A 57,107-nucleotide genomic window follows, 5' to 3' on the forward strand; every position below is an offset into this window, starting at 1 on the left:
CGCCGGCGGCCGCGGCCCCGCCCCCGGCCGGTCAGATCGGCCGGGGCGGCTGGGTACGCCAGAACGCGCACTGGTGGTCCGACCCGAACGAGGTGCCCGTCCGCGTCGCGGTGGGGTTCAGGGTGAGGACCGTGGCCGCGGACCCCGGCCCGGTCCCGGCGCCCGACCCGGTGGGCGGCCACGCAGTCTGCCCCGGCACCACGGGCGCCCCGTGGCGCGCGAACGCACCCCAGTAGCGCTTCATCCGCGTCGCGAGGTCCACCTGATCGACCGTCAGCGGACGGTCGCCCATGGTGAAGTCGTGCAGGTACGCCAGCTCCGCGCTGTGCGCGTTCGACTCGTCCAGGCCGGGCACCTGCGCCCCGCGCAGCGTCGGCGAGTCCGGGTCGTCGAACTCGTAGACGTACGTGGGAACCTGGGCGGCGAGCAACTGCGCCGTCCACGCCGTCTGGCACGCGAACGTCGAGTCCGTCATCACCGCCGACAGCGCCAGGTAGGCGGACCCGCCGTAGGCCGACACCGGATAGCGCGCCAGCACCTCGGGCCCGGCGGCCCCGTACCCCGCCAGGACCTGTGCCGTGTACTGCTCCTGCGTCAGGTACGGCTGCGTGATCGCGACGAACAGGCGCGCCTCGGAGCGGGTGCTCCCGATCATCACCGGCACCTTGTTCCAGTGCCCGCTCCCGATCGCCGTCGCCGGATCGACCGGAAGCAGCCCGTCACCGGACGCCGGGCCCGAAGTGGGCGCCGTACGGGCCGCCTCGACCAGCGCCGTCCCGGAAGCGGACCGCAGGCATGCGGCCAGCGCCGCCGCGTCGGTACAGCCCGCGCCCGCGGCGAAGGTCCGCGCCTCGGACTCGGCCCGCGCGCCGTCCGGCGTACGGAGCAGGGTGCAGGGCCCGCTCTGCAGTACGGCCCGGTGGAACAGCCCGGCCGCCGAAGGCGCGGCCAGCAGCGCGCAGACCGAACCGCTGCCCGCCGACTGCCCCGAGACCGTGACGTTCCCCGGGTTCCCGCCGAACGCGGCGATGTTCTGCCGGGTCCAGTGCAGCGCCGCCATCTGGTCCATCAGCCCGAAGGAGCCGGAGCGCTGCGCGTTCTGCCCGGCTATCTCGGGCAGTGCGAGGTAACCGAGCTGGCCCAGGCGGTAGTTGATGCTGACGACGATGCTGCCGGTGAGATCCGCCATGGTGCGGCCGCCGAACTGCGTCCCCGTGCCCTGGCTGTACGCACCCCCGTGCAGCCATACGATCACCGGCAGCCGGGCTCCGGCCCGGGCCGTGGCCGGCCGGTACACGTCGAGGTACAGGCAGTCCTCGCTGACGGCCGCCGGATCGCTCAGCCCGAAGGGCGAGAACTGCAGGCAGGCGGGGGCCTGCCGGACGGCCTCGCGGACCCCGCTCCAGCGGCGCGGCTCCTGCGGCGGGCGCAGCCGGGCGCCTGCGACCGGGGGAGCGGCGTAGGGGACGCCGAGGAACTCCTGGGCCCCGTCGTGATCCTGCCCGCGCAACACGCCCTGCGCGACGGCGACCTGGGGGCGCGGGGACCCGCCGGACCGTGCCTTCGCGGCCGCCGCGGCGGGCAGCGCCGAGGAGAGCAGGGCCGAGGTGAGCAGGGCCGCCACCGCGCACGCCGCGGTGAGCCGCGACCGTACCCCGCCCGGACGCGCCCGGTTCACGGGCGGAGTCCGGCGATCAGGGCTGCCGTGACGGCGAAGTCGGCCGGTCCGGTGTTCCAGTCGGCGTTCATCGGGCTGATGGCGATCTTGTTCGCGTTCACCGCCTCCACGTCCCCGCCCTTGGCGGCGGGCTGCGGGCGGAACTCCACGTCCACCTTCCAGGTGCCGTCCCCGGAGTCGGTGAAGTCCGGCTGGAGGGGGGCCTGCGGGTCCTGGAAGGTCGCGGCCACGCCCGCGGCGGCGCCCTTGCCGTCGGTGCCGACGACGGGGTGGTTCACGTTCAGGCCGACGCCCTTGGGCAACAGCGGTCCGGACCGCGCCCGGGCGCGGAGCCGGTCGATCAGCTTGACCGCGAAGTCCATGGTGGGGCCCATCGCGTTGACCGTGGCGGTGGGGTCGGGGACGGCCAGGCCGCCGGTGCTCAGCGCGATGGCCGGGACGCCGCTCTCCAGGGCGGCGACGGCGCCGCCGACCGTACCGGAGTGGGTGGCGAGACCGGCGACGTTCGGGCCGAAGTTGGTGCCCGAGACCACCAGGTCGGGGGCGCGGCCGTGGAACACCTCGGAGAGGCCGAACAGCACGGAGTCGCCGGGGGTGCCGTCCACGGCCCACACCTTCGGCTCGGGGTGCTTCACCGCGATGGTGGGGGCGCTCATCATCTTCGTGCCGGTGCCGCTCTGGTTGGTGAGCGGGGCGACGATGGTGACGTCGTGGCCGGCGGCGGTCAGGCGCTCGAACGCCTTGCGGATGCCGGGCGCGTCGTAACCGTCGTCGTTCGTGAGCAGGATGCGCAGCGGGGCCGCGGGAGTTGCCGTCGTCCGTGTGGGGGCGGGTGCGGGTGCGGGTGCGGGTGCGGGCACCGGCGCGGCCAGCGGCGAGGCGACCGCGGGGGCCGTACCCGCGAGGGCCGCCGTGCACAGGATGAGCACGGCCGGCGGCAGGACTCGCTTGCGTCTCACAGAGGGCTCCTTGGAAGGGGAGGGAAGGAGGCGGACGTGTGCTGAGGTGCGGTGAGGTGCGGTGAGCTGCGGTGAGGGTGTGGGGTGGGGACCGGCGGGCGCACGACCCTCGGCATGCGCCCGCCGGAGCTCGGGAGCCGGACCGCCGCTCGACGCGGGAAGCGGGGCGGTCCGGGCGGCGGATCGCCAGGTGGTCAGCGCACGCTGCGGATCGGGAGGATGGCGAGTGCGCCGATCAGGGAGAGGGCGCCGCCGACGAGGAAGAGCGGGGTGTACCCGCCGAGGGCGGTCACGACGGCCGAGGCCACGAAGGGCGCGATGATCTGCGGTCCGGCGTTGGCGATGTTGAGGACGCCCATGTCGCGGGCGGCGTCCTCGGCCCGGGGCAGGACGAGCGTGACGAGCGCGGTGTCGACGGCCATGAAGCAGCCGAACGCGAGCCCGTTGAGTGCGCTGAACACGAGCATGCCGGTCCAGGTGGGGCTGATCACCGGGACCACCATGACGAGCCCGGCGAGGGCGGCGGAGACGCCGACGAACACCTTGCGCCGGTCCCACCGGTCGGACAGCATCCCGCCGACCACGGTCGAGAGGGCCATCGCGATCATCGACACCGGGGTCAGCACCGCCATCGCGGCGGGCGGGGTCAGCCCGTCGGGCAGGCTGATGTGGTCGTCCAGGATGTACAGCTGGTAGCCGACGACGGAGAAGTAGCCCAGCACCATCAGGGCCCGGCCGATGAACGCCCACCGGAAGTCGTGGTTCGCCAACGCCGACAGGAAAGCAGCGAGTTGGGCCCGCTTCGAGACGGCGGCCGGGGCGGGACCGGTGCGCGGGACGTCCCGGCACAAAGTGGTGAGCAGCAGTGCGGAGACGGCGACGATCCCGCCGAAGACCAGGTACCCGGTGGTCAGGTGCTCGGCGGTCGCGGAGGCGATCAGCACCCCGACCGTGCCGCCGATCGGCAGGCCCAGTCCGACCAGCGCGGACGCGGTGCCGCGCCGGGCGACGGGCACCCGGTCGGGGACGATCGCGGTGACCGCGGCCTGGTAGACGTTCATGGTCGCCTGGACGAGGCACCAGCCGATGCCGACGAGCAGCGCGGTGGTCGCGTACCCGACGAAGGCGAGTGCGGCGAGCGAGGCGAAGGCGCCGCCCAGGATCCAGGGGTTGCGGCGGCCGCTGCGGTCGGAGAGGGCGCCGGCGATCGGGTTGAAGGCGGTCGCGAAGACCGCGCTGATCCCGCCGATCACCCCGAGTACGGCGACCTTGTTCGAGGGGTCGATCTCCGCGACCTGGGTCGGCAGCAGGATCGATCCGACGCCCATGTAGACCGCCAGCAGGGCGGAGTTGGCGACCAGCAGCAGGGGCAGGAGCGCGCGCTGGCGGGGAGGTTCCGGATCCGCCTGGGCGGGCGGGTCGATGAGTTCGTTCTGGGCCATGACGACTCCTCGGGGGACGGAGCGAGAAGGGGTGCGGAGGTGCGGCGCGGGGGGAGGGGGCGCGACCTGCGGCTTCGACGGGTGTGGCGGCGCACGGGGGTGGCCCGGCAGGCGATGACGATTCACGTGATGTTGTTACACGTGTCACCTTCGGCGCTTGGACACTGTGTAGCACCCAATTCCGAGCCCCGCCAGAGGTTGGGGGCGGACGGTAAGTGGATCGTGATCGAGCGGTGGCCCGCTCTGCAATGACGTGTAACCACCAATTCAAGGCCACTGAGCTGGGTGAACGTGTCCGGAAGCTGTCTTGTGCTTGTGGCGGCGGTCAGTCATCCGCAATACTCCGTGCCGCGCCGCGACGACTGCCTCCGTCGCTCACCGAAGGGCCCGCGGCCGGCCTCCTGTCCGGCCCCGGCCCGCGGCGCCCGGCCCGCGGCGCCCGGCCCGCGGTGCCCTCGCCCGTGAGGCCGTCCCGCGGCCGCGTCTGCCCCACGCCGGTCTGTGCCTGCCAGCTCCCGCCCGCACCCGCCTGCGTCTGCCCGCCTGCTCCCACCCCGCACCCGCACCCGCACCCGCCTGCGTCTGCCTGCTCCCATCCGCCCCCACCTGCACCTGCCTGCTCCCCGCGTGTCCCCACCGCTCCGGGAGGTCACCGTGAAAGGCCCGTCATGTCACGTCCCCCGTACGGCCCCCCGTCCGCGCACCACGCGTCCCGCTCCCTGATCCCCGCTCCCCGGCACCACCTTCCGGCGGCTCCGCCCCGCCACGCCGTCGCAGTCGGAGCCGTCCTCCTCCTCGGGTCGCTGCTGGTCGGCCTTCTGGTCACCGTCGCCGAACGCCCGTTCTTCCAGGGGCTCGACGACCGCTGGGCCGCGTCCCTGCACGGCTCGCGCGCCGCCGCCTTCACCGGCTTCGCCGCCGTGCTGGACCGGCTCGGCGGCCCGCTCGGCATGATCCTGCCGCTCGTTCTGATCGGCTGCCTCTGCGTCTACGGGCGCTGGCGGTCGGCGCTGTTCGCCCTCGCCTCCGGCGTCGTGACGAACGTCCTCGTGGTGCTCCCGCTCAAGGGGCTCGTCGACCGGCCTCGTCCGCCGCACCCGTGGGTCCTGGTCACCGACGGCTCGTTCCCCTCGGGCCAGGTGTTCAGCGCCGTGACCCTGGTGTTCGCGGCCGGCGTCCTGGTGTTCCCGCCGCGCGCGCGTCGCTGGTGGTGGCTCTTCGCGGCGCTGTACGTCGCCGTCATGATGTTCAGCCGGACCTGGCTGCACGCCCAGTGGCTCAGCGACACCGTCGCCGGGGCGCTGGCCGGCGCCGGCAGCTGCATGCTGCTGTGGAGGGCGTTCGAACCGCTGCTGAGGATCGAGGCCGAGCGGATGGCCGCCGACAGCCTGTGGCGGTGAAGCCGCGGAAGCCCATTCATATCGAGAATCATTGACGGTCGTCCAAGATTCGACATATTCTCGTGACCGGGGCCGGTGTGCGCCACCGCACCCGCCGGCCCCCGGAACGACGAAGGAAGGGCCCCATGGCACACCCCGAGCACCGCACCCCGCCCCTCGTGGTCGACCTCCCCGCAGGGCGACTGCGCGGGGCGGCCGAAGACGGGCTCTCCGTCTTCCGGGCCGTCCCGTACGCCGCACCCCCGGTCGGCGACCTGCGCTGGCGGCCCGCCCGGCCGCACCCGGGCTGGAGCGGTACGCGCGACGCCGGATCCGACGGCCCCAGCGCCCCGCAGATGTACCGGGAGGGCGGCGACCCGGTCCTCGGGGGCCACGGATCACCCCCCTTCGACGAGGACTGCCTCACCCTCAACGTCTGGACCCCCGCGGTCGACGACGCCCGCCGCCCGGTGCTCGTGTGGATCCACGGCGGCGGCTTCGTCTCCGGATCGGGATCGCTGCCCGGCTACGGCGGCGCGAGCTTCGCGCGCGACGGAGACCTGGTCTTCGTCGGCATCAACTACCGCATCGGGCCCCTCGGTTACTTCTCCCCGGACGAGGACGACGAGGCTGCCAACCCCTGGCTCTCCGACCAGCTCGCCGCCCTGTGCTGGGTGCGGGAGAACATCGCCTCCTTCGGCGGCGACCCCGGCAACATCACCGTCGCCGGCCAGTCCGGCGGCGCCGTCTCCACCGCCGCCCTCGCCGGGCACCCCCGGGCCGAGGGGATGATCCGCCGGGTGATCCTGCAGAGCCCGCCCTTCGGGCTGGACCTCCCCGACCCCGACACCTACCGGGAGCGCACCGCGGTCTTCCGGGAGCTGGCCGGCGCCAAGACCGCGCAGGAGCTGCGAGCCCTGCCCTGGCCGGCGCTGATCGGCGCGACGGGCGGCCTGTTCGCCCGCACGGGGCGCTGGGGCCACTGGCCGACGCCGTTCCTGCCCGTCGTCGACGGGGCCACCCTCGCGCGCCATCCGGTCGAGGCGCTGCTGCACGGGGCCGCGGCCGGCATCGACGTCATGATCGGCTGGACCCGCGAGGAGGCCAACTTCGGCTTCGCCCTCGACGAGGGGTACGCCGCCGCCACCCGGGAGCGGGTGACCGAGCGGATCGCGGAGAGCTTCGGGGCCGAAGCCGCGCCCGGGGTCTACGCCGCGTACGAGGCGGCCCGCCCCGGCTCCCGCCCGGCCGACGTCCTCATGGACCTGATCACGGACGAGCTCTTCCGTGTCCCGTCCGTCGGGCTGGCCGAGGCCCGCGCCGGCTCGGAGCACCCCGTCTGGGCCTTCCAGTTCGACCTTCAGGCGGCCGCGCACGAGGGTCGGCTCGGCGCCGCGCACTGCCTCGAACTCCCCTTCGTCTTCGACAACTTCGAGCAGTGGTCGCAGGCGCCGTTCCTCGCCGGGCTCAACCCGGCCGTACGCGACGGCCTCGCCCGCACCATGCACCGGGCGTGGATCGCCTTCGCCCGCACCGGCGACCCGAACCACCCCGGCATGCCGCAGTGGCCCCCGTACGACGCGCGGACGCGGACCACGATGCGCTTCGACGCGGCCGTCACCGCCCTCGACGACCTCGCCGGAGCCTCGCGCCGCCTGCACGGAGCCCGCGGGGCCGAATGATCTAACTCGTGTAACCTGGGGAGAAAGCGGTGACGGTCTACCCGAGGAGCACCGAGGACCATGCCCAGGGAGCCCAAGACCAAGGTGGCGAGCAGTCCCGCGCCACCCGTGTCGATCACCAGCGCGGACGTCGCCCGGCTGGCGGGGGTGTCACGCGCCACCGTGTCGTTCGTACTGAACGACACCCCCGGCCACCGGGTCAGCGAGAGCACGCGCACGCGGGTGCTCGACGCGGCCCGGCAGCTCGGCTACGTACCGCACGCCGCGGCCCGGTCCCTGCGCGCGGGGCGCAGCAACCTCGTCCTGATGCCCGCTTCGATCTCCGCGATCGGCCGGCTCGTCAGCGACTGGGTCGACGACCTGCACAGCGAACTCGACCGGCGCGGCTACACGACCGTCCTGCACGCGGGCCGCTTCGCCGATCCCCTCGACGCCGCCCGTGCCTGGGCGGAGCTGCGCCCGGCGGCCGTCGTCGCCCTCGACGGCGACCGTTTCACCGCCCAGGCCGCCGAACTGCTCAGCCGCGCCGGAGTGCGCGGCCTCCTCGCGTTCGCCGCCCGCCCGGTGCCGGGCGTCCACACCATCGGATTCGACCACGCGGACATCGGCGCCGCCGCCGCCGAGCACCTCATCTCCCGGGGCCGGAAGCGGATCGGCGTGGTCCTGCCCCAGGAGCGCGGCCTCGGCACCCTCGCCCTTCCGCGCCTGGCCGGGGCGGAGTCGGTCGCGGCCCGGCACATGGCGACGGTGGCGCCGGTGGAGCTCGCGTACACCAGACAGTCCGCGACGGCCCTCGCCCGGCGCTGGCCGGGCCTGGGCCTGGACGCCGTCTTCGCGTACAACGACGAGTACGCGGCGCTGCTGCTGCACGCACTCCGGGCCGAGGGCATCGCGGTACCGGACGAGGTCGCGATCGTCGGCTCCGACGACCTGGTCCTCTCCGCCCTCCAGGAGCCGCCCCTCACCACGGTCCGCCTGGACCTGCCCTCCCCGGAGCGGGTCGCCGACGCCCTGCACGAGCTGATCGAGACGGGGGCGACGCCGCCGGTCCCCGCCATGGAGGCCCGCCTCGTCCACCGCGCCACCTCCTGACGGACGGGTGCGCCGGCGCGGGCGGCGTAGCGGCGGCCGCGTAGCGTAAGCCGTTCCGGGTGGCCGGGGCCGGAGCGGGGCGTGTGGCGCCGGCCGGGCCCGGACCCGCTGCCACCCTCGTGGTCCATGGATGTCAGCGCCTTCTACGCCCTCTTCTCGGCCACCTGCTTCACCCTGGTCGGCCTGTGGTGGAACGTCGTCCAGAGCCATGCGGCCTGGACGGGCGACCCCTCCCTGCGGCGCGTCGTCGGCGGGATCTACCTCTCCTTCCTGCTGCCCGCCCTGATGGGCCTCTTCGCGCAGATCGGCGGTGCCGAGCAGCCGCAGATCTGGCGGGCGGCCTTCGTCGCCCTCTCCGCGGTCGGTTGTGCGTGCACCCTGCGGCTGCCGGCCCGCTCCCGCGGCGACCGCTTCGTCACCCGGCAGCAGGCCGGCGCCGCACTGCTCTACGTCCTGATCGCCGTCGTCGGCGCCCGTCCCGAACTCGCCGGTCACGTCGGCCTGCGACCCATCCAGGCCGAAGCCCTGCTGCTGATCGGACTGATCGTCCTGGGGCACGCCCTGGTCTGGCGGTTCATGGCCGGAGAGGGCCGCGCCGAGAACGTCACCTAGGCGGGGTGCGCCCGGCCGTCGTGCTCCCGGGCGAGCGCGGGGGAGAAGGCCCACCACGCCAGCAGTGCGGTCCCGGCGCCGGCCGCCGCGCCCGCCAGGGTGTCGCTGAGCCAGTGGGCGTGCAGCCAGGTGCGGCTCCACATCATGGCCAGCGTGAACACCGCGCCCCCGGCCCACCAGCCCCGCCGCCGCGCGGCCGGGACCAGCAGGACGCCGACCAGGACGACGAGCAGGGCCGCCCCCGCCGCGTGGCCCGAGGGGAACGAGCCGTGGTCGACGCGGACCATCGGGTCGGCCGGGCGCGGGCGGTCCACCAGGTGCTTGAGCCCCTGCACCACCGCCATGCTGCCCACCAGGTAGACCCCGAGCAGGAAGCCCGCCGAGACCCACCGTCTTCGGACGAGCAGGAAGGCCAGCACCGCGAGCGGTACGACGACGCCCAGCGGGCCGCCGAACCAGTCGAGGACGGCGGCGACGGCCGCGGGGACCCCTTCGTGCGGGCCGCCCATCCAGTCCAGCCACCGCTCGTCCGCGGCCTGGAACGGCGGGTTCACGACGTCCGCGCGGACGGTGAGGGCCAGCGCTGCGGCCGCACCGAGCAGCAGCACGGCAAGGAGCAGGATGCCGGGGCGACGGCTTCGGTCCGCCGCCCCCGGCAGGGCCGCGGCGGAGGCGGCCGGGGCGAGTGTGTGCCGGGACATGAATGCCTTTCGACGTACACGTGGGGGCGCGGCCGCGCCGCGCCCCCACGGTGGGACATCAGTGGAATCGGGGTGGAGCTCAGGCCCCCGCGCCCAGGTGGCGGGTCAGGAAGGCCACGCTCTCCGCGACGATGGCGGGGATGTCGGGGGAGCCGAGGAAGATGTGGTCGGCGTCCGCCACCGGCTTCAGCGTCACCTCGCCGCCGGCGCCCGTCAGCGCCTCGGCCAGGGTCTCGCTCTGGCTGTACGGGACGAGACCGTCCGCCGTTCCGTGGATCAGCAGGAAGGGCGGCGGGTTCGAGCCGGGGACGGCGTACGTGACCGGGCTCGCGACCCGGGCCGGCTCGGCCTGCTCGGCCGCGGGAACGCCCAGCAGGGCGTCGTACGGGTTGGGGAACTCGGCGCCGGTCGGCATCGGGAGCGGGTGCGCGGCCAGGGCGGGCAGGTCGTGGACCCCGTACCAGTCGACGACGGCCAGGACATCGGTGTCACCGGAGCCGACCCCGTGGGAGCCCTCCAGCGCCGCCAGGGTCTCGGAGTCCGTGCCACCGGGGCGGACGAGGCCGGCCAGCGCGGCCAGGTGGCCGCCCGCCGACTCTCCCCAGACACCGATCCGGTCCGGGTCGATGCCGAGCGCGGGGGCGAACCGCCGGACGTAGCGGATCGCGGCCTTGACGTCGTGCAGCTGGGCCGGGAAGGGGGCTTCGAGGCTGTGCCGGTAGTCGATGGAGACGAGCGCGAGCCCGGCCCCGAGCACAGCGCCGTGCAGCAGGGCGGCGGGCACGGTCGGCGGCGGGTAGCGGCGGTCGCCGTCCAGCCAGCCGCCGCCGTGGATCCAGACGACCGCCGGGAACGGGCCCTCGCCCGCCGGGAGCTGTACGTCGAGCAGGCGCGGGCGGTAGCCGGGGGTGGTCGCGTACGTGATCCCGTCGAAGCGGCGTACGCCGTCCGCGCCGGTCACGGGCGGCACGGGCTGCTGGTACGGCGGGGGCGGCCAGGTCATGTCGGCGATGTCGAACTCGGCCGGGGGGGATTGCGTCATCGAGCTCTTCCCAATTCGGTGTGCGGCCTCGGCGGCCGGCGGGTCCGGTGCGGGTGGCTCAGGCTTCGTAACGGTTTGTCCGAAATGCTTGCGCAGGCACCGGGGGAGGCTTAGCGTGTTACACGTGTAATCACAACTGTAGCGACGCGTTTCCGCTGACCACAAGCCCAAGGGGCATCTGAGTTCCCAGGCAGTTACACGAGACACTCGCAGCGGGCGTCGCCTTCCCCTCCGGGAGCACGTCATGCTCACCACCGCCGCCCTCCCCGCCGGAACGGATGCCGCCACCACCGCCCCCGCGGGCTCCCCGGCCGTCGGCGCCCGTGTCGGCTCCCCGGCCGCCGGAGCCCCGGCTTCGCCCCGCGCCCGCGGCTTCGCCCACTGGGTGGCGGAGCCCGCCCCGGCCGCCGTCCCGATCCTGCGGGCCCGTGTCCGGGCCGTGCTGGAGGGCTGGCCGGTCTCCGCCGAGGTGGCGGACGTCCTGCTGCTGGCCGTGAGCGAGCTCGCGGGCAACGCGGCCCAGCACGCCGCCGCCGGCGGCCGGATGCGGGTCGGGCTGGCCTTCGACGGGGGGTGGCTGCGGCTGGAGGTCGCCGATCAGGGGATCCGCCCGCCCCGGCTGCCGGATCCCGCCGAGGAGGTGGACCCGGACGCCGAGAGCGGCCGCGGGCTGCTGATCGTCCAGCTCCTGGCGGCCGAGGCGGGTGGCGAACTCTCCGTCGTGGCAAGCGAATCCGGCACCACCGTGCGGGTGTTCCTGCCGGCTCGGTGACGGCCCGGCGTTCATCAAAAATATCGAGCAATGTTGACGGACGCAAAATTATCGAGATAACTTCCATGCGTCTCCCCCGCTGCTCCCTGATTGAGGTGCCGCCCCATGGAGCTCTCCCCTTCCGCGCACGCCGACTCCTTCTGCAGAGACCGGCTGCCGGCCTTCCCCCTCTGGCCCGAACTCCACTTCGACCTCCCCGAACTGGACTACCCGGACCGCCTCAACTGCGCCGCACGCCTGCTCGACGATGCCGTCGAGCGCTGGGGCCCCGACCGCCCGTGCCTGCTCACCCCGACCGAGCGCTGGACGTACGGCGAGCTCCAGCGGCGCGCCAACCAGGTCGCCCAGGTGCTCACCGAGGACTTCGCCCTCGTACCGGGCAACCGCGTCCTGCTGCGCGCGCCCAACAACCCCTGGCTCGTGGCCGCCTGGTTCGGCGTCCTCAAAGCGGGCGGGGTCGCCGTCACGACGATGCCGCTGCTGCGCGCCGCCGAACTCGTCGAGCTCTGCGAGATCAGCCGCCCCGCCGTCGCCCTCTGCGACCACCGCTACGTGGACGAGCTCGCCACGGCCGCGGCGCAGGGCGACGCCGAGCTGCCCGTCCTCGCGTACGGCGGCCCCGGCGACATGGATCTGACCGCGCGCTGTGCGGCCAAGAGCGGGGTGTTCGCCACCGTCCCCACCGCCGCGGACGACGTGGCGCTCATCGCCTTCACCTCCGGTACGACCGGACGGCCCAAGGCGACCCTGCACTTCCACCGCGACGTCCTCGCCAACGCCGATACGTTCTCCCGGCACGTGCTGAGGCCCCGCGCCGACGACGTCTTCACGGGAACGCCGCCGCTCGCCTTCACCTTCGGCCTCGGCGGGCTCGTGGTCTTCCCCCTGCACGTCGGGGCCGCGACCCTGCTCATCGAGCAGGCGACCCCGGAGCAGCTGGCCGACCTGGTCGCCGCGCACCGGGTGACCGTCCTGTTCACGGCCCCGACCGCCTATCGCGCGATCATGGCCGCCGGTGCGGTGGGCCGACTGGGCGGGCTGCGCCGGTGCGTGTCCGCCGGAGAGGCGCTGCCCGCCTCCGTGTGGGAGGAGTTCCACGCCGCCACCGGGCTGCGCATCATCGACGGCATCGGCGCCACCGAGATGCTGCACGTCTTCATCTCCGCGGCCGACGAGGAGATCCGGCCCGGTGCCACGGGCCGGCCCGTGCCCGGATTCCGCGCCGCCGTGGTCGACGAGCACGGCCGCCCCGTCCCCGACGGGCAGCCCGGCCTGCTGGCGGTCACCGGTCCCACCGGCTGCCGCTACCTCGCCGATCCGCGCCAGAGCGCGTACGTCAGGAACGGCTGGAACATCACCGGCGACACCTACGTCCGTGACGCGGACGGCTACTTCTGGTACGTCGCCCGCAGCGACGACATGATCGTCTCCTCCGGATACAACATCGCGGGCCCGGAGGTCGAGAAGGCCCTCGCCGCCCATCCGTACGTCGAGGAGTGCGGGGTCGTCGGCGCGCCGGACGAGCGGCGCGGCATGCTGGTCAAGGCGTACGTCGTGCTCGGCGCCGGGGTCCCGGCGGACGAGGCGACGGCCCGGGAGCTCCAGGCCCACGTCAAGGGGGCCATCGCCCCCTACAAGTACCCGCGTGCCGTGGAGTTCGTCGCCCGACTCCCGCGCACCGGCAACGGGAAGCTCCAGCGCGGCGAGCTGCGCGAGTGGGCGCGTGCCTCCGCCGCGGTGCCGGCCCAGCCGCCGCGGCGGCCCTCCGGCGCGCCCGCGCAAGCGCCCACGGAAGCGCCCGCGGAAGCGCCGGCCGGGACCGACCACGGCTGCGCCGCCGGCTGCCCCGAGTCCCTCGTCCCGCGCCTCCCCTGCGTGGTCATCGAGCGCCGCGTCGAATGGCCCGACACCGACGCCGCCGGGCACTACCACCACTCCACCGTCGTGCGCTGGGTGGAAGCGGCCGAAGCCGTACTGCTGCGCCGCCTCGGTCTCGCGCACCTCTTCGGCAGCACCCCGCGCGTGCACTTCGAAGCCGACTACCGGGCCCGGCTCTGGTTCGGCGAGGCCGTGCGGATCGAGCTGAGCGTCGCCAAGGTCGGCTCCAGCTCCCTGACGTACGTGTTCACCGTCACCGGCGAGGAGAACGTGGAGGCCGCCACCGGGCGGATGGTCATCGCCCACTCCGCGGCCCGTGCGGCCGGGACCACGCCCTGGCCCGCCGACGTACGCGAGGTGCTGACGAAATCGGGTCCGCAGGCGCCCGAGCTCCGCACCCTTGCCGCCAAGGATGTCGAGCATTGTTGACGGTCGTCAAATCTACGCCATATATTGTTCCGGAACCACGAGGAGGTACGCCGTGCGCGTAGCAGTCATCGGAGGAGGGCCCGGCGGGCTGTACTTCGCAGCCCTGGCCAAGCAGCTCTCCCCCCACTGGGACGTCACCGTCTGGGAGCGGGGCGCTCCCGACGACACGTTCGGCTTCGGGGTCGTCTTCTCCGACGAGACCCTCGACGGCATCGCGCAGGCCGATCCCGAGATCTACGCGGCCATGTCGGCGGAGTTCGCCCGCTGGAGCGACATCGACGTCATCCACCGGAGCCGGACCCTGACCTCCGGGGGCCACGGCTTCGCCGCCCTCGGCCGCCGGCAGCTGCTGCGGATCCTCCAGGAGCGGTGCGCCGCACTCGCGGTGGACGTCCGCTACCGCACGCAGTCCCCGCCCCCCGCCGAACTGGCCGCCTCGTACGACCTCGTCGTCGCCTGCGACGGCGTACGGTCCGCCACTCGCGCCGCCTACGCGGACGTCTTCGGGACCGACCTGGACGAGCGCTCCGGCCGCTACATGTGGCTGGGCACGGACAAGGTGTTCGAGGCCTTCACCTTCCTCGTCGAGGAGCGGGACTTCGGCACCCTCCAGGTGCACGCCTACCCCTACGACTCCACCCGCTCCACCTTCATCGTGGAGATGGACGAAGCCGCCTGGCGGGGCGCCGGCTTCGCGGAGTTCGCCGACCGCGACCACCCGCCGGGCACCAGCGACCTCGACAGCATCGGCCGCTGCGAGGAACTGCTCGCCGCCCACCTGGACGGGCACCGGCTCCTCCCCAACAACTCCAAGTGGCTGCGCTTCACCACCGTGCGCAACCGCACCTGGCGGCACGAGAACGTGGTCCTGCTCGGCGACGCCGCCCACACCGCCCACTTCTCCATCGGCTCCGGCACCAAGCTGGCCATGGAGGACGCCCTGGCCCTGGCCGCCTGCCTGCACGAGCACCCGGACGTGCCGGGCGCGCTCGCGGCCTACGAGGCCGAGCGCCGGCCGGTGGTGGAATCCACCCAGCGAGCCGCCCAGGCCAGCCTCGAATGGTTCGAGAACATCGGCCGCTACGTGGACCAGGAGCCGCCGCAGTTCGCCTTCAACCTGCTGACCCGCAGCCGCCGCGTCACGTACGACAACCTGCGCGTGCGCGACGAGGAGTTCACGGCCGCCGTCAACTCCTCCGCCCCCGTGCCGCCGATGTTCCGTCCCTTCCCCCTCGGCGGGCTGCTCCTGCGCAACCGGGTGGTGGTGCCGCCCACCGCCCTCGGCACGGCCCGCGAAGGCGTTCCGGGCGATTTCGACCTCGTGCACCTCAGCACCCAGGCCCTCGGAGGCTCCGGCCTGGTCCTCGCCGGGATGACCGCCGTCAGCGCCGAAGGCCGGGCCACCCCCGGCTGCCCCGGCCTGTACACCGACGGGCAGGAAGCCGCCTGGCGGCGGATCACCGACTTCGTCCACGGCCAGTCCGACACCTGCCTCGGCATCCAGCTCACCCACGCCGGCCGCCGCGCGGCCGTCGGCGACGCCCCGCCGATCGCCGCGTCCGCCGTGGCCTGGGACGAGCGCAGCCCCCTGCCGCGCGAGGCCACCACAGCCGATATGGACCTCGTCGTACGGGACTTCGTGCGCGCGGCCCGGCGCGCCGACCGGGCCGGCTTCGAAGTACTGGAACTCCAATACGGGCACGGGCAGTTGCTCTCCGGGTTCCTCTCGCCGCTGACCAACCTGCGCACCGACGAGTACGGCGGCGACCTCGCCGGGCGGCTGCGCCTCCCGCTCGAAGTGCTGCGCGCCGTACGGGAGGTGTGGCCCGCCGGGAAGGCGCTGCTCGTCCGGATCTCCGCGGCCGACTGGGCCGAGGGAGGACTGAGCGAGGCCGACGCCGTGGCGATCGCCCGGGCCCTCGCCGACGCGGGGGCCGACGGGATCGACGTCTCCACCGGCGAGGTCGTCGCCCACGAGCGGCCCCGCTACGGGCGCAGCTACCAGACCCCGTACGCCGACCTGATCCGCAACGCCACCGGGCTGCCCACCATCGCCGTCGGCGCGATCTCCACGTACGACGACGTGAACTCGATCATCCTGGCCGGCCGGGCCGACCTGTGCGGGGTGGGCCGCGCCCAGCTCCACGACCCCCTGTGGACCCTGCACGCCGCGGCCGCCCAGGGCTACCGCGGGCCCGCCGCGCCCTGGGCGCCCGGCTGGCAGGCGGGGAGCGGCAAACCCCCCGCCGCCCGCACCGACCGGGTGCCGCCGCGCCTGGAGCTGCTGCGGCAGCCCGTCGCGCCGGTGCACCAGCGCTGGCTTCCGCGCCTGGCCGCCGCCGCAGCGGCCAACTGAGGAGACCCCGATGGAGACCCCGATGGAGACCCCGCCGAAGGGCGCGCCCCCCGAGGGCCCGACCCCGGGCCGCCCGCCCCTGCCCCGGAGCCCCGTGCCCCCGAGGCCCGTGCCCCCGGGCCACCTGCCCCAGAGCCGTCTGCCCCGCTTCACGGCGGCGGCCGTCCAGGCCTCGCCCGTCTACCTCGACCCCGCCGCCACCGTCGACAAGGCCGTTGCGCTCATCGCCGAGGCGGCCGGGAACGGCGCCGAACTCGTCGTCTTCCCCGAGGTGTTCGTACCCGGCTACCCCTACTGGAACTGGACGATGAACCCCGTCCAGGGCTCGCCCTGGTTCGAGCGCCTCCAGCGCGCCTCGGTCGACGTGCCCGGCCCGTACGTGGACGCCCTGCGCGCGGCGGCCCGCCAGTACGGGGTCGTCCTCGTCATTGGCGTCAACGAGCGCGCCGCGCACAGCCTCGGCGTCCTCTACAACACGCTGCTCACCATCGGCTCCGACGGCGCGCTCCTCGGCGTGCACCGCAAACTGGTGCCCACCTGGGCCGAGAAGCTCACCTGGACCGGCGGCGACGGCAGCTCCCTGCGCGTCCACCCCACCTCCGTGGGGCCGCTCGGCGCCCTGGCCTGCGGCGAGAACACCAACACGCTGGCCCGGTTCACCCTCCTCGCGCAGGGCGAACTCGTGCACGCCTCCTGCTACATCGCCCTGCCCGTGGCCCCGGCCGACTACGACATGGCCGAGGCCATCGCCGTCCGTACCGCCGCCCACAGCTTCGAGGGCAAGGTCTTCTCCGTCGTCTCCTGCTCCACCGTCTCCCCGGAGATCGTGGACCTGCTCGCCGGGGACGACGAGGAGCTGCGCGCCCTGTTCCGGCGGCCCCGCAGCGCCCTGTCCGGGATCTTCGGCCCCGACGGCCGCCCGGTCACCGAACCGCTCGTCGACGACGAGGGCATCGTCTACGGCGAGATAGACCTCGGCCGGTGCATCCAGCCCAAGCAGATGCACGACATCACCGGCCACTACAACCGCTTCGACGTCTTCCGCCTCGAAGTCGACAACCGCCCCCGGCTGCCGGTGACGTTCACCGCACCGCCCGAGGGCCCCCGGATCACCACACCTGAGGAGGACGTATGACCATCGAGCAGGACGACACCATGCTCGGCCGCGCCCGGGTCAGTGACACCCCCGAGCTCACCGCGTACTACGGCGAACTCGAAGCCCTGGACGCCGGCGCCCTGTGGACCGTGGCCAACGACATCGAGCCCTGGTACCCGCAGCCCAAGTCCGTTCCCGTGCTGTGGCGTTACGAGGAGCTGCGGCCCCTCGTCCACAAGGCACTCGGCATGGTCAAGGCCGACGACGCGGGCCGCCGCGTCGTGATGCTCGTCAACCCCGGCCGCAAGGACGTCAGCGCCGCCGCCGGCCTCCTCTACACCGGGCTCCAGATCATGGGCCCCGGCGAGGCCATGACCGCCCACCGCCACCAGGCCGCCGCCCTGCGCTTCGTCCACGAGGGCACCGGCGCCTGGACCGTCGTCGACGGCCAGAAGCTGCGGGTCGGCTCGCGCGACTTCGCCATCACCCCCAACGGCACCTGGCACGAGCACGGCAACGACGGCGAGGAGGGGCCCGTCATCTGGCAGGACGGCCTCGACATCCCGCTCGTCAACGCGCTGGACGCCGGGTTCTACGAGGTCCACCCCGAGCTCCACCAGACGCCCGGCAAGGTGGTCAACTCCTCCGTGCTCGAATACGCCGCGAACCTGCTCCCGTACGGCTCGGAGCGCTGGAGCCGGCCCTACTCGCCCCTGCTCGCCTACCCCTGGGAGCCGACGTACGAGGCCCTTCTCGGCCTCGCCGGGGCGAGCGAGGGCTCCCCGTACGACGGGATCATCGCCGAGTACACCAACCCGGTCACCGGCGGCTCCGTGATGCCGACCATGGGGGCCCACATGCAGCTGCTGCGCCCCGGACAGGCCACCCGCGCCCATCGGCACACCGGCTCGGTGATCTACACGGCGGCCAAGGGGCACGGGGTCTCGGTCATCGCCGGGCAGCGCTTCGAATGGCGCCAGGGCGACATCTTCTGCGTCCCGTCCTGGGCCTGGCACGAGCACCACAACCTCGACCGGTCCGAGGACGCCTGCCTGTTCTCCTTCAACGACTTCCCCGTGATGCGCTCGCTCGGCTTCCACCGCGAAGAGGCGTACCCGGACAACGACGGCCACCAGCCGATGCCGGCCGCCGCCGCGCCGAGTGCCGCCGCCCCGACCGCCACCGCCTGACCCCGAGGAACCCCACCATGCGACTGCTCACCTTCACCACCGCCGCCGCCGGCGATTCAACGCCCCGGCTCGGCGCCGACGTCGACGGTCTCGTCCTCGACCTCGGAGTCCTCGCCGACCACGCCGGCGTCGACCTGCCCGGCGATCTGCTCTCCTTCATCCAGGCGGGCCCCGCCGCTCAGGAGGCCGCCCGCCGCCTGATCGAGGCCGATCCGGCCGCCCGGCCGGCCGGGGGAGCCCACCGGCTCGAAGGCGTCACCCCGGCCGCCCCGCTGCGCCCCGGCAAGATCATCGGGGTCGGCCTCAACTACGTCGAGCACGTCGAGGAGTCCAGCCGCAGCCTGGACACCGACAAGGAACTCCCCACCCGTCCCGTCCTGTTCAGCAAGCCCGCCACCGCCGTCACCGGCCCCGGCGCGCCGATCCTGCACAACGGAAACCTCACGCGCCAACTCGACTGGGAGTGCGAACTGGCCGTCGTCATCGGCCGTACCGCGTACCGCGTGAGAGAGGAGGACGCGTACGAGCACGTCTTCGGCTTCAGCATCGTCAACGACATCAGCGCCCGCGACCAGCGCCGCTCCGGCCAGTGGTTCTTCTCCAAGGGACAGGACTCGTACGCCCCCTTCGGCCCGGTGGTGGTCACCGCGGACGAGATCCCCGACCCGATGGCCCTGGACCTCTCCCTGCGCGTCAACGGCGTCACGAAGCAGAAGTCGAACACGCGGCACATGCTGTTCCCGATCGCCCGCCTCATCGCCGACATCAGCTCCGGCGTGACCCTGGAGCCCGGCGACGTCATCGCGACCGGATCTCCGTCCGGAGTCGGCGCCGGCATGGTGCCGCCGGAGTTCCTGGTTCCGGGCGACACGGTCGAGGCGACCGTGGAGCGCATCGGCACCCTGGTCAACCCGGTCGTCGACGCCCGCTGACCCCCCTACGCCAGCAAGCACCGAGGAGCACCCGTGCCGCCCCGTACCTACCGCATCGGCCAGATCGTGCCGAGCTCGAACGTGACCATGGAGACCGAGGTCCCCGCCATCCTGCGCGCCCGCCAGGCGGTGCTGCCCGACGAGAGGTTCACCTTCCACTCCAGCCGGATGCGCATGACCCATGTGACCCCGGAACAGCTCAAGGCCATGGACGCCGACTCCGACCGCTGCGCGGTGGAGCTGTCCGACGCCCGCGTCGACGTGCTGGGCTACGCCTGCCTGGTCGCGATCATGAGCATGGGCCTCGGCTACCACCGCACCGCGGAGCAGCGGCTGCACACCCGTACGGTCGGGAACGGCGCCCCCGCGCCCGTGGTCACCAGTGCCGGCGCCCTCGTCCACGGACTGCACACCATGGGCGCCCGCAAGATCGCGCTGCTCGCCCCGTACATGCGCCCGCTCACGCGGACCGTCGTGGACTACCTCACCCACGAGGGCATCGAGGTCCTCGACTACGAGGCCCTGGAAATCCCGGACAACCTCGACGTGGCCGCCCACGACCCGGCCAAGCTGCCCGGGCTCGCCCGCGCACTGGAGTACGCGGACGCCGACGCGGTCGTGCTCTCGGCCTGCGTGCAGATGCCCTCGCTCGGAGCCATCGAGGAGGCCGAACAGCTGCTGGGCAAGCCGGTGGTGTCGGCGGCCGTCTGCACCGCCCACCAGATGATGCGCGCCCTCGACCTGCCGGCGGTGGCCCCGGGCGCGGGCCACCTGCTCTCGGGGGCCTTCGCGCGGACGCCGCTTGCGCGGTAGGGGCCGGGGCCGCGGGGGGCGGCTGGATATGATCGCGACCGCGCACTACGGAAGGCGATCATGTCGGACAGCCCCCTCAGGCCCAGCTCGTTGATCAACACGGTCTACGGAGCGTTCCTGCGCCGCCTCGGCGGCTGGATCTCCATCGCGGACCTGATCACGCTGATGGGCGAGCTGGACGTGGACGGCCCGGCGGTGCGGTCGGCGATCTCGCGCCTGAAGAAGCGCGGAGTCCTCGAACCGGAGCGCCGGGGCGCCACCGGGTACCGGCTCAGCCCGGCCGCGCACCCCGTCTTCGACGAGGGCGACCGCCGCATCTTCGCGAGCCTCGAACCCGCCGACCTGGCCGACGGCTGGGCCATGGCGGTGTTCTCCGTACCGGAGTCCGAGCGCTCCCACCGCTACCAGTTGCGCACCCGGCTGACCTGGCTCGGCTTCGGCAACATCGCGCCGGGCGTGTGGCTGGCGCCCGGGCGGCTGCTCGACGACGCCCGGGCGATGCTCGTACGGCTCGGCCTCAGCGAGTACGTCCACCTGTTCGCCGCCGACTACGCCGCCTTCAGCGACCTGGCGCAGACGGTCAGCGACTGGTGGGACTTCCCGGCGATCCAGACCCAGTACGCGGCCTTCACCGACACCTACGCCCCCGTCGCCGCGCGCCTCGCGGCGGAGGGGGAGCCGGACCCGGCCGAGGCGTTCCGCCACTACGTCCCCCTGCTCACGCAGTGGCGCCGCCTTCCCTACCTCGACCCGGGCCTGCCGACCGAACTCCTGCCGCCCGACTGGAACGCGGTCGCGGCCCGCCAGCTCTTCCAGCGGCTCCACGCGGTCCTCCTGGACCCGAGCCTGAACCACGTCCGCGAGATCACGGGCCTGACGGGCCCCGAGCACACCCCCTGAGGATCCGTCGATAGTCGATCGGCACGCTGGAGGTGCAGGAGCGCAGCTGCGTCGACGGCCGGCCGATCGTGTACTGGCGGCCCGGCCGCACGTTCTGTCTGCGGATGCGCATCCGGCTGGGCCGCAGCGCCCGCCGGGCCCACTGGGTCGACATCTGGCGGGACCCGGCCGGGGCGGCTGCCGTGAGAGCGGCCAACGACGGAAACGAGACCGTGCCGACCGTCTTCGTCGCCGGCCTGCCGCACGCCAACCCCGATCCGCGACGGGTGCGCGAACAGCTCCCGCCCTGCGCGTGATAGGGCATCGCCGCGGGCTCAGGTCCGCGCAGGCACGCCCGGCAGGATGATCGTGACGCCGCGGGTGGGGGTCGTGTCCATCGCGGCCAGAGCCGCGGGAGCCGCTTCCAGGGGGATCGTCGACGTGACCAGGAGGTCGGGGCGCAGGGCGCCGGAGCGGACCAGTTCCATCATCGGCGGGTACGCGTGCGCGGCCATGCCGTGGCTGCCGAGGACCTCCAGCTCCCAGCCGATCACGCGTTCCATCGGCAGGGCCGTCTCCCCCGCCGCCGCAGGCAGCAGCCCCACCTGCACGTGCCGCCCCCGCCGGCGCAGTCCCTCGACGGAGGCGGCGGCGGTCGCCGGCGAACCCAGCGCGTCGAGCGAGAGGTGCGCGCCGCCGCCCGTCAGCTCCCGTACGGCCTCGGCCGTGCCGCCCGCCCGCGCGTCCACGCAGTGCGCCGCCCCGAACTCCCGCGCCAGCTCCAGCGCTCCCGGCGCCGTGTCCACCGCGACCACCCGCGCCCCGGCCGCCACCGCGACCATCACCGCCGACAGCCCCACCCCGCCGCACCCGTGCACGGCGACCCACTCGCCCGGCGCCACCCGCCCCCGCCGGGCCACGGCCCGGAACGCCGTCGCGAAGCGGCACCCCAGCGCGGCGGCCGTCGCGTACGAGAGCTCCTCCGGCACCGCAACGAGGTTGACGTCGGCGTGCTCCAGGGCCACGTACCGCGCGAAGGAGCCCCAGTGCGTGAAGCCGGGCTGCGTCTGCCGGGCACACACCTGCTGCTCGCCGGCCGCGCAGTCGGCGCAGCTCCCGCAGGCGCAGACGAACGGCACGGTGACCCGGTCCCCGGGCCGCCAGCTCACCACCAGGGAGCCCACCGCCTCCACCACACCGGCCAGTTCGTGCCCGGGCACGTGCGGCAGCACGATGTCCGGATCGTGTCCCATCCATCCGTGCCAGTCGCTGCGGCACAGGCCGGTGGCCTCGACGCGCACCACGACCCCGCCCGGCGACGGACTCGGATCGGGCACCTCGCGGACCTCGGCCGGCCGCCCGTACCGCTCGAACACCACCGCGCGCATGGATACCGCCCCCACTCGACTGCCCGGCACGCTACCGCGCGCCCGCCGACGGCGTCAGGGGGCGCCCGTGCCGGCCCGCGCGAGCGCGAAGACACCCAGGCAGACCAGCGCCACGCCCAGCAGCTGGGGCAGCACCCACCAGCCCGACCGCAGGTGCTCCTCGTACAGCACCACGCCCAGGGCGACGCTGACGCTCGCGTCGCCCAGCGTCAGCGCGGGCTGAGAGGCGACCAGCGGCCCGCCCTGCATGGCGTGTTCGAGCAGCAGCAGGGCGCAGATGCCGGTCGCTCCGAACGCGTACGTCTGCCACGTGGTGAGGAATCCGACGAGGCCGCTCTCCGTCAGCACGTACACGGAGTGCTTCATCAGGGCGGCCGTGATCGCGTAGCAGACGGCGGTGGCCGCGCCGAGGCAGCCGGCCCGGGCGCGCCCCGGCGGGCGGCGCAGCCCGGCCACCGCCAGCGCCGCCACGACGGCCGCGCACGCCACGAGGGCCGGAATCCACCGGTCGGCCGGCACGTGCGTCCGGTTCCCGGTGGGGGAGGCCGCGGCCATGGCCACCCCCAGCCCGGTCACGACCCCCGCCACGGCCAGCCACAGGGCGCCCGACAGCCGCTGCCGCGTCACCAGCGAGGCGATCAGCAGCGCGAGCGGCAGCTCCAGCACGAACAGCGGCTGTACGAGGACCAGCGCGCCCGTGGCCAGCGCCGCGGCCTGCCCCACGCCGGCCGCGATCACCGCCAGGATCCCGGCGATCCACACGGGCCGCCTCAACAGGTCGAGGACCAGCCCGAAGCGGAAGCCCTCGCTCTGCGGCACGGTGAGCGCCGCCCGCCGCTGGAGCACGGTGGCCAGCGCGTTGCTGAGCGCCGCGAACAGCGCGAAGAGGACCGGCAGTACGACGCCCATCCGCCGATCCTCACGGCGGCCGCCGCGGCCCCGGCCCGCCGACACGCCCCGCGGCGCGGATTCCCCCTGTCCGGTCCCCGCACGACGCGATCAGCGCGCAGCCGCGGCCCGGTCCAGGGCCAGCGCCGCCAGGGCCTGCGGGGCGCCGGCCTGGCCCCGGATCCCGGGGAAGGCGTTGACGTCCACGATGAGCGGGGCGCCGTCGCCCGTCTCGATGAGGTCGACCCCGTACACGTCGAGTGAGAAGACCTCGCCGGTGCGGCGGACCAGGTCCGCCCAGCCGGGCGGCAGTTCGGCCGGGGCGAGCGGCCGCGTCGGGCCCCGGCCCTCCGGTGCGAGTTCCGAGCGGCGCAGGGCGGCGAAGACCCGGTCCCCGATCGCCCACAGCTTGTGGTCCCAGCCGCTGTTCGGCGCGAACTCCTGGACCACGACGGGCTCCTGCGGCCAGGCCCGTGCGAGCTCGCGCAGCCGGACCGCGTCGTCGACCCGGGCCACCAGGTCGGCCCGGCGGCTGTGCCGGCTCTTGACCACCAGCGGCGAGCCCCCGAACGGAGCGCCGGCGGCCCAGTCCGCGAGCGAGCCGTAGGTACGGGTGCCCGCGAACGGCAGCCCGGCGCCCAGCGCCAGCTCCGCCATCCGGGTGCGGTCCTGGCAGAGCGCGGTGGCCGCCGCCGAGTTCAGCACCGGGGCCCCGCGCCGCTCCAGCTCCCGCGCGAGGTCCAGCGCCCGCGGCGTCCGCGCCTTCAGCAGGTATACGTCGGCCGGCCCGGCGGGGGCTGCGACCGCCGCACCCGGATCCAGCGACTCCACCCGGTGCCCTTCGGCTTCGAGCAGCGCCCTCGCAGCGGCCAGCAGCGGATGGCCGGGCTCGGGCGTGACCAGGCAGATCCTCACAGCGCGGCCTCGCCGGCCCGCGTGGAGGCCGCAGCCGCGGGAGCCTGTGCCGCGGGGGCTTGCGCTGCGGAAGCCTGCGCCGAGGAAGCCTGCGCCGGGATCGGCAGCGGGAGTCCGTGAGCCGGCGGACGGACGCCGGAGTCCGCCGCCCGGCCGCCCGCCCGGGCCAGCCCGAGTACGGCCCGCCCCACCCGGGCCGCCGCGTCCGGGACCTGACGGAAGCTGGGGAAGTCGTTCACGTCCACCACCACCGGCCCTTCCGGACCCAGCAGCACGTCCACCCCGTACAGGTCGAGCCCGTAGACCGCCCCCACCTGCGCGGCGATCGCGGCCACCTCGGCCGACAGCGGAACCCGCCGCTCCCGTACCGCCGGATCCGGGTGCAGGGGCGAACAGCGCTCGGTGGCGAAGAGCTCCCCGCCGACCGCGTACACCTTGATGTCGGTGCCCGAGTTGGCCACGTACGGCTGGGCGATGAGCATGTGCTCGCCCGCCAGCTCCGGGAGCAGCGCTTCGAGCTCCCCGGGCGAGGACACCAGGTGCACGGCGCGGCCGGAGCTGCCGTCCGCCGGCTTGACCACGAGCGGGTACTGCGCCACCGGTATCTCCCGCAGCAGGTCCGGCCGCGCCACGGCGTACGTCGGCGGCATCGGGAGCCCCCGGGTCCGGCCGATGGCGGCGGCCAGCGCCTTGTCCCGGACGCCCCGGATCGAGCGGGCGTCGTTGACGGTGGTCATGCCGGCCGCGGCGGCGGCTTCGAGCAGGGTCAGCCCGGGCCCGCCCGACACCGTTTTGAGCACCCAGGCGTCGTGCGCGCCCGAGCCCATGACCTCGTCCATGCGCAGCAGCGAGCCGCCCGGCCGCACCACGTCCACCTGGTGTCCCCAGGCGGTCAGCTGCCGGATCACCTCGTTCGGCATGCCGTCGTGGCGGTAGTGCTCCTCCACCAGGAAGCAGAGCCTCATCGACCTTCCCCATATTCCCCGGACGTCCGCCGATCCCGTCCGGCGAGTTGTGACGTCACAGGATGTCATGGAGCGCAATGTGATGATCAGTCCGGATGGTGACGGGATCGGTGACACGATCCACCGACCGCCGCCGCCGGTCACTCCTGGTGCGTGAACACCACCAGTGCCGCCTCCCGTACCTCCTGATCCGCGTGCCGCCTCAGCCCCCGCAGCACCTCACGCCACTGCGGCGCCCAGCCGCAGCGCCGGCCCATCGCCGAGGTGAGCGCGACGGCGAACAGCCCCGGAACCGGGGCCCCGTCCTGTGCGAGTGAGCGTACGGCCTCCAGCACGACGGCCGGATCCCCGACCCGGTCGCCGTACCAGTTCCCGTCGCGCAGTGCGTCCGCCGTCGACGCCGCCGCTGCCGGCCGGCCCGCATGGGCCTCGACCAGGGCGTCCAGCGCCGCACGCAGCTCCGGCAGCTCCGCGCGCAGGTCCACCGACCGCCGCAGCAGCGCCACGCGGACCGTGGCCAGGGCCGGTTCACCCGCGAGCTGCCGCACCAGGGCCGCACGCAGCCCGTCGTGCTCCTCCGCGAGGCTCAGGCACAGGAACCGGACGCGCTGGAGCGCCGGCAGGTCCCTCTCGGCCCCGGCCTCCGGGCCGTCGCCGGAGCGTACGACGGCCAACAGCTCGGCCACGGCGCGGTGGAACGGGCTCCCGGGCTCACCGCCGCCGACGGGATGCGCCAGCCCCGAACCGGCGATCTTCTCCAGCGCCGTCGCCGCGCCCTTCCAGTGCGGGTTCGGGGCCAGGTCGCAGACGGCCCGGCGTACGGGGTCCGCCGCCTCGGGCGCGTACGCGACCCATTGCGGCAGCGCCGCGATCGCCTGCGCGGCCACGGACGGGTGCGCGGAGGCGGCCAGGAGCGCCACCAGCCGGGCGTAGCGCGGCCGGTGGCGCTGCGCCACCCACAGCGTCGGGGTCTGCGCCATCACGGCCCCGGCCTCCCGCGTTCCGCTCGCCGCGGAGCGCTCCAGCAGGGGCCAGACCTCCCCGGCCGACAGGAGCCCGATCGCGAGGCCCACCGCCGCGGTCACCACATCGGGGTGGCTGTCCTCGTCGTCCGTGATGCGCGCCAGCAGTGCCACGGCCTGCCGGGGCGGCAGGAAGCGCACGGTCAGCCGGACCGCCTCCTTGCGGCTGGTCACCTTCACGCCCGCGGCCCGGCCCAGCAGCCCCTCCAGCAGCTCGGCGAGCCGCGTCGGCGCGGTCGCGGCCGCTGCCCGCCCCGCCGCGTACACCGCGACGCGGGCGCGGTCGTCGCCCGCGTGCGCGAGCAGTTCGGGCAAGGCCGCCGCCGGCTCGACGGTCCGGGCCGAGGCGGCGAGCGCGGTCTCCGCGAGCAGCGTCTGCGCCGAGCCCGCGTGCCGCCGTACGAGCTCCAGCCCGTGGTCGGGGATCAGCGCCGCGGCCCGCAGGACGTCCGAACGCTGGTACTCCGTCCGCGACTCGTCGCCGACGGCGACCTCCGCCAGCCAGGCCGCCTCCTCCTGCTGGCGCGGGACCCACAGGGACGCCCGGTCGAACCGGGGCAGCGGCCGCACGGAGCCCTCGCGCAGGAAGCGGCCGTACGGCGGGCGCGCGGCGAGCACGCGGTCCAGCAGATCGGTGCGGTGCGCCGACAGCACCTCCAGTACGGGCGCCAGCGCGACCGCCGAGGGTTCCTGCTCCAGCAGCGCGGCCACGCGCTCGCCACGCGTGGCCGAGTCGGCCAGCCAGACCCTCGCGAACTGGGGGAACAGCGAGTCGGAGCAGCGCGTGCGGGCCTCGTCGAGCATCCGCTGGAGCTCCGGCAGACGGCGGCCGCGCTCGCCCAGGTAGGCCGCGAACGAGACCAGCGCCCCGTATTCGCCCTTGGCCGCGTGCACGCCGAGCCGGGGCCGCACCGCTTCGAAGACCTGCCGTTCCCGGCCGCGCGGGAGCCTGTGACCGCAACCCCCGCGCACCAGAAGGCCCGTGCGCACGACGAGGTCGTGGAGGGTGCGCAGCGCCCAGTCGAGCAGTACGGGAGCGGGATCCGGGCTCTCCAGTACGGCGAACACCAGGCGTTCCAGGACGGAACGGGTCTCCACCGAGCAGTCGCGGGCCTCCGCGGCGTCCAGGGCGATCCGCTCCACGGAGGCGACCGACGCCTCGGCGGCCAGCAGCGACAGCGGCACCCCGGCCAGCGCCGTCAGCGCGGCGGCGCGCACGGGGTCGCGGTCGTTGCGCAGCCGCTGCGCCATCAGGGCGAGCACCTCGCCCAGTGCTTCGGCGTCGCGCGCGCGGACCGCGTTCTGGACGAGCCGCGGCCACGCCGCCCGGCGGACCTCGGCGTCGGACCGTCGCGTCGCGGCGAGGAGTTCGGGCCGGGCCTCGGCGACCGGAAGGTGCGCGACCAGTTCCAGGAGCCGCTCGTCCGGCCACCCCTTGAGGCGGCCGCGCGCCAGTTCGCGCCGCGCCTCGTCCTCGCGGCGCTCGCGCGGGAGCACGGCCAGGACGGAGTCGGGGAGCGCCCTGCCCGGAGCGCGGACGTGCGCGACGGCGGCGTCGTGGAACTCCTCGCGGCGGCCCGGGGGGAGCGCCTTCAACAGTGCGGCCAGGTACTCGGGACGCTCCGCCCAGCGGCGGCCGAGGGCGGGCAGGGACGGCGGATCGGCGTGGACGAGCCGGCGCAGCAGGGAGCGCGGAAGGAAGTACTCCTGGTAGCCGCCCGCCCGCTCGGGCGCGGTCAGCCACCGTACGAACCGCTCCGCGTCGGCGGTGATGAGGTGGCCGGCCCCGCCCTCCAGCGGCCGGGGCAGCCGGGCCGGTCCGTACTGCTCCAGCAGGCCGAGCACCCGCTCGGGTGCGGCGGGCAGAGCCGCGGCCACTCCCGGCGCCCGGCGGTGCCACCAGGCGGCGCGCAGGTTCTCCGGCAGCTCCGCCAGTTCGGCCGCCGCCCGGTCCAGCACCGGGCCGGGGTGCAGGCGCCCCAGCCGGCCCCAGTGCGTGACGGCGTCGGCCAGTTCCGGCAGCAGCCGGGCGACGAACCCGGGTCCGCAGGCGGGGAGCAGCGAGGCCGCTTCGGCGTCGCCCCACTCGGCCCTCAGGACGGGCGTCAGCCGCTCCGCGAGCGCCTGGCGCGAACCGCGGAGCACGGCCAGCGACAGCTCCCGGCGGACCACGGCGGAGGCGTCCTCGTACGCCGCCTCGATCGCCCCGTCCGGCACCGGAAGGGTACGGACGGCCCGGTGGGCGAGGGACCGCACCACCGGGTCCGGGTCGGCCAGCCGCTGCGCCAGGTACCCGCTCTGCCTCCCCGCGAGGGCCGCGAGTGCGGCCAGCCGCCGCTCGTAGCGGCCCCGCCCGGCCAGCTCCTCCAGCACGCTCCCCAGTTCGCCGGTGCGGGCGAGGCCGCGGGCGGTGGTGGCGAGCAGCCGCAGCCGGTCGGCGTGCGCGAGCGGATCGAGTTCGGCGAGCAGGTGTTCGGCAGACGGTGGCATGCGGTCAGTGTGCCCACCGGGTCTGACGAGGGGAAACGGGTTTCCCGGCGGCCCCGGGCGGACGCCGGGCCCGGGCGGCCCCCGTACGGCCGCCCGGGTTCCGGTGTGCGCCGCAGCGCCCCGGTCTACACCGGCATGGGCACCGACACGAACCGCGTGCCCGACTCGTTCTCGACCACGACCTCCCTGACGTTGGCCGGGTCCACCGCCGCCGAGCCGTCCAGCGAGGCGCCCTTGCCCTCGCCGTTCTGGCTGCCGACGACCCAGCTGCCGGCGGTGGTGCGCTTGCCGTCCTTCCCGACCACGATCAGCACGCAGCGCTCGCCCGGCGGGATCCCCGCCACGGCCGCGTGCACCCGCACCCACTTGGCGGCGGGCATGACCTGTACGGTCATCCGCGCGTTCGTGCGCACGTCGGTCGCCGACGCCACCTTCGTACCCGCCGGTGGCGGCGAAGGCTGCGCCGAGACCGTGGGCGAGGGCTGTGGGGGCAGGGCCACCTGCTCGCCGTCCGCCGAGCCCAGCTGCGCCCCGGCCCAGAACACCGCGGCCAGCGAGGCCGCCGCCGCCAGTCCGGCGACACCCCATCGTCGGCGCCGCTCGCCCGAGGCCTCGCCCCGCACCTGCCGCAGCGTGCGCTGGAGCAGCAGATCACCGCCCTGCGGCGGTCCGTCGAGGAAGGCCTCCGCGGGCACCTCGCCCAAGGCCGCTTCCATCTCGCGCAACGCGGTCACCTCCTCACGGCATTGCACGCAGCCGCTCATGTGCTCCTCGACCCGGCGGAGCTCCTCCCCGTCCAGGACGCCGAGAACGTACGGGCCGAGCAATTCCTCCTCCTCGTGCCGCTGCCGGTTCATGCCACCACCTCTCGCAGTCCGGCGCCCTGACGGGGCGGCCTGCCCATTCGTCTGCCCGCTCGGCCCTCCGTGGTCCCGCCCTGGCGGAACACCTCGCGCAGTGCCTTGAGCGCGTAGTGCGCCCGTGATTTGACCGTGCCCGCCGGGATGCCGAGGCTGTCGGCCGCCTCGGCCACGCTCAGCTGGCGGTAGTACAGCTCCTTCAACACGTCGCGGTGCTCCGGCGACAACTGGTCGAGGGCCCCCAGCACGGTCATCGTGTCCACGATGGAGTCCGCGTGGTCCTGCTCCACCGGGGGAGCGGCCACCTCCCCGGAGACCTCCGCGGGGCGCGCCGCCCTGGCCCGGTAGCGGTCGGTGATGATGTTGCGGGCCACCGTCAGCAGCCAGCCGCGCACCGATCCCTTCCCGTTGACCAGGATCTCGGAATGCCGCCAGGCGCGGATGAGCGTCTCCTGGACGACGTCCTCGGCGGTGGCCCGGTCTCCGGTCAGCCGGGTGGCGTACGCGAGCAGGGCGTGGCCGTGCTCCTCGTACACCGACCTGATCAGTGCCTCATCGGTCGATCCCCGCCGTGTACGGGGCCACAGTGGTCCGGCCATCTCACCCTCTCCGCTTCCTCGCCCATCTCGTGCGGTCAGAACACGCGGCCCGGCGGGAAACGGTTCATGTGACCCGCGTCACTTCGGGGGAAATGGCTGCGTTCTCAGGTGCGGCAGGCGCGTCCCTCGTTGAGGCAGCCGACCACGGCGGCCATCCGGGCGTCCGTCATGGCGTTCACGAACATCGCGTGGTCCGTCTTCGGGCTGTGCCGCTGCTCGGGGAAGGAGTCGACGGCGACCGGCACCCCCGGCGGCACGTCGTAAGCGAGGGAGACGCGCAGCTGGGGCACGGCGAACATGCCCTGCGGGCAGACCCCGTTGGCCGCGGGGAAGACGAGGTGCGAGCGGTGGCCCGGGCTCTCGGTGTCCAGTCCGTTCCAGCAGCTGGGGAAGACGAGCGTACGGGTGAGGCGCTCGCCCGCGGGGCAGCGCGGGTAGCGGGTGGTGAACCGGTCCGGGGAACCGGAACAGCCCCAGCGGGCGCGTACGTCGGCGTCGCTCCAGGCAGTGGCCGCCACCGCGTCGCCGGTCATCGCGCGCAGGAAGCGCGGCATCGGCACCACCTTGCCCACCGGGCTGCCGCGGAACTCGACGGAGACCGCCGCCTCGGGCAGGATCTCGCCCGTGTTGCCGTGCCCGGCCGAGCCCTCGTGCGGGTGGCCGCCGGCCCGGTCCGTCCGGCGCAGGACCGGCCAGTAGTACGTGGAGCGGTCGCCGCCGCGGCAACTGGTCGCGGCGGCGGCCAGGGAGGCGTCGGTCGACATCGCGTCCGTGGACAGGTTCCCGACGTAGGCGTGGGTGTGGTGGGCGCCCGAGCGCAGGCCCGGAGACACCACCAGATTGTCCTCGTTGTAGTGGCGCTCCTCGTTGCGCCCGCAGTCCACCGTCACGGTGCCCGTGGAGGCGTCGGGTCCGGCCGCCGGATCGCCGGGGCCGGGGGGTACGTCCCGTATGTCCACGTAGTCGCGGGAATTCATCCCGGAATGCGAGGTGCCGTCGGGGCCCGCCACCCGTGCGGCTCCCAGCACTGCGGCCGTCAGCCCGATGCCCAGCACCAGGCAGACCAGCAGTGTGAGCACTCGGCGTTCGTTCCCCATGCGGGTCACGGTTGCCGCTGCGCGCCGCAGCGTCAACCTTGAGTCCCGGATGCCGGTCCGTGTGCCCGTCCGCGTGCAGGTCCGCAGGCCGGCCCGGATGCCGGCCGGAGCCCTCCGCCGGGCGGCCCGCGCGCTTGCCGAGCCGTCGGCGGACCGCGCACAGTGACCGGCATGACACCCGCAGAGCTCCTGCACGCGTTCGCCCGCACCCGCGCCTCCCTCGACGGCGCCGAGGTGACCTTCTGGTGGTCCGGGGACATCTACTCCTGGGCCCCGGACCAGCCCTACCGGCGCCTGTTCGGCTTCGAGGGCCTCAACGTCGCCCGCCTCGTCGAGGACGCGGACACCGGCGGCTTCCAACTGCTCACCAGGGAGGCCGCGTTCTACCTGGATCCGCAGACCCGGGAGATCCTGGAGACCTGGGAGGACAAGCCGGTGATCCACATCTGGAACGATCCGGCCAATCTGCGGCTGCGGCCCTTCCCGGTCCCGCTGACCGAACTCGGGGACCAGGTCTGCTTCAGCCTGGAGATCCCGATCGCCTATCCCTCGCCGCTGCCGGTCGCCGAGTATCCGCTGAACTCGGCCGACGACACGTACCGGGCCCTGGAGCTCTTCCAGTTCTTCGCCCCGGCCGCGGTGCTGACGACGGACGAGCCGAGCGTCCCGAGCACCATGTCCTGGACGCGGATGTCCCCGTGGCTGCCGTGGATGGAACAGGGTCAACGCCCGGGCGGCCTGACGTTCCACTGCCGGGGCCGCAAGACGGGCTCGTACGCCGAGGTTCCGGAGCGCACCCGCGCGTACATCGCGGCCCGCCACCCGGAGTACGCCCACGCCCCGGAGAAGTGGACCGAACCGAACGAGACGAGCTGGACCCACTTCCGCACCCACGGCCGCCCCTGACCCCCCGAGGCCCCGCCTGCCGGGGGCGGGTTGGCAGGGTTCGTCCGGAGTTGACCCGCAGGGGCGGGCGGGGGGAGTTCGGCGGGGGATGCGGAGTCCCGGAAACCGGGGCCCCTGGAGGCCGGGGGCCCCGGTGCGGGAGGTAGGGTCCGGGGGAGGTGTAGGGGGGCGGCAGGGGTGCGGACAAGGGTTTTCCCTGTATCGGGTTCATCCTCGCGTTGCCTACTGTCTGCCCACCGGCGATCTCTCCCGCCCCGAACGGACCCCGCGCCAACCCCACATGGTGTGAAGCCGTCCGGACGGGTGGATCGCCCGCACCGCCGTTGCCCCAGCCCCGCCGAAGCGGCCGGGACAACGCGGCGAGCAGCGGTGGCCGGGACGGGACTGACCGACCCGCTCCCGGCCCCGTAGTCGCCGGTTCACCTCCCACATTGCTCCAACCGCCCGCTCCGGCCTGCCCGGAAACGGCCCGCGAAAGGGAACACCGTGCACGCAACGAGACGCAGCAGGCTCATATCCGTGGTGGCGATGTCCGTCACCCTGCTCGCCGGCTCCGCCACCGCTTCCGTCGCCCTCGGCGGCTCGGAGCCCGCGCCGGCCCCGGCCGCCGCCTCCACCCTGCCGGCCGCGGGGGCGCCGGCCGCTCCGGACGCCGCCCCGGTGCAGAACCTGATCGTCGGCTACAAGTCCTCGGCCACCGAGGCCAGCTCCAACAAGGCCGCCGCCGACGACGCGAGCGCCAAGGGCAAGAAGGCCGGCAAGAAGGCGAAGTTCGACCGACGCCTCGGCACCGGTGCCGCCCTCGTCAACCTGGGCGGCTCCGTCGCCCCGGCCGCCGCGGCCGACGTGATGGCCCAGTTCCGTGCCGACCCGGACGTCGCCTACGTCGAGGTGGACTCCCGCGCCTACGCGATGGCCACCCCGAACGACACCGAGTACACCAAGCAGTGGGACCTCTTCGAGCCCACCGGTGGCATGAACGTTCCTGCCGCCTGGGACAAGACCACCGGCTCCGGCGTCACCGTCGCCGTGATCGACACCGGCTACGTGACCCACTCCGACGTGGCCTCGAACATCGTCGCCGGCTACGACTTCATCTCCGACGCCACCGGCGCCCGTGACGGCAACGGCCGCGACAACAACCCCGCCGACGCGGGCGACTGGAGCGCGGCCGGCGAGTGCGGCACCGGCTCCCCGGCCAGCGGCTCCTCCTGGCACGGCACCCACGTCGCGGGCACCATCGCCGCCGCCACCAACAACGCCAAGGGCGTCGCGGGCATCGCGTACAACGCGAAGATCCAGCCCGTCCGCGTGCTCGGCAAGTGCGGCGGCACCACCGCCGACATCGTCGACGCCATCACCTGGGCCTCCGGCGGCACCGTCGCGGGCGTCCCGGCGAACGCCACCCCCGCCAAGGTCATCAACATGAGCCTCGGCGGCTCCGGCGCCTGCACCTCCAGCTACCAGAACGCCATCAACGCGGCCGTCGCCCGCGGCACCACCGTCGTGGTCGCCGCCGGCAACAGCAACGCGGACGCGGCCGGCTTCTCGCCCGCCAGCTGCAACAACGTGGTCTCCGTGGCCGCCACCAACCGCACCGGCGACCGCTCGTTCTACTCGAACTACGGCAGCCGCGTCGACGTCTCCGCCCCGGGCGGTGAGACCCGCCGCGCCACCGACACGCCCGGCACCGTCACCACCCCGGAGAACGGCATCCTCTCCACGCTCAACAACGGCGCCACCACCCCGGGCTCGGAGATCTACAAGCCCTACCAGGGCACCAGCATGGCCGCCCCGCACATCGCGGGCCTCGCCGCGCTCGTCGTCGCCGCCAAGCCCTCGCTGACCCCGGCGCAGGTCGAGTCGGCCATCAAGGCCAACGCCCGCCCGCTGCCCGGCACCTGCACCGGCGGCTGCGGCACCGGTATCGCCGACGCCGCCGCGACGATCACCGCCGTCACCTCGGCGCCCGCCCCGGGCTTCGAGAACGGTACGAACGTGAACATCCTCGACAACACCACCGTCGAGAGCCCGATCACCGTCAGCGGAGTCGCGGGCAACGCCCCGGCCGCGCTCAAGGTGAACGTGAACATCGTGCACACGTACGTCGGTGACCTGAAGGTCGACCTCGTCGCCCCGGACGGCTCCGTCTACAACCTGCACAACCGCGCGGGCGGCAGCACCGCCAACATCAACCAGCAGTACACCGTGAACGCCTCCTCGGAGGTCGCTAACGGCACCTGGAAGCTCCGCGTGAACGACAACGCGGGCGGCGACACCGGCTTCATCGACTCCTGGAGCCTCGGCTTCTGAGGAGCCGCAGGCCTCGCCGGCCGGTAGCACCGACCGGCCGCTCCAGTACGGACCAATGAGCCCGCGGACCTGCCGATACACCTCGTATCGGCAGGTCCGCAGCCGTTTCCCCACAGCTGACTGAATTCTGCGTCACAATCCGGGTCCACCCGGCATCCGACCTCGTATTGTCGCGTCTCACAGGAGATGCACAGAAGTGGGGACGAGAGGCTGGTGGCTGTGCGTGGTGGCGGCGACGGGGAACGCTGACACGACCGTCGGACACGGTGAACTGATCAAGGAGGTCGAACGCGCGCTGACCGCGCACGGGCGGGCCCTCCTCACCGGACCCGCCGGCGCGGGCAAGACCGAGGTGGCCGCCGCCGTCGCCGCCGCGGCCGCTTCCCGCCACGAAACCGTGCTGCGCCTCGCCCCCGAGGCCGCCGACCAGTGGATACCGGAAGCCTCCGCCGCCGCGCTCCTCGCCTCCGTGCCCTGCTCCGCCCTGGACCGCCTCTCCGGACCCCAGCGCACGGCCATCGCCCTGCTGCGCCGGGAGGCCGACGCACCCCGCGCCGGGCGCGACCACGTCGCGCTGCGCCTCGCCGTCGTGGAGATCCTGCGGACTCTCGCCGCCCGCACCCCCGTCCTGCTCGTCCTCGACAACGCCCAGTGGCTGGACGCGGAAAGCACCGATCTGCTCCGTTTCGCCCTGCGGCTGACCCCGCCGCGCGTACGGGTCCTCGTGGCGGAGTGCGTCCAGGGCGGCGCCCTCGTCGGCGGCCCCCTCTGCGGCCCCGGCACCCCCGCGATACGGGTCCCCCCGCTCGGCGCCGACGAGGTCGCCGAACTCCTCGCCCGCCACGGCCTCCCCGCCCGCCTCGCCGGCCGCATCCACCAGGCCAGCGGCGGAAACCCGCGCCTCGCCCTCGCCCTCGGACACTCCCTCGCCGAGGCCGCCGAGGCCCGCGACGCCAGCGCCCACCACGCCGACCCCCTGCCCCTGTCCGGCCAGGCCCGCGAGGTCGCCCGCCGGCTCCTCGCCGAAGCCCCGGCCCCCGCCCGCCGCACCCTGCTGCTCGCCGCCCTCGCGGCCCGGCCGACGACCGCCCTGCTGCGCCGGGCCGGGCGCCCCGACGCCGAGGCCGAGCTCGCCGAAGCCGAACGGGCCGCGCTGGTCACCGTGGGGGAGGACGGGGCGGTCGCGTTCACCGCCGGTGCCCTGCCCATGGCCCTGGCCGCCGATGCCGGCTGGCCCGAGCGCGCCGCCGGACACTCCGCGCTCGCCGACGCCGTCGACGACCCCGTCCAGGCCGTACGCCACCGGGCGCTGGCCGTGGACACCCCCGACGAGTGGCTCGCCGCCGAGATCACCGAGGCCGCCGCGGCCTGCCGCAGACGCGGACAGCGCGCCCTGGCCGCCGAACTCGGCCTGCTCGCGGCCGAACGCACGCCGACCAACCGGCCCGGGGACGAACTGGCCCGCCTCGTCGCCGCCGCCGAGGACGCCGGCTGGGCCGGCCGCGCCGACCTCGCCCGCCGGGCCACCCGTGCCGTACTGGCCCGCGACGCCTCGCCCGCCGACCGGGTGCGGGCCCGGCTCGCCGTGATCGACGCCGCGGGGCAGGCCCTCGCCGCCCTCGACGAGACCTTCGCGCACGCCATGGACGACGCCGCCGCAGACCCCGCCCTCCAAGCGGCCGTACAGCTGCGGATCGCCACGAAGTACAACCTCAGCGACGGCGACCCCGTGCGCTCCCGTGACGCCGCGGCCGAGGCGGGTGCCCTCGCCGCCCTCGGCGGCGACCAGGTCGCCGAGGCCATGGCCCTGACCGTACGGGCCCGCATGGGCCGCATCCTCGGGGACCGGGACGCCGAGGACATCCTCGCCGAGGCCCTGGCCCTGCCCGCCCCCGACGTGCCGCTCGGCATGCGCAACGCGCCGCAGTACCTCGCCGTACGGCACGCCCTGTTCGACGACCGCGTCGACGACGCCCGCCGCCAGCTGCTCGTCCTGCTTCCCGCCGTCCGCCGCACCGGGTCCGCCGAGGACGTCTTCGAGGTCCTGCGCAGCCTCACCGAGGTGGAACTGCGCCGCGGCCGGTGCACGTCCGCGTCCGCGCACGCCCGCCGCGCCCTCGAACTCACCATCGAGGCGGGCCTCTCGCCGGGCCCCGCCTGGTACGCCTCCGCGATGGCCGAGGCCATGGGCGGCAGCTTCGCGCGCGCCGCCGCGTACGCCCGGCGCGGCATCCAGGCCTCCGAGGAGGAGCACGACCAGGTGTTCCTCTCGCGCAGCCTGTACGCGCTGGGCCTGACCGAGCTGGCGACGGGGGATGCGGCCAGAGCGGTGGCCACCCTGCGGCGCGTCGCCGAACTGGAAGAGGCCCAGCAGGTCGTCGACCCCTCGATCCTGCGCTGGCACGGAGAGCTGGCCGAGGCCCTGGTGGCCGCCGACGCGCCGGACGAGGCCGCCGAACTGCTCGGCGCGGTCCGTACGGTGGCGCTCGGACTCGGCCGCACCACCGTGGTCGCCGCCCTGGACCGGGCCCGCGGCCTGTGCCTGTCCGCGCACGGCGACGCCGATGCCGCCGTGGACCTGCTGGGGTCCACGGCGCAGCGGTTCGCCGCCCTGGAGCTCCCGGTGGAGCGCGGCCGTACGCTGCTCGCCCTGGCCCGGGTGGAACGCCGCCGGCGCCGGCGCGCCCCGGCCCGCGCCGCGCTGCGGGCCGCCGCCGAGGTGTTCGCCGCGGCCGGGGCGAAGCCCTGGGCCGAACTCGCCGCGGAGAACCGGGAGGCGGCCCCCGCCCCGGGCGGCGGCGCGGCCGTGGCCCTGTCGGCGCTGACGGAGGCCGAGACCCGGCTCGCGCTGCTCGTCGCGGAGGGCGCCAGCAACCAGGAGGCCGCCGCGAAGCTGTTCGTCAGCGTCAAGACCGTCGAGGCCCGGCTGACCCGGATCTACCAGAAGCTGGACGTACGCTCCCGGGCCCAGCTGGCCACCACCCTGCGCACCCGCTGAGGGCGCGCGGGGTGCCGGCAGCCGGGCCGGTGGCGGGGTTCAGCAGCCGAGGTTGCCGCCCGGGCTCACGCCCAGGATCTGCGTGAAGGACTGGTAGGCGTTGATCCGGCTCTGGACCTGGGCGGGGTTGCCGCCGTTGCATTCCAGGGAGCCGTTGATGGAGCGGATCGTCTCACCGAAGCCGGCCCCGTTGACCATGGCGGCGTGGGCGGTCATCGTGCCCGGGCCGTTCTGGGTGTTCCAGTACCACAGGGCGGTCTTCATGGCGACGGCCGGATCCTGCTCCACCAGGTACGGGTTGGCGAGCAGGTTGATGCCGAGGGCGTCCCCGGCCGCCTTGTAGTTGAAGTTCCAGCTGAGCTGGATCGGGCCGCGGCCGTAGTAGGCGGCCTGTCCGGCGGGGCAGCCGTACGGCTGGCTCGCGTCGCAGTAGTGGGGGTAGTTGGCGGTGTTCTGCTCGACGATGTACACCAGCCCGCCCGTCTCGTGCGAGACGTTCGCCAGGAAGGCGGCGGCCTCGCGCCGCTTGACGGTGTCGTCGCCGGTGTTGGCGAAGCCGGGGTACGCCGACAGGGCCGCGACCAGACCGTTGTAGGTGTAGAAGGAGTTCCGGTTCGGGAACATCTGGTTGAACTGGGCCTCGGAGACCACGAATCCGGACGGGGTGCCGGGGTCCGTGCCGCCGCCACCGCCGCAGGTGCCGAGGTCGGACCAGACGCCCCACTGCCCGGTGGTGCCGGGCGTCTCGCCCTGCGTCCACCACTTGGCCTGCCAGTTGTGCCCGCCGTACGAGGCGTTCGTGCCGCCGGTGTAGACGGCGGAGGAGGACCAGGGGGAGGCGCAGGCCGCGGCCGCGGAGGCGGGTGAGGCGGGGAGGGCGACCGCGAGGCCGATGGTGGCGGCCGCGGCGGCGGTCAGGGCGAGTGCTCGGCGGCGAAGCGCACGTATCACGTAACTGCTCCTTCAATGGGGGGAATTGCCGTGGGGGGCATTCCTGGCCACTGAAGCGAAACTGGTCTGGACCTGTCAAGGTCTAGACCAGCATTCATGCGTTTCGGACAACATCCGGGCCACGAGGCCGCCGCAAACGGGCGGGGCCCGTACGCGCCGTCGCGCATACGGGCCCCGCCGGTCGTCCTGCGGTGATCAGCTGCCGGCGGAGAGGTTGCCGGAGAGGACCGGGATGTTGTCCACGATGTGGGAGAGCGACTCGTCGCCCTTGGCCTGGGTGGAGTTCTCGGTGCACTGCTGGTTCATCGGGTTGGACAGGACGTTGATGTCCTGGACGCCGATGTTGGCGAGGACGGCCACCAGCGACTGGGCGTTGACCTTGGCCGGCAGGCCGACGCAGAGCTTGTTGAGCGAGCCCTGGGCCAGGCTGAGCTGCGGGCTCATCGCGCCCTTGGTCTCCTGGTTGCCGTAGATCTGCGAAGCGTCGTTGCCGTTGACCGTGTTGATGCCGTTGTCGTTGCCGATCGCCATCGCCGGGGCGGCAACCGCGGCACCGAGGCCCAGCACGGAGGCGGTGACCGCAGTGGTGGCCATGAGCTTCTTGAGCATGAGGATTTTCCTTCTGTAGCGCTGTTGCGTGGGATGGCTGCCCCCGGCGGGACGAGCTGATCAACTGCAATCCGCGCGCTTGGTTATCGGCTGTCACCCGAGTGGCCCAGTGAGTGCGGTCGTGACCGGGCACGCGAAAGGGGCCGCCTCCCGCTCTGTGAGCGGGAAACGGCCCCTTCGTCCGACATCTTCAGGGCATCGCCGTGGAGACGGCCGCGGGCGGTCAGCCCGTCTTGCGGCGGGTCTTCTTGTTCTTGCCGCCCGCGCCCGCGCTGGAGCCCTGGATCTTCGCCCGGCTCTGGTGGGCCTGCTGTGCGTGGGCACTGCGGGCATTGCGGTCGAGGGCCTCCCGGAACTTGCGCTTGGCCTCCTCGGCCGGCGATTCGTCCTGCGGGGTGTCCGACTCTTGTGCCATGTGTCCTCCTGGGTCGACCTGAAGCCGCCCCAGTCTGTCACCCGCCGTCCCCCCTGACCAGCGAGTTCGGTTCCGGGGGCGCGAGCCGGACCGGCGTCCGGGGCCGGGCAAGCGAAATCCCGGGCCTCGCGGGGAGACCCGGGACTTCACTGGTGCACTTCGCTTGACCGCCGTGTTCAACGACGGACCGCCCGCGAGGTCACGCCGCCGACTTCAACTCTGCGTGACGCGCAGCGCGTCGCCGACCAGGCGCACCGCGCGCGAGAGCCGGCCCAGCTGCTGGAGTTCGACGGCGTACATCCGGATCGAGCTCTCGATGACGGTCTCGGCCACGCCCATCGCCGGCAGTTCGGCCCGGCTGGTCTCCAGGGCCACCCGCACCGCGCGCATCTCGTGCTGCAGCTGGAGCTGGGCGTGCCGGGTGAGGAGGACGGGGCTGCGGGTCAGCGTCGAGTAGCTGCCGTAGCGGGCCGGGAGCAGATCCCGCAGCCAGCGCATGGCCGTGCGTTCCCAGTCATGGGTGCCGGGGGTCTTGACCTGGCAGGGCCAGTCCGGGCTGAGCGTGGTGGAGGCCGTCTGGCGCATTCTCGTCGCTTCCGAATGGTGTCGAACTCTGATCGAGACGTTGGTGGGCGGCCTCGGCCCAGGGGTTGACCGAGGCCGCCACAAGCGCTCTGGTGGAAACCGGTGCCGGGAACGGGCACCCGGCGCGGGGCAGGAGGAGGAGCTGTCCCGCGCGGGTGTCCGTTCTGGGAGGGCGTGGGGTCGCTCTCCTTGGCGTCCGTGGATCCGGCGCGCTGCTCAGTAAACATATATACCGTCGAGTAGACAAGAGAATGAAAAATTACATGCGCCTACAGGGCGTGAAAGTGGACCGCCTCGTACCGGTTGAAAATCGGGCTTACAGGAAGAATCCGTGCTGGTCGGCGACCTGTTCGTAACCTTCGAGCCGTGCTTGCGTACGCTCCGGATCCGCGTCGGCCATCGCCTGCAACAGCGCCGCGGAGAGCATCCCCGGGGCCGCGTACGAGTCGAACACCAGCCGCGCCCCGGTTCCGGCGGTCAGCGCCACGTCCGCCTCGTCGACCAGCGGACCCAGCGTGGTGTCGGTGATCAGCGCGATCTTCAGTCCGGCGCTGCGGGCAGCCCGGAGCGCCGACAGGGTCTCCTTGGCGTGCCGGGGCATCGCGAAGGCCAGCGCCCAGGTCCCGCCGGCCTCCCGGGACTGGAGCAGGGCGTCGTAGGCGACGCTGCCTCCACGTGTCACCAGCCGGACATCGGGATGGATGCGCCGTGCCGCGTACGCGAAGTACTCCGCGAGCGAGACCGAGATCCGCAGGCCCAGCACCGTCAGCGGCACCGAGCGGGCCAGCTCCCGGCCGATGTCGAGCACCTGGTCGGTGTCGGCGAGCAGGCGCCGTACGTTCTCCAGGTTCACGATCTCGGCGTCCACGGCCGCCTGGAGCTCGTTGCGGCGGAACTGCTCGCGGCTCTCCGGGGAGCCCGCGACCGCGCTGAGCGCCATGGGTTGCAGGGCGTCGCGCAGGGCGGGATAGCCGCTGAAGCCGAGGGAGGTGGCGAAACGTGTCACCGACGGCTGGCTGACGCCCACCCGCTCCGCGAGTTCGGTGATCGAGAGGAACGCGGCCTCGGTGAGGTGGTCGACCAGGTACTGGGCGATCCGCCGCTGCCCCGGGGACAGCCGGTGGCCGTCGAAGAGGGCGCGGACCCGGTCCCCGGGGGCCCGCTCATGGACCGGCGGCGCCTGCCCACTCGGCGTGATCGCAGCCGCCTGTGCGCGTGCCTGCTGCCCCGATGACACCGGTGGCCTCCCTCTCATGTCACTCGTCTTCAAACATAGCTCACGCCCTGTGGTCGGGCCGGGCCGGTGCCCGGGGCGGGGACGCGGGCCGGGCCGCATCTCTCGCGACCCCCGGATGGCGGAAATATGATGTGCTCGGATCCCGGGTGCGGCGCGCACCCGAAAGCCGAGGGCCGAGTGCCGAGAGCAGGGACAGAAGCAGGGACCTATGGATGCACCCGGGAGCGGTCCATGACCCCGCGCCGAGCCCCGAAGTCGGTGAGCGCCGCCGACCTCCTGAGCACCCTGGGACGGCTCACCGCCCGGGCCCGCGCGGGTGCGGAACTGCAACTCGCCAGGGTCGAGCTCGCCGAGGCGCTCCAGCGCGAGATGCTGCCGGCCTCGCTGCCGGCCCTGCCCGGGCTGCGCAGCGCCGCCCGCTACGCCCCCGCCCGGCACGGCCTGGACATCGGCGGCGACTGGTACGACGGCTTCCGGCTGTCGGCGGGCGGACTCGCCTTCTCCATCGGCGACGTCCAGGGACACGATGTGGAGGCCGCCGCCTTCATGGGGCAGGTCCGCGTCGGCGTGCGTGCGGTGTCGACCGTCGTCGTGGACCCGGGCGAGGTGCTGAGCCGGGCCAACGACGTCCTGCTCTCGATGGACTGCGAGCTCTTCGCGACCTGCACCCTGCTCCGCTTCGACCCCGACACCTGGGTGCTGGAGAGTGCCCGCGCCGGGCACGTGCCCTCCGTCTGGGCCACGGTCGACGGCCGCTACGGCATCACCGACGACGAGGGCGGCCTGCCGCTCGGAGTGGAGTCCGGGGCCCGGTACGCGGTGACCCGGCGCCGGCTGGAGCAGGCGGGCTCCATCGTCCTGCTCACCGACGGAGTGGTCGAGGGGCCCTCCTTCCCGATCGACGTCGGACTGGAGCGGGTGGCCCGCGTGGTCAGGGAGGCGGCGGGCGCCGACCCCGACGAGATAGCCGCCGAAATCATGAAGGTGGCCGACTCCACCGGCCACGCGGACGACGCGGCCGTGCTCGTCCTCAGCCACGACGCCGCCGGACCCCCGCGCCGGTAGCGCGTGTCACGGCCGCCCCGGGGCGGCGGCTGTTGTCTGATGCTGTGGTGCGCACCGAGGAATGGCGACGTTTCCGCGGAACCCTTCTCGGGATCCTCATCGTCGCCACCGCCTACTACGCCTCAGGACGGATCGGCCTCCTGCTGCGCGTGGTGGTCGACGGCGCCGTGGTGACGCCCCTGTGGCTGCCCACCGGCATCGCCGTCGCCGCGCTGCTGTGGTTCGGGCCGCGGTTCTGGCCGGGCATCGCCCTCGGGACGTTCTTCGCCATCGAACACCTCGCCAGCTTCCAGCTCGCCGACGTCGTCATCGTCGTGGGCAACACCCTCGCGCCGCTGTGCGCGTACCTGTTGCTGCGCCAGGTGGGCTTCCGCGTCGAGATCGACCGGCTGCGCGACGGCCTGGCCCTCGTCTTCCTCGGCGGGCTGGTGCCGATGATGCTCAGCGCTTCGATCGGGACCGGGGTGCTGGTGGCCACCGGGACCCTGGACCCCTCCGGGTTCTGGCCGGTGTGGTCGGCGTGGTGGGCCGGCGACGCGATGGGCGTCCTGGTGCTGACCCCGCTGCTGCTCGTCCTGCCCCGGGTGCGGATGCCGCAGGACGCCTACCGGGTCGCCGAGGGGGTGGGGCTGACCGTCGCCGCCGGGGTCGTCGTCATCGTCGCCACGCGGAGCTCGCTGTCGCTGCTCTTCCTCGTCTTCCCGCTGCTGATCTGGTCGGCCGTACGCTTCCAGCTGCCCGGCAGCGCGCCGTGCGTCCTGCTCGTGTCCGTCCTGGCGATCTCGGCGGCGACCGACGAGGTCGGGCCCTTCGCCACCCACTCCCTCTTCGAGATCATGGTCAACCTCCAGGCCCTCAACGGCTCGGCGGCCCTGACCGCGCTGCTGCTTTCGGCCATGGTCACCGAGCAGAACAACATCCGCGAGGAGATCGAACGGGTGTGCAACGACCTGGCGGAGGTGGTCGAACGCCTGGCCCCCGGCAGGCCGGAGGAGTGACCCGGGCGGCAACGCGTCCGCGACGGCCCGCGCGAGGCCGTACGGATCCCCGCTCGGCCGGCAGGGCGGCGGCCCGATGTCACCGCCGTGGGCTCGGAGGTGACGGGCCGCCGGACGTCCGCCGCGCGTACGGCCGGGCCGCGAAACGCGCCCACGAAACGCGCCCACCCGGCAGCGGAGGGGTCCGCTGCCGGGTGGGTGGTGGGGAGAAGAGCGGGAGAGGGGCGGCCTCAGCCCTTGGGGACCTGGATGACGACGGTGTTGCACACCTTGTCGGCGAAGGTCTGCTTCTTCTCGTCCCACAGCGGCCACAGGAAGCCGATGTAGCAGGGGATGCCGTCGAGGATGTGGGCCAGCTTGCGGACGAACGCCATGCCGAAGCCGAGGAAGGCGCCGTCGGCCTCGCGGCGCACGCTGATGCCCAGGACCTTCTTGCCGATGGTCTGGCCCGTGGTGCCTTCCTTGTAGAGCTGGAAGATGGCCATGCCCATCGCGTACACCCAGCCGATGATGAAGAACACGCCGGGACCGGCGTTGGCCGGGTCGCTGCTGGCGGCCAGGTCGATGAAGCCGAGGGCGTACATCGGACCGGCGATGATGAGAGCGTCGAGCAGGTACGCGCCGAAGCGCTGGCCCCAGTGGGCGAGCGGCGGCATGCCCGAGCCCGGCATGCCGGTCATGCCGGGCGGCGGGTAGGCGCCGTACGGCGGCGGGGTCTGCTGCGGGGGCTGGGGGTAGCCGTACTGCGGCTGGGCACCCTGCGGGGGCTGCTGCGGGTAGCCGTACTGCGGGGGCACGCCCTGGGGAGCCTGCTGCGGGTGGCCGGGCTGACCCTGCGGGGGCTGCTGGCCGTACGGGTTGTTCGGGTCGCCGAAGCTCATGGCTGAAACTCTCCGGTGTCGGAAACGGGGACGTAGCGGATGGATCGGAGGAACATCACCATCTATCCGGTTTGCCCCCCTGAGCTGCCGCGATCTAGCGCGCATCATCGTGGTCGTTCCATCGGTCACTTGTCCAATCCGGCCATACGGATTTCTTACCGCCGGACCGTGCGTGCGGGCGGCAGGGCGGTGGCCGAATCCGATATGCGGGAATTCCCGGGCCTTCTGACCCGGTGGTAACTTCCGCGAGTTGATCTTGCCGGTCGCCCCTCGCGGCGACGGCGGTCCCTCCTGCAAGGAAGTCACAGTGCACCGCCTCACCCCGCACCGCCCGTCAGCCCGCCGCCCGTCAGTTCTCGCCGTACGCGCGGCGGTTCCGGCGGCCCTGCTGGCCCTGTTCACCGCCGTCCCGGCCGCGGCGGCCCCGGCGCCCGGCTCCGGCCCGGCGACCCCGGCGCCCCACCTCGACGCGGTGGAGCAGACGCTGCGCCAGGTTTCCCCCGGCCTCGAAGGCCGGGTGTGGGAACGCACCGGCGGCAACGTCCTCGACGCGTCGACGCCCGGCGGCGACGACTGGCTGCTGCAGACCCCCGGTTGCTGGGGCGACGACACGTGCGCCGCGCGCCCGGGAACCGAGCGGCTGCTCGCGAAGATGACGGAGAACGTCTCCCAGGCGGCGCACACCGTCGACATATCGACTCTGGCACCGTTCCCCAACGGCGCGTTCCAGGACGCGATCGTCGCGGGCCTCAAGTCCTCGGCCGCGCGCGGGAACAAGCTCAAGGTGCGCGTCCTGGTCGGCGCCGCGCCCGTCTACCACCTGAACGTCCTGCCGTCGAAGTACCGGGACGAGCTCGTCGCCAAGCTGGGCGCGGACGCCCGCAACGTCGACCTCAACGTCGCCTCGATGACGACCTCGAAGACGGCGTTCTCGTGGAACCACTCCAAGCTGCTGGTGGTCGACGGCCAGTCGGTGATCACGGGCGGGATCAACGACTGGAAGGACGACTACCTGGAGACCGCCCACCCGGTCGCCGACGTCGACCTCGCCCTGCGCGGGCCGGCCGCCGCGTCCGCGGGCCGCTACCTGGACGAGCTGTGGTCCTGGACCTGCCAGAACAAGAACAACATCGCCAGCGTCTGGTTCGCCTCTTCCAACGGCGCCGCCTGCATGCCCGCGATGGCCGAGGACGCCGCCCCCGCCACACCCCCGGCGGCCCCCGGCAACGTACCGGCCGTCGCCGTCGGCGGACTCGGCGTCGGCATCAAGCGGAACGACCCCTCCTCGGCCTTCAGGCCCGCGCTGGCCGGCGCCCCCGACACCAAGTGCGTCGTCGGCCTGCACGACAACACCAACGCCGACCGCGACTACGACACGGTCAACCCGGAGGAGAGCGCCCTGCGGACGCTGATCTCCAGCGCGAAGGGGCACATCGAGATCTCCCAGCAGGACGTCAACGCGACCTGCCCGCCGCTGCCGCGCTACGACATCCGCGTCTACGACGCCCTCGCCGCGCGGATGGCGGCCGGAGTCAAGGTCCGCATCGTCGTCAGCGACCCCGCCAACCGCGGGGCCGTGGGCAGCGGCGGCTACTCGCAGATCAAGTCGCTCTCGGAGATCAGCGACACCCTGCGCGACCGTCTCGCCCTGCTGACCGGCGACCAGGGCGCGGCGAAGACCACGATGTGCTCGAACCTCCAGCTGGCGACCTTCCGCAGCTCCCAGAGCCCCACCTGGGCCGACGGCCACCCGTACGCGCAGCACCACAAGGTGGTCTCCGTCGACGACTCGGCCTTCTACATCGGCTCCAAGAACCTCTACCCGGCGTGGCTCCAGGACTTCGGCTACGTGGTGGAGAGCCCGGCGGCCGCCGCCCAGTTGAACGCCCGGCTCCTGGCCCCGCAGTGGCAGTACTCCCGCGCGACCGCCACGGTCGACCACGAACGCTCCCTCTGCCCGGCCTGAGCACCCTCCCGCCGCGCACAGCCGTCGCGCAGAGGTCCCACCGGTCCGTCCGGTGGGACCTCTGCTGCTACCGGGCCCTTTCAGGAGGCCCCGGCGATACGGGCTCCGCGGAGAGGGCTCAGTGGAAGAGCATCGAGGCGTCGCCGGCGGCCGTCGTGACCGAGCCGGGGCACAGGAAGCTGCCCGAGGTCTTGGTCGCGGTGAAGGCCTGGTTGACGTACTTGCGGGTCGCGCCGTCACGGTTCCACGTGATGTTCGTGGCCTTGTAGCGGCAGGAGATGAAGCTCATCTTGCCCGTGATGTCGATGGCGTCCGTCTTCGCGAGGCCGGCGGCGTCGTCGAAGGTGAACGCGGGGTTGTTGTTGAGAGCGGCGGTGATGCCGCCGTTGCAGCCGAGGTTGCCGCCGGGGGCGTTGATGGTGGTCCGGTCGACGGTCAGCGCGCTCGGGGGGTTGGCGCTGGTGCGCGCGTTGGTCCACGTACAGGTGTTGCCGGCGACGACGATGACGCCGTCGAGCTGTTGGTCCTCGGTGGGGCCGAGGGCGGTCGCCGACGTCGCTCCGACGACGATCACCGCTGCTGCCAGGACGGCCGCGCCCGGCCATGTCGAGATCTTCATGCTGTCGCTCCTCTTCGCCACGTCCTCGTGGGGGTGTGATGCGGGGCCCGGGACGGCCTCGCCGGCGTGCGCCCGGTCCGTCGGAGGCGGTGTCCGAACCGGCCGGGGGAGAGAGCTTTCGAGACGCGCCAGGGAACGTCCCACAGGGACCTTGAAATGTCAGGACCATGTCAACAAGTTGGCTGGAGTTCGCCCTGTACGGCGCCGAGTGCGGCGTGAGGGGGCGCGGGGTGACCAGCATCCGCCGTCCCGTGGCCGGATGGCGCAAAAGGGATGCGACTGCGTCTGTGGCTTCCTTTTCTCCTGCGAACGGGGTGGAACGGATCGGGCCCCGATGCGGTCTAGCTCTGTGCGCCCGCACAGGCGGCGCCGCCGGACCGCAGGTCCGTGCCGACCCGGCCAGCGTAGAGAGTCCCTCTGTTCCGTGAGTCTCACCAGTAGCACGCTCCTGATCCTCGTCCTCCTCGGCACGGCGCTGGCGTTCGCCGCCGCCGTGTGGCTCTGGCCGCGCCTCGGCCGCCGCGGCGGGCGGCCGGTGCTCGGCCGGATCGGCGTCGTCCTGACGCTCCAGGTGCTGCTGCTCGCGTCCGTCGGCCTCATCGCCAACCGGACCTTCCTGCTCTACGGATCCTGGGCGGACCTCGCCGGGACGCACGGGGCGATGCCCTCCATGGGCCAGGACGCGCCGGGCGGTGCGGCGGTTCGCGTCGTCGGCCGCCAGCCGACGGACGTACCCGGCGGGGCGACACCGCGCATCGGCGGTGAGATCGAGCGGATCACGGTGCGGGGCGAGGGGTCCAAGGCCGTCGTCCAGGCGTACGTGTACCTGCCGCCCGAGTACTTCCAGCCGGGCAAGGAGAACACGAAGTTCCCCGCCACCGTGGTGCTCACGGGCTTCCCGGGAATGGCCGAGAACCTGCTCAAGGGGCTGGACTACCCGAGGACGGCGTGGAGGCTCGCCAAGCAGAAGAAGATGCCGCCGATGGTCCTGGTGATGATGCAGCCCTCGGTGATACCGACCCGCAACAGCCAGTGCGTCGACGTGCCGGGCGGCCCGGCCAGCGAGACCTTCTTCGGTACGGACCTGCCCAAGGCGGTCTCCAGCGCCTACCGCGTCGCCACCTCGCCCTCGAACTGGGCCATCATGGGGGACTCCACCGGGGGTTACTGCGCGCTGAAGATGGCGTTGGAGCACCCGGAGCACTACGGGGCCGGAGTGGGCCTGTCGACGGACTACAGGCCAGAGCTCGACCAGTACTCCGGTGATCTCTTCCACGGGAACACTGCCGAGGAGAAACGATCCGACCTCCTGTGGAGCCTGGACAACCTGCCGCAGGGCAAGTCCTCCTTCCTGGTGGCGAGCTCGAAGCAGGGCGAGCCCAACTACAAGGACACGCAGAAGTTCATCGCGAAGGTGAAGGCCCCGGCGCGCGTCTCGTCGATCACGCTCGACAGCGGCGGGCACGGCTTCAACACGTGGCGGCGGGAGATCCCGCCCGCACTGGAATGGCTCGGCGGCCGCATCGGCGCCCCATGACCTCCGGCGCCTACGGACCTCCGCCGCCGGCCTCGGACACGGGAACGGGAACGGGAACGGGAGAAGGCATGACACAGGAGACGACCACCCCCACGGCATCCTTGCCGTGCCCGTACGACGAGTCGTTCGCCCGCGACCCGCACGCCGTCCACGCGCGCCTGCGCGCCGCGGGCCCCGTGCACCGCGTCGCGCTGCCCGACGGCTCCCCGGTGTGGCTGGTCACCCGCGCGGCGGACGTACGGGCCGGGCTCGCCGACGCCCGGTACTCCGTCGACAAGCGGCACTCGACCACGGGCTTCAGCGGGTTCTCGCTGCCGCCGGCTCTCGACGCCAACCTCCTGAACGTCGGCCCCGAGGACCACCTGCGGCTGCGCCGGCTCGTCTCGAAGGGGTTCACCGCCCGGCACGTCGAGCTGCTGCGGACCGGCATCCAGGACTGCGTCGACGAGCTGACCACCCGGCTCGCCGGCACCATCGCCCGTACCGGCGAGGCGGACCTGGTCGCCGAGTTCGCCAAGCCGCTGCCGCTGCGGACCATCGGCGCACTTCTGCGCGTACCCGCCCCCGACCAGGAGCGGTTCTCCGGCTGGGTGGCCACCATGCTCGCCCCGCGCTCGAAGGGGGAGCTCGTGGCGGCCGTCGGCAGCGTCCACCGGTTCCTGGTCGAGCTGGTGGAGCGGCGGCGGGCCCACCCGGGGGACGACATGCTGTCGAGCCTGATCGCGGCGCGCGACGAGGAGGACCGGCTCACCGAGGACGAGCTGGTCTCGCTCGCCTTCCTGATCCTCATGGCCGGCAGCGAGACCGTCCAGCACGTCATCGGCGCCGGGGTCCTGACCCTGCTCACCCACCCGGAGCAGCTCGCCGTCCTGCGCGCGGACCCCGCCCGGCTCCCCGAAGCCGTCGAGGAGCTGCTGCGGTACGCCGGCCCCAACCAGACGGCCATCCGCCGCTTCCCGACCGAGCCGGTGGAGATCGGCGGCGTCCGCGTCCCGGCGGGCGACACGGTCCTGTTCTGCCTGGCCGCGGCGCACCGCGACCCGGACCGCTACCCCGATCCCGACCGCTTCGACATCGACCGTGCGGACAAGGCCCACCTCGCGCTCGGCCACGGGCTGCACTACTGCCTCGGCGCACCGCTGGCCCGCCTCCAGATCACGCTCGCGCTGGGCGCCCTCCTCGACCGGCTGCCCGGGCTACGCCCGGCCGGCCCCGTGGAGCTGCTCTCCTGGAGCAGCACGTTCCGCTTCCACGCCCTCCGCGCCCTGCCGGTCACGGCGGACCTCTAGGGGTGTCCGCAAAGTCCCGCCTGTCCCGCGGCGCCAGGCCCGCGGATTGCGGCCCCGGCCGTCCCGGCAGAGGCTGGCCGCATGCACCACGCGCCGATCCTCGTCCACCCGCTCGCCCCGGCAGGCGGCCGCCGGGTCTCCCTGCGCGCCGAGGGCCAGGACACCGTCCTCGGCCTGGCGTTCAACGACGCCGACCTGATCGAGTTCCTGCGCCGGGCCGGCGTACCCGACCCCGATGACGTGGTCCTCGGCGACTCGGAGCTCCTCGAATGGCAGGGCGAGGAGCCGCACACGTACGGGGCGGAGCCCTCGGACACCGACATCCCGTGACTTCCCACCCCGAACCCCCGCGCCCGGGCGACCGGGCAGGCACCATGGGGGCGGTGGCTGACCCAAGCCGTCCGTTCGGGAGATGAAAGGGAGACGGCATGCTGAAGGCCTTCACCGACCTGTCCACGCCGCTCGTGGCCGATGCCTGCCTGCGCGCCGGAGTGCCGGTGCGCGTGGCACCGCCCGGCATCCGCACGGTGCTGCCCGGCCACCGGGTCGCGGGCCGCGCACTGCCGGTGCGCCACTACGGCAGCGTCGACGTGTTCCTGGAGGCGTACGGATCCGCCGAGCCCGGTGACGTCCTGGTCATCGACAACGGCGGCCGGACGGACGAGGCATGCGTCGGCGACCTCTCCGCCCTCGAAGCCGAGAGCGCGGGCGTGAGCGGCCTCGTGGTGTGGGGGTTGCACCGCGACACGCCCGAGCTGGCCGAGATCGGCCTGCCCGTGTTCAGCTACGGAAGCCATCCGGCCGGGCCGGTGCGGCTGGACGAACGCGAGCCCGAGGCCCTGGTCACCGCCCGGTTCGGCCCGCACCTCGTCGGCGGCTGGGACTTCGTCTTCGGCGACGCGGACGGGGTGCTGTTCGTGGCCGCCGACCGGGTCGAGGAGGTGCTGGACACGGCGCTCGGGATCCGCGAGACCGAGCGCGAACAGGCCCGCCGCATCCGCGCCGGCGAATCCCTGCGCAGCCAGACGGCCTTCGCCGACTACCTGGTCCTGCGCGAGGCCGACCCCTCGTACACCTTCCGCCGGCACCTGCGCCGGATGGGCGGCGCCGTCGAGGAGTGACGGCGCCGCCGCGTGCCCGGCCGGATCACCGCCCCGGCGCCGGGCATCCGGTGTCCCCGGCCGGCAGGGCGCCGTCCAGCAGGTAGCCCTCCACGTAGGCGTCGACGCACGCGTTGCCGTTCTGGAACTGGCCGTGGTCCCCGCCCTCCACGGTGACCAGCCGGGACCCGGCCAGCCCCCGGTGGGCGCGCACGGCGGCCTCGTAGTAGGTCGCCGGGTCGTTCTTCGAGTTGAGCATCAGCACCGGCGGCAGCCCCTCGCCGGTGACCTTGATGCGCGGGGCCTTGGAGCGCGGCCAGTTCGCGCAGACCGATGCGTACGTCAACTCCCGCGCCCCGGCCAGCGGATGGGTGCGCGTCGCCCCGGCGCTCTCCTCGATCCAGTACCGGCCGTCGCGGTTCCAGGCGGTGTCCCCGCAGGTGACCGAGAAGAAGTCGGCGGCGAACTCGGCGCTCATGACGTGCCGGAGCTTGCCCGCGACGGCCTTGCGCGTCTGCTCCGGCGCCTGCTCGGGACGGGTCAGGAAGCCGAGGAGCGAGGCGAGGTCCGCGAACTGGTCCACGTCGTACAGACCGCTCGTGGCCGCCGCGTCGAGGTGGTTGGGGGTGATGAGCGTCCCCTCGACGTCCAGCGGCCGGTCGTGCAGGGCGGCCCGCAGCCGCTCGTACGAGGCCTGCGCCTCCTGTGGCGTGCGCCCTTGGTGGTACGTGGCGTCGTTGGCCGCCAGCCACGGCAGGAAGTCCTGCTCGAAGCGGCGCTGGAAGCTCATCGGCTGCCCGGTCAGGAAGGACTGCCAGTCCCCGGTGAAGTCGATGTTGCTGTCGAGGACGACCCGCTCCACGCGGCGGGGGAACTCGGTCGCGTAGTACGCCCCGAGGAAGCTGGCGTAGGAGGGCCCGTAGTACGAGATCTTCCCGACCCCGAGCAACTCCCGGTACAGGTCCATGTCGTGCACGGCCTGATCGGTGGTGATGTACGGCAGCAGCCCGCCCGACTCGCGCCGGCAGTCCCCTACGAACTCCCGCGCGCGCTCCACGGTCTGCCGGACGGCGGCCGCCGAGCGGTCGCGCATGTCGACGCCGGGGCCGAACATGGCGTCGACCTTGTCCTGGTCCGAACAGACGACCTTCGTGCTCGCGCCCACACCGCGCTGGTCGAAGGAGACGATGTCGTACGCGGCAGCCAGCTTCGGACTGTACGAGGCGAGCCCGGCGGGCCGGGGGAGCCCCGAGGCGCCGGGGCCGCCGGCCGCCATCATGAGGACGCCCCGCCGCTTCGCCGGATCCGCCGCGCGACGGCGGGAGAGCGCGATGGTCAGGTCCGGTCCGGAGTCCGGGTGGTACCAGTCGCGCGGCACGGACATCGAGGCGCACTCCAGCGAACCGCTCGGGCACGGCTGCCAGTCGAGCTGTTGCCGCCGGTAGCGGGAGGGTACCGGCGGGGTCCCGCCGCCCGTTGCCGCGACGCTCGCGGGGCTCGCGAGGCCTGCGGGGCTCGCGACGCTCGCGGGGCTCGTGGCGCTCGTGGCGCTCGTGGCGCTCGCCGGGATGGTGGGCAGGGCGGTCGCGGCGAGCAGCCCGCAGGCCGCGACCGCGAGCCTGCGCCCCGGCTTCCTGAACACGTGCATCTTTGAACTCCCCCTTGGGATACGGTCGGTCCCCTTGATCGTCGCGCGCGGGCCCCCGCGCCCTCCATGTCCCTGGCTTCCGTATCGGGGGTGGCACCAGCGCCACCCCCGACCCGCCCGCGGCGGCTTTGCCCGAAGGCGGGGAGTCCATGGCAGAACCGATACTTCAAGCCTCTGTGACGTGTATCGCACGCAGCGCTACATTGCCCACGCCCCGCCGTCGCGGGGAGGTGCGGGCCGTGCGGGGCCGGGGGAAGGGCATCGACGATGGGGTCTGGAGTCTTGGCGAGACTGGGGAGCGCGGTCACCACCAAAACGGCCGCGGTGGCCGCCGCGGGCGCCCTGGTGGTGACCGGCGCGGTGGGGGCCGGGGTATGGGCGCTCGGAGGCGGTCCGCAATTGGCGGTCGTCCAGCGCAGCGTCTCCGTATCGGTCGCGGCGGGAGGCGAGCAGTCCGCGGTCGCCGCCTGCAAGAGCCACGAGAAGGCGCTCGGCGGCGGGTACGCCGTCACCGGCACGGGCTTCGCCACGAGCAGCCTCTTCGTGGGTGACGCGTGGCTGGCGGCCGCGTACAACCCGGACGCCGCGCCCGCCACGCTCACCTCGTACGCGCTGTGCGTCAACGCGAAACCCGAGTTCCTCGGCGGCGTCGACTGGTCCGAGCAGGCGCACGCCTTCCACGACCGGGGCAACAAGGTGACGGCCACCGGCGGCGCGCTCATTCACGACCTCACGACGGGAGGGCCGTTCGCGGAGGCGGCCCACCACGCCTCCGCATCGCCCTCCTGTCCCGGGGACTTCACCTCGCTGGGCACCGAGTTCCGGGCGGGCCGTACGGTGACGGGCCGGGGCGTCGCACCGGTCCCGCTCGACAGCCTGACCACGAAGTCGGTGTTCGCCGGCGACGCCAAGGCCGTGCCCTATGCCTCGCTCAATCCGGGCACCCGGCTCAGCTCCGGCACGTTCCCGCTCCACTCGTCCGAGAACATCGTGCGCCAGACCCGGATCGAGGACCCGCAACCGCCGGAGGCGAACTACGCGGTGACGCTGCGTCCCGTCTGCGTCCGGCTCAAAGACGTGTCCGTGGCCACCGCGAAGGTTTCGGTGGCGGCGGGCGGCACCGCGGACGCGGCCGTGTCCTGCCCGAAGGGGAAGCTGGTGGTCGGCGGCGGCTTCCAGTTCCCCGCCGAGAACGAGACGGGAGCCGCGGAGGCCCCGACGCGCTTCTTCGGCGACGGGTGGCTGTACGCGCCGACCGACGCGCCGGCGGCGGGCGGTGAGCCCTCGGGGGCCAAGGTGAAGGCCTGGCACGTCACCGGCAGGAACCAGCAGAAGGCCGGCCTCGACTACTCCAACTCGGTCTGGATCGAGCACAGTGACCGCGAGACGCTGACCGGCAACGGCTACTTCGACACCCACGGGCGCGGCCCGGACGACCAGGAACTGCGCGTCGCGCCGGTGCCGGACGGCCAGTCGCTGGTCGCCACGGCGGTCTGCGCGAAGATCGACGCCGAGCCCACCGAACCGGCCAAGGCCCCCGCCCCGCCCTCCGTCTCCCGGCCCGAACTGCCGCACGCCCTCGATCCGGGGCCGGGCGTGCCGGACGGTACGGGCACCGCGTCGCCCTCGCCCTCGTCCTCCGCCCCGACGCCCGGCACCTCCCCGTCGGCGAGCGCATCCGTCCCGCCCGGTACGACTCCCGCGCCCGGCAGCCCGGGAACCCCGACCAAGGGCGGCCCGAGCCGGCCGGGCACCCCGTCGCAGAGCGGAGCGCCTACCCGGCAGCAGCCGCAGGCCCCGGCGGTGAGCATCCGGCAGCCGTCGAGCGGCGGGCAACTGCGGCGCGGCTGCGAGGAGTCGTTCGCCGCGACGGCCCGGACCCGCCCGGACGACCGGCCCCTCACCGACCCGCAGTACACGAGCTGGCGGATCACCGGGCCGAACGGGCCGGTGACGCTGGGAGCGGGCGCATCGGGCCGCTTCCTGGTCCCGCTGCTACCCGACGGCACGTACGAGCTGGTGTTCACCGCGACCGATCCGGCGGCCGGCCTCACCGGCAGCGCGGAGGTCTCCGTCAGGATCGTCGGCTGCATCCGCTGAGCGCCGGGCACGGACGGCCGGTCGCCGAACACCCTTCGGGGGAACGGCGCCGGAAGGCTGGCCGGGGCTACGGACGAAGAGGATCATGAGGGGGCGCCGGCCCGCCGGGCCCCGCCCCGCCACCGAGTCCAGGAGGTACGTGTGTCTGCCGCGTCGAGCACAGCGTCGAGTTACGCATCCGGGGTCTTCGAAGTACCGCTGCTGGGCGACACGATCGGCGAGAACCTGGACCGCACCGTCCGCCGCTTCCCCGACCGCGACGCCCTCGTCGACCTCGCCGCCGGGCGCCGGTGGACCTACGCGGAGTTCGCCGCCGACGTCGACGCCCTCGCGCTCGGCCTGCTGGACCTGGGCATCGCCAAGGGGGACCGGGTCGGGATCTGGGCCCCCAACCGCGCCGAGTGGACGCTGGTCCAGTACGCCACCGCCAAGATCGGGGCCATCCTCGTCACCGTCAACCCGGCATACCGTTCGCACGAGGTGGAGTACGTGCTGCGCCAGGCCGGGATCCGGCTGCTCGTCGCGGCGGAGCGCTTCAAGTCCTCCGACTACGCCGGGATGATCGAGGAGGTCGCACCGCGCTGCCCGGACCTGGAGTTCACCGTCCTGCTGGAGGGGCCGCAGTGGTCGTCCCTCCTGGAGCGGGGCCGCCGCGGCGACCCGGCCGACCTCGTACGGGCGGCGGCCGGGCTGAGCCCGGACGACCCGGTCAACATCCAGTACACCTCGGGGACCACGGGCTTCCCGAAGGGGGCGACCCTCTCGCACCACAACATCCTCAACAACGGGTTCTTCGTGGGCGAGTTGTGCCATTACACCGAACAGGACCGGGTCTGCATCCCGGTTCCCTTCTACCACTGCTTCGGCATGGTGATGGGCAACCTCGCCTGCACCAGCCACGGCGCGGCGATGGTCATCCCGGCGCCGGCCTTCGACCCCCGGGCCACCCTCGACGCGGTCGAGGCGGAGTCCTGCACCTCCCTGTACGGGGTCCCCACGATGTTCATCGCCGAGCTCGCCGCGCCCGGCTTCGACGCGTACGACCTGTCCAGCCTGCGTACGGGCATCATGGCGGGCTCGCCCTGCCCGGTCGAGGTGATGAAGGAGGTCATCGACCGGATGGGCATGCGCGAGGTGTCCATCTGCTACGGGATGACGGAGACCTCGCCGGTGTCCACGCAGACCCGCGCCGACGATTCGGTCGAGCGCCGGGTGTCCACGGTGGGCCGCGTCGGACCGCACCTGGAGGTCAAGGTGGTCGACCCCCAGTCGGGGCGGACCGTGCGGCGCGGGGAGCCGGGGGAGCTCTGCACCCGCGGCTACTCGGTCATGCTCGGCTACTGGGGCGAGCCGGAGCGCACCGCCGAGGCCGTCGACGCCGCGCGCTGGATGCACACGGGAGATCTGGCGGTGATGGACGAGGACGGCTACCTGAGCATCACGGGCCGCATCAAGGACATGGTGATCCGGGGCGGGGAGAACGTGTACCCGCGCGAGATCGAGGAGTTCCTCCACGGCCATCCGGACGTCCTGGACGTACAGGTCATCGGCGTCCCCGACGACAAGTACGGGGAGGAGCTGATGGCCTGGGTGCGGATGCGCGAAGGGGCGCCGCCGCTGACCGCGGCGGCCGTCCGCGCGTACTGCGACGGACGGCTGGCCCACTTCAAGATCCCGCGGTACGTGCACGTCGTCGAGGAGTTCCCGATGACCGTGACCGGCAAGGTCCGCAAGGTCGAGATGCGCGAGACGGCGGCCCGCCTGCTGGGGCTGTCCTCGTAGAGGCGGCGCCGCCGGCCCGTGGGATCAGTCGCGGGGGGACAGCTCGGCCATGGCGCTCCAGCCCTGGCCGGGCACCTCGACGTGGATGATCTCCGGCGTACTGGCGATGGCGCCGGCGAGGGTTTCCATACCGGCCTTGAAGTGGTCGGAGGCGACGTGCGCGGCGCCCGCCTCGGCGTCGGTGAAGGCTTCCAGGAGGGTGTACTTGGTGGGCTCGTCCACGCTGCGCGACCAGTCGTAGAAGAGGTTGCCGGGCTCGTTGCGGGTGGCCCGGGTGAACTCGTCGACGAGCGTGAGCCAGTTGTCGCTGTGCTCCGGACGGACGTCGAACCTGACGGCGATGAAGATCATGCCGACCAGCCTGGCACCCCGGCGGGGCCCGCGCATCCCCATCGCGCCGTATTTCCGGCAGCGTCGGAAAACGGCTTCGGAAGACCGCCTGCGAGGGCGGTCCGCCGACCGGCCGGGGGCATCAGACGCACGCCGCCGCGGCCCGATCGAGCGCGGTACGGATCTCGTGCGGGCGCCGCCGGAACTCCTCGGTAGCCAGCGACACCGAAAGGGCGTGCACCGCGTCGCCGTCCTGGTTCTCCTCGCGGCCGCGCGGCAGGGCGACGGCCAGGCAGGTGTACGCGGGATCGGCCTCGCCGATCGACACCGCGAACCCCTGCCCGCGGACCCGGGAGAGCTCCGTCTCCAGCAGCTCGGCGCTGGTGATGGTGGCCCCGGTCAGACGGGCCATCCCGTGCTCGGCCAGGTACCGCCGCCTGAGCGGCCGGGGCAGCTCGGCGAGCAGCGCCTTGCCGTGCGCGGTGGCGTGCGCCCGGGTCTCCCGGCCGGGGGCGAACGGATGCGCCGCGTCCGTGACCGGGGCGGTGGTGTCGACGACCGTGATCAGGCCGCCCCGGTAGGCGGTGTAGTACGCCTCGGCGCCGGTGCTGCGGCGCAACCG

At 73.5% G+C, this 57,107-nt stretch carries 47 protein-coding genes and 2 pseudogenes (1 of these 49 running past the window's edge); 26 read left to right on the plus strand and 23 right to left on the minus strand.

The genetic code is table 11. The features are described from left to right. Window positions 1–31: 31 nt before the first annotated feature. From AB0M92_RS30750 to AB0M92_RS30760, 3 genes are all read right to left on the minus strand, one after another. The gene (locus AB0M92_RS30750; RefSeq protein ID WP_366105582.1) at window positions 32–1,678 is read right to left on the minus strand and encodes a carboxylesterase family protein; all 1,647 of its coding nucleotides are present in this window, start codon (window positions 1,676–1,678) and stop codon (window positions 32–34) included. Further along, complete coding sequence (gene surE / locus AB0M92_RS30755; RefSeq protein WP_366105583.1) at window positions 1,675–2,637, minus strand: 5'/3'-nucleotidase SurE; 963 nt, start codon at window positions 2,635–2,637, stop codon at window positions 1,675–1,677. The genes AB0M92_RS30750 and surE overlap by 4 nt, the downstream gene beginning before the upstream one ends. Before the next feature lie 194 nt (window positions 2,638–2,831). Continuing rightward, complete coding sequence (locus AB0M92_RS30760; RefSeq protein WP_366105584.1) at window positions 2,832–4,079, minus strand: MFS transporter; 1,248 nt, start codon at window positions 4,077–4,079, stop codon at window positions 2,832–2,834. Window positions 4,080–4,747: 668 nt separating this feature from the next. Between AB0M92_RS30760 and AB0M92_RS30765 the strand changes: the two genes are divergently transcribed. From AB0M92_RS30765 to AB0M92_RS30780, 4 genes are all read left to right on the plus strand, one after another. Then, complete coding sequence (locus tag AB0M92_RS30765) at window positions 4,748–5,479, plus strand: phosphatase PAP2 family protein (RefSeq protein WP_366105585.1); 732 nt, start codon at window positions 4,748–4,750, stop codon at window positions 5,477–5,479. A gap of 125 nt (window positions 5,480–5,604) precedes the next feature. Beyond that, a complete protein-coding gene (locus tag AB0M92_RS30770) occupies window positions 5,605–7,140 on the plus strand; it encodes a carboxylesterase family protein (RefSeq protein WP_366105586.1) in 1,536 nt (511 codons plus the stop codon). A gap of 60 nt (window positions 7,141–7,200) precedes the next feature. Next, window positions 7,201–8,232, plus strand: a complete 1,032-nt coding sequence (locus tag AB0M92_RS30775) for a LacI family DNA-binding transcriptional regulator (protein ID WP_366105587.1) — start codon at window positions 7,201–7,203, stop codon at window positions 8,230–8,232. A gap of 126 nt (window positions 8,233–8,358) precedes the next feature. Continuing rightward, window positions 8,359–8,844 (plus strand): hypothetical protein, encoded by a 486-nt coding sequence (locus tag AB0M92_RS30780; RefSeq protein WP_366105588.1) that lies wholly within the window; start codon window positions 8,359–8,361, stop codon window positions 8,842–8,844. Here AB0M92_RS30780 and AB0M92_RS30785 read toward each other — a convergent pair. Both AB0M92_RS30785 and AB0M92_RS30790 read right to left on the minus strand, forming a co-directional pair. Then, window positions 8,841–9,545: a phosphatase PAP2 family protein gene (locus tag AB0M92_RS30785; RefSeq protein ID WP_366105589.1), complete on the minus strand. Its 705-nt coding sequence runs from the start codon at window positions 9,543–9,545 to the stop codon at window positions 8,841–8,843. The genes AB0M92_RS30780 and AB0M92_RS30785 overlap by 4 nt on opposite strands. 79 nt (window positions 9,546–9,624) lie before the next feature. Beyond that, window positions 9,625–10,587: an alpha/beta hydrolase gene (locus tag AB0M92_RS30790; RefSeq protein ID WP_366105590.1), complete on the minus strand. Its 963-nt coding sequence runs from the start codon at window positions 10,585–10,587 to the stop codon at window positions 9,625–9,627. Window positions 10,588–10,831: 244 nt separating this feature from the next. Between AB0M92_RS30790 and AB0M92_RS30795 the strand changes: the two genes are divergently transcribed. From AB0M92_RS30795 to AB0M92_RS30840, 10 genes and pseudogenes are all read left to right on the plus strand, one after another. Beyond that, window positions 10,832–11,359: an ATP-binding protein gene (locus AB0M92_RS30795; protein ID WP_366105591.1), complete on the plus strand. Its 528-nt coding sequence runs from the start codon at window positions 10,832–10,834 to the stop codon at window positions 11,357–11,359. Between the two features lie 105 nt (window positions 11,360–11,464). Beyond that, window positions 11,465–13,075 (plus strand): annotated as a pseudogene (locus AB0M92_RS30800) (AMP-binding protein); the annotation flags it as partial. After that, a complete protein-coding gene (locus tag AB0M92_RS30805; protein ID WP_366105666.1) occupies window positions 13,067–13,666 on the plus strand; it encodes an acyl-CoA thioesterase in 600 nt (199 codons plus the stop codon). The pseudogene AB0M92_RS30800 and the gene AB0M92_RS30805, both read left to right, overlap by 9 nt. A 52-nt stretch (window positions 13,667–13,718) precedes the next feature. Next, entirely contained in the window at window positions 13,719–16,022 is a 2,304-nt protein-coding gene (locus AB0M92_RS30810; protein ID WP_366105592.1) for an FAD-dependent monooxygenase, read from the plus strand. Window positions 16,023–16,032: 10 nt separating this feature from the next. Next, entirely contained in the window at window positions 16,033–17,157 is a 1,125-nt protein-coding gene (locus AB0M92_RS30815) for a carbon-nitrogen hydrolase family protein (protein ID WP_366105593.1), read from the plus strand. Further along, window positions 17,154–18,308: a cupin domain-containing protein gene (locus tag AB0M92_RS30820; RefSeq protein ID WP_366105594.1), complete on the plus strand. Its 1,155-nt coding sequence runs from the start codon at window positions 17,154–17,156 to the stop codon at window positions 18,306–18,308. The genes AB0M92_RS30815 and AB0M92_RS30820 overlap by 4 nt, the downstream gene beginning before the upstream one ends. A gap of 17 nt (window positions 18,309–18,325) precedes the next feature. After that, on the plus strand, window positions 18,326–19,240 hold the full coding sequence (locus tag AB0M92_RS30825) for a fumarylacetoacetate hydrolase family protein (protein ID WP_366105595.1): 915 nt from the start codon (window positions 18,326–18,328) through the stop codon (window positions 19,238–19,240). Window positions 19,241–19,327: 87 nt separating this feature from the next. Further along, window positions 19,328–20,053 carry an Asp/Glu racemase gene (locus AB0M92_RS30830; RefSeq protein WP_366105667.1) on the plus strand — a complete coding sequence of 242 codons (726 nt, stop codon included), beginning with the start codon at window positions 19,328–19,330 and terminating at the stop codon, window positions 20,051–20,053. Between the two features lie 60 nt (window positions 20,054–20,113). Further along, window positions 20,114–20,953 carry a PaaX family transcriptional regulator C-terminal domain-containing protein gene (locus tag AB0M92_RS30835; RefSeq protein ID WP_366105596.1) on the plus strand — a complete coding sequence of 280 codons (840 nt, stop codon included), beginning with the start codon at window positions 20,114–20,116 and terminating at the stop codon, window positions 20,951–20,953. Between the two features lie 14 nt (window positions 20,954–20,967). Then, a pseudogene (locus tag AB0M92_RS30840) lies at window positions 20,968–21,249 on the plus strand (hypothetical protein); the annotation flags it as partial. Window positions 21,250–21,267: 18 nt separating this feature from the next. Here AB0M92_RS30840 and AB0M92_RS30845 read toward each other — a convergent pair. The 8 genes from AB0M92_RS30845 to AB0M92_RS30880 all read right to left on the minus strand — a co-directional run bounded on the left by AB0M92_RS30845 (window position 21,268) and on the right by AB0M92_RS30880 (window position 31,156). After that, complete coding sequence (locus AB0M92_RS30845; RefSeq protein WP_366105597.1) at window positions 21,268–22,320, minus strand: zinc-dependent alcohol dehydrogenase family protein; 1,053 nt, start codon at window positions 22,318–22,320, stop codon at window positions 21,268–21,270. 54 nt (window positions 22,321–22,374) lie between these two features. After that, complete coding sequence (locus tag AB0M92_RS30850; protein ID WP_366105599.1) at window positions 22,375–23,229, minus strand: DMT family transporter; 855 nt, start codon at window positions 23,227–23,229, stop codon at window positions 22,375–22,377. Between the two features lie 90 nt (window positions 23,230–23,319). Continuing rightward, window positions 23,320–24,123: an alpha-L-glutamate ligase gene (locus AB0M92_RS30855; RefSeq protein ID WP_366105600.1), complete on the minus strand. Its 804-nt coding sequence runs from the start codon at window positions 24,121–24,123 to the stop codon at window positions 23,320–23,322. Continuing rightward, window positions 24,120–25,088, minus strand: coding sequence for a hypothetical protein (locus AB0M92_RS30860; RefSeq protein ID WP_366105601.1), 969 nt, complete (start codon window positions 25,086–25,088; stop codon window positions 24,120–24,122). The genes AB0M92_RS30855 and AB0M92_RS30860 overlap by 4 nt, the downstream gene beginning before the upstream one ends. Before the next feature lie 140 nt (window positions 25,089–25,228). Beyond that, entirely contained in the window at window positions 25,229–28,600 is a 3,372-nt protein-coding gene (locus AB0M92_RS30865; protein WP_366105602.1) for a hypothetical protein, read from the minus strand. A 125-nt stretch (window positions 28,601–28,725) separates the two neighbouring features. Continuing rightward, window positions 28,726–29,457 carry a zf-HC2 domain-containing protein gene (locus tag AB0M92_RS30870; RefSeq protein WP_366105603.1) on the minus strand — a complete coding sequence of 244 codons (732 nt, stop codon included), beginning with the start codon at window positions 29,455–29,457 and terminating at the stop codon, window positions 28,726–28,728. Continuing rightward, window positions 29,454–30,059: a sigma-70 family RNA polymerase sigma factor gene (locus tag AB0M92_RS30875; RefSeq protein WP_366105604.1), complete on the minus strand. Its 606-nt coding sequence runs from the start codon at window positions 30,057–30,059 to the stop codon at window positions 29,454–29,456. The genes AB0M92_RS30870 and AB0M92_RS30875 overlap by 4 nt, the downstream gene beginning before the upstream one ends. 104 nt (window positions 30,060–30,163) lie before the next feature. Next, window positions 30,164–31,156: a DUF1996 domain-containing protein gene (locus AB0M92_RS30880; RefSeq protein WP_366105605.1), complete on the minus strand. Its 993-nt coding sequence runs from the start codon at window positions 31,154–31,156 to the stop codon at window positions 30,164–30,166. A 171-nt stretch (window positions 31,157–31,327) separates the two neighbouring features. Here AB0M92_RS30880 and AB0M92_RS30885 point away from each other — a divergent pair, with 171 nt between their 5' ends. The 3 genes from AB0M92_RS30885 to AB0M92_RS30895 all read left to right on the plus strand — a co-directional run bounded on the left by AB0M92_RS30885 (window position 31,328) and on the right by AB0M92_RS30895 (window position 37,373). Further along, the gene (locus AB0M92_RS30885; protein WP_366105606.1) at window positions 31,328–32,062 is read left to right on the plus strand and encodes a DUF1838 family protein; all 735 of its coding nucleotides are present in this window, start codon (window positions 31,328–31,330) and stop codon (window positions 32,060–32,062) included. A gap of 528 nt (window positions 32,063–32,590) precedes the next feature. Further along, on the plus strand, window positions 32,591–34,375 hold the full coding sequence (locus AB0M92_RS30890) for a S8 family serine peptidase (protein ID WP_366105668.1): 1,785 nt from the start codon (window positions 32,591–32,593) through the stop codon (window positions 34,373–34,375). Between the two features lie 196 nt (window positions 34,376–34,571). Further along, on the plus strand, window positions 34,572–37,373 hold the full coding sequence (locus AB0M92_RS30895) for a LuxR family transcriptional regulator (RefSeq protein WP_366105607.1): 2,802 nt from the start codon (window positions 34,572–34,574) through the stop codon (window positions 37,371–37,373). A 39-nt stretch (window positions 37,374–37,412) separates the two neighbouring features. Here the strand turns inward: AB0M92_RS30895 and AB0M92_RS30900 are convergent, their stop codons facing one another. The 5 genes from AB0M92_RS30900 to AB0M92_RS30920 form a co-directional block, all read right to left on the minus strand. Beyond that, the gene (locus AB0M92_RS30900) at window positions 37,413–38,324 is read right to left on the minus strand and encodes a glycoside hydrolase family 19 protein (RefSeq protein ID WP_366105608.1); all 912 of its coding nucleotides are present in this window, start codon (window positions 38,322–38,324) and stop codon (window positions 37,413–37,415) included. A 195-nt stretch (window positions 38,325–38,519) separates the two neighbouring features. After that, window positions 38,520–38,933 carry a rodlin gene (locus tag AB0M92_RS30905; RefSeq protein ID WP_366105609.1) on the minus strand — a complete coding sequence of 138 codons (414 nt, stop codon included), beginning with the start codon at window positions 38,931–38,933 and terminating at the stop codon, window positions 38,520–38,522. Window positions 38,934–39,156: 223 nt separating this feature from the next. Continuing rightward, complete coding sequence (locus AB0M92_RS30910; RefSeq protein WP_366105610.1) at window positions 39,157–39,348, minus strand: DUF5302 domain-containing protein; 192 nt, start codon at window positions 39,346–39,348, stop codon at window positions 39,157–39,159. A gap of 213 nt (window positions 39,349–39,561) precedes the next feature. Further along, window positions 39,562–39,933, minus strand: coding sequence for a hypothetical protein (locus AB0M92_RS30915; protein WP_048479458.1), 372 nt, complete (start codon window positions 39,931–39,933; stop codon window positions 39,562–39,564). A 316-nt stretch (window positions 39,934–40,249) separates the two neighbouring features. Beyond that, on the minus strand, window positions 40,250–41,170 hold the full coding sequence (locus tag AB0M92_RS30920) for a MurR/RpiR family transcriptional regulator (protein WP_030160961.1): 921 nt from the start codon (window positions 41,168–41,170) through the stop codon (window positions 40,250–40,252). Window positions 41,171–41,401: 231 nt separating this feature from the next. Here AB0M92_RS30920 and AB0M92_RS30925 point away from each other — a divergent pair, with 231 nt between their 5' ends. Beyond that, a complete protein-coding gene (locus AB0M92_RS30925) occupies window positions 41,402–42,235 on the plus strand; it encodes a PP2C family protein-serine/threonine phosphatase (RefSeq protein ID WP_366105611.1) in 834 nt (277 codons plus the stop codon). A 44-nt stretch (window positions 42,236–42,279) separates the two neighbouring features. Next, window positions 42,280–43,233 carry an MASE1 domain-containing protein gene (locus tag AB0M92_RS30930; RefSeq protein WP_366105612.1) on the plus strand — a complete coding sequence of 318 codons (954 nt, stop codon included), beginning with the start codon at window positions 42,280–42,282 and terminating at the stop codon, window positions 43,231–43,233. A 230-nt stretch (window positions 43,234–43,463) separates the two neighbouring features. Here the strand turns inward: AB0M92_RS30930 and AB0M92_RS30935 are convergent, their stop codons facing one another. Then, complete coding sequence (locus tag AB0M92_RS30935) at window positions 43,464–44,114, minus strand: RDD family protein (protein WP_366105613.1); 651 nt, start codon at window positions 44,112–44,114, stop codon at window positions 43,464–43,466. Between the two features lie 307 nt (window positions 44,115–44,421). On the opposite strand from AB0M92_RS30935, the gene AB0M92_RS30940 reads away from it, so the two are divergent. Beyond that, on the plus strand, window positions 44,422–46,080 hold the full coding sequence (locus AB0M92_RS30940) for a phospholipase D-like domain-containing protein (protein ID WP_366105614.1): 1,659 nt from the start codon (window positions 44,422–44,424) through the stop codon (window positions 46,078–46,080). A 118-nt stretch (window positions 46,081–46,198) separates the two neighbouring features. On the opposite strand, the gene AB0M92_RS30945 is transcribed toward AB0M92_RS30940, so the two are convergent. Further along, a complete protein-coding gene (locus tag AB0M92_RS30945) occupies window positions 46,199–46,699 on the minus strand; it encodes a hypothetical protein (protein ID WP_366105615.1) in 501 nt (166 codons plus the stop codon). A gap of 424 nt (window positions 46,700–47,123) precedes the next feature. Between AB0M92_RS30945 and AB0M92_RS30950 the strand changes: the two genes are divergently transcribed. The 4 genes from AB0M92_RS30950 (at window position 47,124) to AB0M92_RS30965 (ending at window position 50,646) form a co-directional block, all read left to right on the plus strand. Further along, window positions 47,124–48,236, plus strand: a complete 1,113-nt coding sequence (locus tag AB0M92_RS30950) for an alpha/beta hydrolase-fold protein (protein WP_366105616.1) — start codon at window positions 47,124–47,126, stop codon at window positions 48,234–48,236. 68 nt (window positions 48,237–48,304) lie between these two features. Then, window positions 48,305–49,525 carry a cytochrome P450 gene (locus tag AB0M92_RS30955; protein ID WP_366105617.1) on the plus strand — a complete coding sequence of 407 codons (1,221 nt, stop codon included), beginning with the start codon at window positions 48,305–48,307 and terminating at the stop codon, window positions 49,523–49,525. Between the two features lie 81 nt (window positions 49,526–49,606). Then, window positions 49,607–49,855, plus strand: coding sequence for a hypothetical protein (locus tag AB0M92_RS30960; RefSeq protein ID WP_366105618.1), 249 nt, complete (start codon window positions 49,607–49,609; stop codon window positions 49,853–49,855). Window positions 49,856–49,953: 98 nt separating this feature from the next. Further along, window positions 49,954–50,646: an RraA family protein gene (locus tag AB0M92_RS30965; RefSeq protein ID WP_366105619.1), complete on the plus strand. Its 693-nt coding sequence runs from the start codon at window positions 49,954–49,956 to the stop codon at window positions 50,644–50,646. A 25-nt stretch (window positions 50,647–50,671) separates the two neighbouring features. Here AB0M92_RS30965 and AB0M92_RS30970 read toward each other — a convergent pair whose 3' ends face one another. After that, window positions 50,672–52,273 carry an alpha/beta hydrolase gene (locus AB0M92_RS30970; protein ID WP_366105620.1) on the minus strand — a complete coding sequence of 534 codons (1,602 nt, stop codon included), beginning with the start codon at window positions 52,271–52,273 and terminating at the stop codon, window positions 50,672–50,674. A gap of 282 nt (window positions 52,274–52,555) precedes the next feature. On the opposite strand from AB0M92_RS30970, the gene AB0M92_RS30975 reads away from it, so the two are divergent. Then, window positions 52,556–54,373, plus strand: a complete 1,818-nt coding sequence (locus tag AB0M92_RS30975) for a hypothetical protein (RefSeq protein WP_366105621.1) — start codon at window positions 52,556–52,558, stop codon at window positions 54,371–54,373. 141 nt (window positions 54,374–54,514) lie between these two features. Next, entirely contained in the window at window positions 54,515–56,155 is a 1,641-nt protein-coding gene (locus tag AB0M92_RS30980) for an AMP-binding protein (RefSeq protein WP_366105622.1), read from the plus strand. A 24-nt stretch (window positions 56,156–56,179) separates the two neighbouring features. Here AB0M92_RS30980 and AB0M92_RS30985 read toward each other — a convergent pair whose 3' ends face one another. Together AB0M92_RS30985 and AB0M92_RS30990 are read right to left on the minus strand one after the other, a co-directional pair. Further along, complete coding sequence (locus tag AB0M92_RS30985; protein ID WP_366105623.1) at window positions 56,180–56,506, minus strand: putative quinol monooxygenase; 327 nt, start codon at window positions 56,504–56,506, stop codon at window positions 56,180–56,182. A gap of 121 nt (window positions 56,507–56,627) precedes the next feature. Next, a protein-coding gene (locus AB0M92_RS30990) for an IclR family transcriptional regulator C-terminal domain-containing protein (protein ID WP_366105624.1) crosses the window boundary here: on the minus strand, window positions 56,628–57,107 show its 3' portion. The gene runs 270 nt beyond the window's last position; the window shows 480 of its 750 coding nt (coding positions 271–750); its start codon lies beyond the right edge, outside the window — the gene reads right to left on this strand; it ends in the stop codon at window positions 56,628–56,630.

It is taken from the genome of Streptomyces sp. NPDC051582 (genome assembly GCF_040681715.1).
Classification (GTDB): Bacteria; Actinomycetota; Actinomycetes; order Streptomycetales; family Streptomycetaceae; genus Streptomyces.

Coding starts and splice junctions, on each gene's coding strand:
- AB0M92_RS30760 (WP_366105584.1), bottom strand. CDS start 4,079: ATGGCCCAGAACGAACTCATCGACCCGCCCGCCCAGGCGGATCCGGAA.
- AB0M92_RS30765 (WP_366105585.1), top strand. CDS start 4,748: ATGTCACGTCCCCCGTACGGCCCCCCGTCCGCGCACCACGCGTCCCGC.
- AB0M92_RS30770 (WP_366105586.1), top strand. CDS start 5,605: ATGGCACACCCCGAGCACCGCACCCCGCCCCTCGTGGTCGACCTCCCC.
- AB0M92_RS30775 (WP_366105587.1), top strand. CDS start 7,201: ATGCCCAGGGAGCCCAAGACCAAGGTGGCGAGCAGTCCCGCGCCACCC.
- AB0M92_RS30780 (WP_366105588.1), top strand. CDS start 8,359: ATGGATGTCAGCGCCTTCTACGCCCTCTTCTCGGCCACCTGCTTCACC.
- AB0M92_RS30785 (WP_366105589.1), bottom strand. CDS start 9,545: ATGTCCCGGCACACACTCGCCCCGGCCGCCTCCGCCGCGGCCCTGCCG.
- AB0M92_RS30790 (WP_366105590.1), bottom strand. CDS start 10,587: ATGACGCAATCCCCCCCGGCCGAGTTCGACATCGCCGACATGACCTGG.
- AB0M92_RS30795 (WP_366105591.1), top strand. CDS start 10,832: ATGCTCACCACCGCCGCCCTCCCCGCCGGAACGGATGCCGCCACCACC.
- AB0M92_RS30815 (WP_366105593.1), top strand. CDS start 16,033: ATGGAGACCCCGATGGAGACCCCGCCGAAGGGCGCGCCCCCCGAGGGC.
- AB0M92_RS30820 (WP_366105594.1), top strand. CDS start 17,154: ATGACCATCGAGCAGGACGACACCATGCTCGGCCGCGCCCGGGTCAGT.
- AB0M92_RS30825 (WP_366105595.1), top strand. CDS start 18,326: ATGCGACTGCTCACCTTCACCACCGCCGCCGCCGGCGATTCAACGCCC.
- AB0M92_RS30830 (WP_366105667.1), top strand. CDS start 19,328: ATGGAGACCGAGGTCCCCGCCATCCTGCGCGCCCGCCAGGCGGTGCTG.
- AB0M92_RS30835 (WP_366105596.1), top strand. CDS start 20,114: ATGTCGGACAGCCCCCTCAGGCCCAGCTCGTTGATCAACACGGTCTAC.
- AB0M92_RS30845 (WP_366105597.1), bottom strand. CDS start 22,320: ATGCGCGCGGTGGTGTTCGAGCGGTACGGGCGGCCGGCCGAGGTCCGC.
- AB0M92_RS30850 (WP_366105599.1), bottom strand. CDS start 23,229: ATGGGCGTCGTACTGCCGGTCCTCTTCGCGCTGTTCGCGGCGCTCAGC.
- AB0M92_RS30860 (WP_366105601.1), bottom strand. CDS start 25,088: ATGAGGCTCTGCTTCCTGGTGGAGGAGCACTACCGCCACGACGGCATG.
- AB0M92_RS30865 (WP_366105602.1), bottom strand. CDS start 28,600: ATGCCACCGTCTGCCGAACACCTGCTCGCCGAACTCGATCCGCTCGCG.
- AB0M92_RS30870 (WP_366105603.1), bottom strand. CDS start 29,457: ATGAACCGGCAGCGGCACGAGGAGGAGGAATTGCTCGGCCCGTACGTT.
- AB0M92_RS30875 (WP_366105604.1), bottom strand. CDS start 30,059: ATGGCCGGACCACTGTGGCCCCGTACACGGCGGGGATCGACCGATGAG.
- AB0M92_RS30880 (WP_366105605.1), bottom strand. CDS start 31,156: ATGGGGAACGAACGCCGAGTGCTCACACTGCTGGTCTGCCTGGTGCTG.
- AB0M92_RS30885 (WP_366105606.1), top strand. CDS start 31,328: ATGACACCCGCAGAGCTCCTGCACGCGTTCGCCCGCACCCGCGCCTCC.
- AB0M92_RS30890 (WP_366105668.1), top strand. CDS start 32,591: ATGTCCGTCACCCTGCTCGCCGGCTCCGCCACCGCTTCCGTCGCCCTC.
- AB0M92_RS30905 (WP_366105609.1), bottom strand. CDS start 38,933: ATGCTCAAGAAGCTCATGGCCACCACTGCGGTCACCGCCTCCGTGCTG.
- AB0M92_RS30910 (WP_366105610.1), bottom strand. CDS start 39,348: ATGGCACAAGAGTCGGACACCCCGCAGGACGAATCGCCGGCCGAGGAG.
- AB0M92_RS30915 (WP_048479458.1), bottom strand. CDS start 39,933: ATGCGCCAGACGGCCTCCACCACGCTCAGCCCGGACTGGCCCTGCCAG.
- AB0M92_RS30925 (WP_366105611.1), top strand. CDS start 41,402: ATGACCCCGCGCCGAGCCCCGAAGTCGGTGAGCGCCGCCGACCTCCTG.
- AB0M92_RS30935 (WP_366105613.1), bottom strand. CDS start 44,114: ATGAGCTTCGGCGACCCGAACAACCCGTACGGCCAGCAGCCCCCGCAG.
- AB0M92_RS30945 (WP_366105615.1), bottom strand. CDS start 46,699: ATGAAGATCTCGACATGGCCGGGCGCGGCCGTCCTGGCAGCAGCGGTG.
- AB0M92_RS30955 (WP_366105617.1), top strand. CDS start 48,305: ATGACACAGGAGACGACCACCCCCACGGCATCCTTGCCGTGCCCGTAC.
- AB0M92_RS30960 (WP_366105618.1), top strand. CDS start 49,607: ATGCACCACGCGCCGATCCTCGTCCACCCGCTCGCCCCGGCAGGCGGC.
- AB0M92_RS30965 (WP_366105619.1), top strand. CDS start 49,954: ATGCTGAAGGCCTTCACCGACCTGTCCACGCCGCTCGTGGCCGATGCC.
- AB0M92_RS30970 (WP_366105620.1), bottom strand. CDS start 52,273: ATGCACGTGTTCAGGAAGCCGGGGCGCAGGCTCGCGGTCGCGGCCTGC.
- AB0M92_RS30985 (WP_366105623.1), bottom strand. CDS start 56,506: ATGATCTTCATCGCCGTCAGGTTCGACGTCCGTCCGGAGCACAGCGAC.